Consider the following 40,643-nt stretch of genomic DNA (forward strand, 5'->3'; position numbering starts at 1 on the left):
ACAGTTCGGGTCTTTGCCGCAGCCAGCTTCCGAAAACGAATGGATACAGTCGAACACCTGACCTCCCCGGAACCCTTCAATCCGGGAGAGGTCTTTGTTGAACAGCCTGCAGGCCGCCCGGTTCGCGGTTACAACCTGCCGTGGTTCACCCTGCATCAGGAGAGCCGGTGTTTCGAGCGAATGAAGATGCGCGAGAAGGGTTGCCGTCATGCCGGTCTTTGTTTCCGGTAAAGGGTTCATCCGGTTCTCCGGGCCAGTGGCCGTCTTAAACTCCGGGATAGATCAGCTCGATCCAGCGGTCCCCGGTGAACATGCCCTTGCCCCAGGTTTCTTCGAGATCGGCAAGGGGTTTTTCGGCCACCGCCTCTGCGGCGCTTTTGCCCTCGGCTTTCAGTTTCCCCAGTCGCTCATAGGCGGTAGCGAGCATCACCCGGAAGGCGGTCAGCTGCTTTTTGTCGCCCAGGGGGCCGTGGCCGCCGATAATTTTTGTCTTCTCATCGCTAAGGGCGAGGACCTTGTCAACCGCAGTGATCATCCCCTTCAGCGAGCCGCCGTGGCCAACGTCGATAAAAGGGTAGAGGCCGTTAAAAAAGAAATCCCCGGCATGGATGACGTTCGCTTCCCTGAAATGGATAAAGCAGTCGCCGTCGGTATGGGCGTGAGGTACGTGTCTGGCGGTGATGGTGTTGCCTTCAAAATGAAAGCTGAGGTCCTTTGAAAAGGTCACCACGGGCAGGCCTTCAGGGGCAGTCGGCTCTCCTTTCATCTTGAAGGCCTCGATAAAGGAGCCCATTTTCAGCCGGTCGCGCACGTTGTGATGGGAGAAGATCAGGGTGCCCTCCCTGCCCAGTTTCTCGTTGCCGCCGGTGTGGTCGCCATGATAATGGGTGTTGATCAGAAATCTCGGGTGATCTCCGCCGACCGAACCGATGACCGAGAGAATCTGTTCGGTTAAAGGCGCGAACTGGTCGTCGATCATGAAGGTCCCGTCTTTCCCGACAAAGAGACCGATATTGCCACCCTTGCCGGTAATCATATAGATCTGGTCGGTGATTTTTACCGGGGTGATTTTCACTTCCTCTTCTGCATAACCGACGGTTGCGACGAACAGCAGCCCGGCGAAGAGAAAACAGAACAAGGATCCGATTTTACCAGTCATTTCAAACCTCCCTCAATTGTGAGTTCATTTTGTACAGCCGATACTGAACTCTGCCTGTTCCCTAACAAAAAAGCAATCCGTTTTTTTGGTGGCGAAAAAAGGGTTCTCATCGGTTCCTCTGCTGGTGCACGATCTCCGGAAGCAGCGGGTCGATATTGACGTAGTAGCCGGTCGGCCTCGCCGGATCGAGATAGACATCAACCGTTACGCCCTTGAAGCTCCTGCCCGGATCAAAGGTGAAATGGCTGGAGAGAAATTCCTCTTCAACCGGGGAACCCGGTCTCTTCCCTTTGCAGACGAAGACGTACCTTTCTTTTTGACCTTCCTGTTTTTCGGTCCTGACAATGATCGCCTTGACGGGCGGAGTTTCGGCGGTAAACACGAGTCGTTCCCGCATCATCGAGTCAAACCGGGTGTCCATCGCCCGGTCATGCCCGCCGATCAGGAAGAAACCGCCCACGCCCATTACAAGGAAGAGCAGGCCGGCTCCGACCAGGACCACCGGTCCGAGCCAGAACTGGGAAAAGGCGGTGAGCTGGGCGTTTGCCGGATCATCCGGGTTGTAGATCACCTCGACTGTGGCGCCGGTTTCAATAATCGGCTTGTGTTTGCCGCCGGTCGAAGCGGTGAAGCGGACCGCTGTGCCCGTTTCGGTATGGAACTCGACCACCGGGGTGTAGGTGGTCACCTCACGGGAAGTGCGGACGTCACGGCCGACGGTCTCGGTGGACACCGACTCCTCCTGGGCCACCACGGTCCCTTCTGTCCGATACCCGGTCTGGAAAAGGGGCAGTCGCTTGAATCCCCAGACGGCCCCGGTGATCAGGGCGCTAAGGCCGAGGCTGCCGAAAAGCATCAGCAAGATCCATTTCATGGTTTCAGCTCATGGTTTTAAAGGAGGCTTCCTTTCTCTTCGGGAAACTGCCGGGACAACATTTCCTGATCGGAAAGTGTTTTCCCGACCCAGACGAAAACTTTTCTCGCGCCGACCGACTCACCAAGTTCACGGAGCCAGCGAGCTTCAACGCCGGTGAGATTGCCTTCGAGCTTTTCCAGGGGCTGGATGATCATGACCGGCTTGATCAGGGAGAATGGGGAGACAAGTCTTTTGAACAGGAAAGACAACGCTGCTTCAGCCACCTCGAAATCGACCATGCAGGTTCGTGGGTGTTTGAAGCCATTGGCGACTGTATTTTTCGGGTCTTCCCCGGCCGCTTTCACCGCATGGCTGTCGCCGATGGCAATAATTTTCCCCTTTTCGTTGATCGCAAGGGCGGGGTCGATCGCAAGCTCCGTCCCGTCATTGAGGCAGCGCATGCGCAGACGGGCGGCCTCAATGGTCACGAAAAGTATTGTTGGGTGAAGAAGATTGTGAAACATCTGTATTTTTCAACCTCGCATATTCAGCGCATATTCAGCCTGTTTTGTGAGCCGTCAGCTTCAAAAGCCGACCGCCTGGAAGACACTCAGGAAACCCGTAATTACGATATAGGGAAAGATCTCTTTTATTCTTGAGACGTTTTCCCGGAAGGAAAGGCGTCGGCTGAACTCTTACTCCTTGATCATTTTAAGCCACCAGGCGGCGATTAGCCCCCAGATCGCGTTGTAGAAAATCACAAACGCCGGGGTCAGGGTGCCCAGATCAAGGCCCATGGTGCCTTTTTTGGCCTGCAGGGGAAAGACCACAAAGAGCTGGATCAGGGTCGGGCCGATACTTAAAACCAGCCCCTTCAGGAACAGGCGGTTTCTCAGGAATGGGGCGATGAATATCATGCCCCAGATTCCGCCCCAGACGATCCTCGGATAGAGCCAGGCTGGTGACAGGTGCGGGGCGATTTTCACCCCCAGGGCAGCGGTGACTCCGAGGGTGCCGAACAGCCAGACCGCCAGGCTGTTGACGAGCCCTCCCAGACAGCCGGCGGTAAAGAGATTGCTGATCTTTTTCGTTGCTCGCATTGGATCTCCTCCAGATCTTTTTTTCTTGTTAATCTTTTTCCGGACCGGTCAGTATACTTCTTTATACCAGGTTCTTGGAGAATCATCAGCGGAGGAGGTCACTGTGAAGCCAATCCGGCCTATCTCTAGCCCTTCGGCGGTTTCGACCAGTGCCCGCCAGATGCCGTCCTGATAATTCTGCTTGTAGGCATAACCCCGGAAACCCTCTTCCCGTCCTCCGACGATGGTCAGCGGAATCTTGTCGGTGGTCCGCCATTTGCCTTGGCGGTCTTTCAGCTGGAAGTGGAAATAGAGTTTGTCCTTAAAGCCGCCCGGGGCGAAGATCCGGCTGAAAAGGTAGATCTTGTCGCCTGCTCTCGCCTCAAAATCCTGGTCGCCCCGGGCCCAGATTTTCCAGGAGGGAGTCTGCCGGGAAAGGACAAAGCCGGTCGGGTTTTTTTCGATATTGTGGTAGATGCCGATCTGCTTCAGGCTCAAGGGCACCGGGGGGATGATCCGGGCACCATAGAGGAGGGTAAAGATGAGGATCACCGAGGTTGCCGGCACCAGCAGGTTGTTTTTGATTCGGGAAAAATCCACCTCGAATTTCAGCAGCAGCTGCCACAGGACGAGGATGACCAGCAGCGTGCAGACCTGGCTGGCCATGAAGATCCCGCTATTGGTTTTGCCGATCAGAACCGGCAGCAGATAGATGAAAAAACTGGAAAGGCTGATGGTGAAGAGCACCACTTTCAGGGTTACCCCTCGCTGTTTGAAGAATTCGATTTCGTTCACGATCAGGAGTATGGAGAGAACTGCCACCAGCAGGAAGGTGTTGATCAGCGAGCCGCTCTTGAAATAGAAGATCACAAAGGCGTTCAGCAGGGCGCCGAGCATGAAATGAATAATATCGTGCTGATAGGTGAAGATGAGGACTACGAACCGTTTGGCATTCTCTCCTGCTTTCACTTCAAGAATCTGGGCAATCAGGGCACCCATGGTCAGGAGAAGAAACAGCCCGTGGCTCAGGATGTTCATGATATTGTCGATCCGGCCGAGGGTCATCAGATCGAAAACGAAACCACCGGCGAAAAAGAGGGCCGGAAGATAGGGCATGATCTGCTCCCGGGTGAAGGGCAGATTCAGGGTCTCAAGCTTTCCGGTCAGATTTATGGCTGCACCTCCGCGGGTTTGTCTTTTTTGGCACTGATCAGTTTGACCACCGATTCGGCGTAAAAGCAGAAGATCATGCCGAGAACGGTGGCGCCGGTGGTGATCCAGAAAAGGAGCAGGTGCAGGGTCTGCTGGCGGTGAAAGAAGAGATCCAGCACAAAAAGAATCAGCCCGAGATGGATGAGCGATGAGCCGATTCTCACCCAGTAGCCTTTTTTCTCGAAATTCAGGTAACTGCTGCCGCCGATGGCCATGAAGAGAACCACGGTCTGTAAAATAAGGGCGGCCGCCAGGACCACCAGCAGGCCGGTTTTCACTCCGGCGAACCAGCTGGTAACAAGTGCGGTCACGATCAGGAGAATCGAGAACCGGTTGAGCCAGACCGTGGGCAGCAGCCTTTTCGGGACGCAGATGCCGAGGAGCAGGATCAGGGCGATGATCAAGGGGGCGACGATCCCGTTCATCCGGTTCATCCAGGCCGCTTTTACGACCGGCGCCATTTCATGGATCCGGGCCAGCTTGAAATAGAACATTCCCCAGACGCAGATCGCCGAGATCAGCCCGAGAACCACGGTGGTGGCGAGGATCAGGTGAAAATCGGAGGAGGATTTGGCTTTGGCGGCTTTAGAGGATGAGGTCATTTTGGGAGTCCATATTTTTGTTTAATCCGTCGTCTTTCAGTTCACTGGATTCCGGGTCAAGCCCGGAATGACGAAACGGAATTGAATATTCTGCGGTTCATATCGTTCACTGAAACGTATGTTCCCCCGGGAAAAAGAATGAGGTCAGGAAGGTGAAGATCATGGCCGCGAAACATAAAATACCAAGGAACGACGAGAAATACCACATGGCCGGCTTGTTGGCGTAGAGCCGGGTGTGGAGATAGGTGCTGTAAATGGCCCACATCATGATCGAGCTGCAGATCTTCGGGTCCCACCACCAGTTCGGGCCCCAGGCCTGCAGGGCCCACGGGTAGCCGAGGAGCATGCCGAGGGTCAGCATGAAATAGCCGAGTTTGGCGTATTCGTAGCCGAGCTTTTCGATCTCCGGCTGCCGTTTCACCAGCATGAAGAGCGAGGTGATAAAAGTGATGGTGATGCACCCGTAGGAAATGAAGAGCATCGGCGGATGGAGCCACATGTAATGGGCGTTGTAGTAAAAGATCATCCGGGGGTAGAGCTTCATGAACATCCCGAATCTGGCCATCGGCGAGGTCTCTGCCGCAAACCAGGGAGTGATCTCGCTGAAAAATTTCGGCAGGGGTTCGGCGAAGGGGTCGGCGACAAAATAGAGGAGCGTCGACTGGATGGCCAGCGCGATGAGGATTGCCCCCCGGAATCTATGGATGGCGAGGCTTCGCCAGGCAAAAAGTGCCATTGCCGAGTAGCAGAGGAACCAGAAAAAGTATTTCTCGTTCTCGATCCAGAGGGGGATCGCATACCGCGGCGGATCGCCCTGTTCGTACAGGGGCAGGCCGTAGGCGGCGCCACGGTTTGCGGCGGCCAGCTGGCGGTTCAGCCAGTCAGCCATTTCCGGCGGCAGCTCAAGGGGCAGCGCAGAGTGAATCTTCAGATGGAGCCAGCAGATCAGAAGAAACCCGGACAGGAAGAGGAGATTTGCCACCACCAAGCCGCGCCAGCACTCTTTTTCCCGGAACGGTTCGGCCCGGAAAAGGTTGATCCCTCCGAAAAATCCGAGCAGGACGGAAACGGCCAGAATACCTGCCATCACGGCACGGCCTGCCGCCTGAAAAAAGCCGGGGTCGAGGGATTCAAGCATCGCGGGTGCGTTCCGGTCTAGGGTTTGGGACTGATATTTGCCGCCAGATCGTTGATCAGGGCGGTCAGCGCTTTCTCGAAGGCCTTGTCCAGCAGGGTCTCGTCAGGGTCGATCGATCCCGACTGGGCGCCCATCGCAACTTTAATGGTCTGCTCTTCGCCGGCCGTGGCCTGGCCTACGGCCACGAGTTCCCCAAGGGCGATATCGACCAGTCGGCCGCTCATGCCCACCTCGAACCCTCTGGTGTTCATGTGGGCGATGCCGACGGTGTCCTTGCTGACGATCTGGCGGATCGAGGTGATGGAGCCGATAAAGACCATCTCGGCCCCGACCTGCTTGCCCACCTGGGCAGCCATCTCGCTTGCGACCACTCCGGCCTGGCCGAGCTTTATCTCGCCCAGCACGGCGCTGATCCTGCTCCGTTCGACAACCCGGAATCTTTTGGTATTGAACAGTTCAACCATCGCCTTGTCGATCAGCCTGCTGCCAAAGGCCCCGTATTTTTCCTGCTCTTCCACGCCCCCTTTGAACTCGAAAGGCATCACCGCGATAATGTAGCGGTTTTCAGCGGCGAAGGGCGCAAGCTGCTTCAGGGTCGGGGCGGTGCTGGTCGAGGTGTTGCAGGCGGCAAGCAGCAGGCAGAGTAGGGTGGTCAGAAAAGTTCGGCTCATGTTACTTTTTCCTCCGGAAGTTATGGGGCGGATAATTTCCAGACCATTCTTATAATTATCTGCGCTGCAGGCAAGTACTTTTAATTCTGATTGCCACCGTATCCCGCTCATTACACCCTTCGGCTGGCGAGGAGTGATCCTTCGACAAGCTCAGGATGAGCGGGTTTTGACAGGCTCAGGATGATTTTTGACAGCCGAGGGGGCGGCAAGCCGGGGGGGAAGATCACTCGACTTTCTGATTTGTCTTTTAGAAGCTAGAAGACAGAAGCCAGGAGTCAGAATGACGGATTTTTTCACCCTTCGGGTATAAGTCTCGATGTCTCGCAAGCTCGCTTATCGGTACGAGCAGGACAGCTGCTCAACTTACGCTTTTCACCCTTCGGGTATAAGTTTCGTACGAACAGGCCAGCTGTTCAACTCAGCTTTATCGGGAGTTTAAGCTGACTCAGAAAGATGAGAAGATCACTTCAGGTCGAGGTTATCTATAAATTCGGGATAAAGTTTTCTGGCACAGGCGGGGCAGATCGAGTGGCTGAATTCCGCTTCCGAGTGGTCCCGGATATAGGATTCGATCTGGTTCCAGTAGCCCTTGTCGTCCCGGATTTTTTTGCAGCTGGCGCAGATCGGCAGAAAGCCGCTCAGCAGTTTGACCTGCTGGAGGGCCTTTTTGAGTTCCCCGATTACTTTTTCCCGTTCTTCTTCCGCCTGTTTCCGGGCGGTAATATTGTAATTGCTGGCCCGGCGCCCCAGGTTCCGGCCGTCGGCGCTGATGACCGGCTGACAGACATGGCGCAGCCACCGGACTTCCCCGGTTGCGGTGATGATCCGGAAGTCGAACTCAACCGCTTCGTCCTCGTGCTCCCGGTCGAAGTGTTCCTGAAATTTTTCCAGGTCGTCTGCATGGACAATGCTCTTTACAAATTGCGGTTCATCGGTAAAACGGCCGGCCGGATAGCCGGTGATTCTCTCCACCGAGGGAGAGATGTAGCGAAGCGTCCCGTCCGGGTTGTTCCAGTATTCCCAGGCATAGGTGAAATCGGCGACGGTGCGGAATTTTTCTTCGCTTTTTTCAAGGAGGCTCACGGCCAGGTCTTTTTTTTCGGTGCTTTTCGCGAGCAGGCGATGGCCGGCAAAGAGCAGGATCAGGCCAAAGATGCCGATCAGAGTGTGCCAGAAGAAAATGGCATATTTTTCCTGGCGGTAATGTGCCAGCAGTTCCTCCAGCGGCACCGAGACCGAGATCCCGCCCCGGATATCCCCGACTTCATAACCCTGATGCCCGTGGCATTTCAGGCACCCTTCCTGGGTGATCATGGCCTTCATGTAACGCAGGAAAGGCTTGCCGTTAATGTAAGTATGTTCGGCGAATTCATCCTCCCCTTCCGTAAAGAGCTGCAGCGCCTTTATTTCCCACGGATCTGGGAAGTTTTCGGGCCGCAGGGGTTTCAGGCTGGTGATATGGGTGATCGATTCTGTATGCTCCGCAAAATCCTCGTTCATCTGCCGCATCATATAGGCCGGGTTCATGAGGGTAAGTTTTCTGCCGGAAGGGGTGGTGAGGTCACGTTCCGGAATGTTGTGCAGATAAGGATTGGGAGGGATGCGGGCGGATGTCGGGACATAGACCCCGCCATGCCCGGATGCCCAGAGGCGGAAGGCGAGATCTTTATTGAAAAGAGATTGTGCCCGGGCATGGGCTATCCGGTCAACTTCTCCGTATTCGTGGGAGATGGTAAAGTAAGCCGAGGCGGTGATGAGGAAGAGCCAGACAAGGGCCAGCAGAGTGGTGAGATTTCTCGTCGGTGAGGAAAAGCTATCGGGATTGCTTGCCATAAGCGATTCTTTCCCATCGTCTGGAAACGGTTGTACATGAACGGCAAGATTTTCATTCCGGCTCTAAGTCTCATCTTGTTCGCTGTCATCACCCGGAATCTCACGCCGTTTGCGAGCCCTTCGGAGAGCTGCGGGAAAAGACCATGTGAAAGCATATCACACGGAAGATGGGGTGGTATGTTTTTTTTTACCTTACTGCGGCAAAACGCCGCAGGTTGGCGGTTGGGGAAAGGTTTTTTCCGGAAATCAGCCGGGAATCCGGTCGCCAATACCGTTTTTCATGGTCTGCAGGCGATAATACACACCGTTTTTCACCATCAGAAAATCATGCGTCCCTTCTTCGATGATCCGGCCTTTCTCCATGACGAGGATCCGGTCGGCGCGGCGGATCGTGGAAAGGCGGTGGGCGATGACCACGCTGGTCCGGTGGGCCATGGTCGCGGCCAGCCCTTTTTCGATCAGGATCTCGGTTTCGGTATCGACGCTCGAGGTCGCTTCGTCGAGCACCAGGATCTTCGGGTCCCTTGCCAGGACCCGGGCCAGGGCGAGCAACTGCTTCTGGCCGCCGGAGAGGTCCATCCCCGCTTCGCCGATCCGGGTATCGAGTCCTTCCGGCAGCCGGGCGATAAACTGTTCCAGCTGGGAGTCGCGGACGATCCGGGCAAGATCCGACGGGGCGAGATCGCGGTCGAGCACGATATTCTCCCGGATGGTGGCGGGGAAGATGTACACATCCTGCATCACCAGGCCGATGTGCTGCCGGATATGGTTGGTGGCGATGTCCCGCAGGTCGTGGCCGTCGATTCGAATCCGCCCTTGGTCCGGGTCGTAGAACCGTTCCAGGAGATTGATGATGGTGGTCTTTCCGGAACCGGTCGAGCCGACAATGGCCAGGGTTTCGCCCGGGGAGATGGTGAGATTCATCCCGGAAATGACCGGGTTTTCCGGATCATATCCGAAGGTGACGTTGTTGAATTCGATCGCGCCGCGGGTGATCGGGCGTTCCTGTTTTGCGGCAAAAACCATTCTGTTTTCCGTGTCCAGGAGCTGGAAAATCCGTTCGGCCGAGGCGAGCGCCGACTGGACGATGGAATATTTCTGCGAGAGCTCCCGCAGCGGCTGGAAAAAGAGCCGCATGTAGGAAATAAAGGCAACCAGCACCCCGATGCTGATTCGATCCTGCAGGAACTGGCCGCCGCCGTACCAGAGAATCATGGCCACCGCAGAGGAACTCAAGACCTCCAGCAGAGGCATGAAGATGCCGAAGATCTTGATCTGGTAGAGGGTTTTTTTGAAATAGGTCTCGTTCAGTTCGGCAAATTTATCGAGGGAGCTCTTTTCCCGGGCGAAGATCTGGACCACGCTGATCCCGTGCAGGGCTTCCTGGAGAAAGGAGTTGAGCCGGGCCAGATTGGTCCTGATGTCGCGGAAGGCGATCCGGGCGAGCCTGCTGAAGACCAGGGTGTTGAGCAGGATGATCGGGATCAGCACCAGCATCAGGGCGGCGAGCCGCCAGTTCATCAGCATCAGAATGGTCAGGATCCCGACGAGTTTGATCAGGTCGTTGAAAAGGGTCACGATAACCGAGGTGAACATCTCATGCATGTTCTGGATATCGTTGGTCAGTCGGGTGACCAGTTTGCCGATGGGGTTGCGGTTGAAGAAGGCGGTTTCCAGCGACAGCATGTGGGTGAAGAGTTTCTGCCGCAGGGTGTGCATGATCTGCTGGCCGGTTTTTTCGAGTACCACCACCTGCAGGAAGTTGGCGGCAAAACCGGCGACCACCAGAATCATAAAGAGGGTCGCGAGGCCTGAAACCCCGGCAATTCGCGCTGCCGGGTCAAGGTTCTGGTTGATAATAAAACCGTCGATCGCCTGCCGGACCAGATGAGGCAGAGCGAGCCCGCAGCCGGTAATGGCAAGCGAGAGAAGGATCGCCGCCACAACTTCCAGCCAGTGCGGCAGGGTAAAGAGCAGAAGCCTGCGCCACAGATGAATATCATCCGACCGCTGCAGCCGCTCCTCTTCAAAATATCCGAAACCCTGATGCATTATTTTCTTCTGGTTTATTAAAGGTTAATCAATTCGGATGAACGTAATCCAGGGGCCAAATTTCATCCCGAAGTAATTGGAGTAGCGAAATATTTCGAAACTGTCACTCTTCATTCTTCATTCTTACTTCTTCACTTTTTGCCATCTGGTGGTCGCAGATTGTCCGGTAGTAGGCGTTCTTTTCATACAGTTCTCGATGGGCGCCGATCGCTGCAACGGCGCCGCCGGCCATGACGATGATGGTGTCCGCCTGTTCCACCGGGGCGACCCGGTGCGAGACCATGATGCAGGTTTTGCCCGCCATCCAGTGCTGAAAATGACTGATGATGGTGTGTTCGGTGGTGGTGTCCACCGCGGAAAGGCCGTCGTCGAGAATGATCACCGGCCGGTCGATAAGCAGGGTACGGGCAAGACCGATCCGCTGGCGCTGACCGCCGGAGAGGAGAAGCCCCTTTTCACCGACCCGGGACTGATATCCATTCGGGAGAGTCATGATCTCGTCATGAATCCCGGCCAGGGTTGCCGCCTGCTCAATTTCCTCCCGGGACGCATCGGGGCGGCCGAAGGAGATATTGGCACTGATCGTGTCGGAGAAAAGAATGGTCTCCTGCGGCAGGTAGGAGATTTTTTTGCGGACCCCGGCGAGATCGAGATGATTGACATCCCGGTCCTGCCAGAAGATTGTACCGTCGGCAACCGGGTAGATCCTCGCCAGCAGCTGGCAGAGTGTGGACTTGCCGGCCCCGGTTTTGCCGACAATAGCGGTGAGTCCTGGGCCGATGTCGAGGTCGATGTTTTTCAGGGTCGGGGAATGCTGCCCCTCATAGGTGAAGGTAAGATTCCTGACCCTGATCTCACAGCCCTCCGGGTCCGGCAGGGTAATACCTTCTTTCTGAAAAACACTTTCCACCTCAAGCACCCGGCGGATGCGGTTTAATGAGGTGATCCCCCGCTGGAAGAGATTGGTCACCCAGCCGATGGCCATCATCGGCCAGGTCATCAGGAAAAGGTACGACATGAAGGCGACGAAATCACCGATCGAGATGGTGCCGCTGATGGTCAGCCGGCCGCCGAAGAAGACCACCAGCAGGAGGCTGGTGTTGGCGATAAAGGTCGAGAAGGGAAAGAGCACCCCTTGAACCATGGCCAGCCGGATGTTGTTTCTGACGTAAGACCTGCCCAGAGCATCGAAGCGGACGGTCTGGGCGCTTTCCTGGGTGTAGGCCTTGATCAGCCGGACCGAGGAGAGGGTGGACCGGGCAAACTCGGTGAGGGTGGAAAACAGTTCCTGGACCCGGTTGAAACGGTTGTGCATGAGCGAAGTCAGCAGGCCGGTCAGGACAGCCAGGACCGGGATCGGGGCCAGGGCCACCAGGGTAAGGGTCGGATGGATATAGGCCATGAAACAAAGCGCCGCACCGGTCATCAGGATGGCATCGATAAAGGAGACCAGGCCGATCCCGCAGGCCATCTGCACGGCGGAAAGGTCGTTTCCGGAAAGGGCCATGATCTCGCCGGCCGGGTGTTTGTTGAAAAAGGGGCGGTCGAGGGAGAGCACTTTTTCCAGAATCCGGTCACGGAGGTCCCGTTCCAGTTTTCTGGAAAACCCGAGAATCAGGATTCGCCAGGCGAATCTGCAGAGGGCGATGCCCACCGCAAAGAAGACGATGAGAAGTCCCTGCTGGAAAAGGGAGTCGGGGGTCGCGGCCGCCTGATGCATGTCGTCAATCGACCTTTTCACGACCCTCGGAATCAGCAACTGGAAAAGATCAACGCCCAAAAGGGCAATGATGCCGGCGAACAGCTGGTATCTGAACCTGATAAAGGCGGGAAAAACCAGGCGGAGAGCGTTCAGGGCCTGGCGGAACTGCTCTTTGCTGGGAATGACTCCGACAGACAATGTTTACTCCCCGCCGCCGGTGCCGGGAGGGCTGACAACGGTTCTGTTTCTGCCCCCTCGCTTGGCCTGGTAGAGAGCCTGGTCGGCCTGATCGAGAAGAACGCTTTTCTCGCTGCCGTTCTCGGGAAAGAGGGCGATGCCGAGGGAAATGGTGACCTTGACCGGGCGCCCGTCATGCTGCAGAGACATGGTGGAAATCCTCTCCCGAACGCGTTCGGCCAGCTGGTGCCCGCCGTCGATATCACAGTTTTCCAGGACCATGGCGAATTCTTCCCCGCCGTAACGTGCGGCGAGATCGACCTCGCGGACCGCATCTTCCAGAATGGCCGAAACCTTCTTCAAAACCTGGTCTCCGAAGGGGTGGCCACAGGTATCATTGATGTTTTTAAAATGATCGATGTCGCTCATGATCACGCACAGGGGCGTCCTGCTTCTCTTGGCGCGGGCGAGCATCATATCGAAGCCGTGCTGGAAGGCACGGTGGTTGGCGAGCCCGGTGAGGCCATCGGTGGTGGCGAGCTGGGCGAGCTGTTCATGGGCCTGGGCCAGTTCGATTTTGATCGCCACCTGCTCGGCGATCAGCTCAAGAATGTCCTGGCGCTGCCTGGTAAAAATGCCGGCTTTACAGGAGGCGACGACCAGCGCGCCCATCGGGGCATCGGATTTATCCCGGAGGGGGATGATCAGGAGGGATTTCAGATCGGGAAATCTTCTTTCGGCGGTGAAAACCGGGGAGGCGCTGCGATACCTGCCTCCCACCGGGATGACCTTGCCGGTCCTGATCGCCTGGCCGACCAGTCCCTCGCTTAACGGGTATTCACGGTCGGTAAGGTCACCGCTTTTCAAACCTTCGATCATGGCGATTCGATATTTCTCGCCGGCGGAGAGAATCACGGCGACCAGGTCCACCTGGACCTGGGTTTTGACGGCGTTCAATGAAGCCGAGAAAACCGATTCCAGGTTGAGCCCGCTGTTTAATTCCCGAAGGCCCAGATAAAGCCGGCGGGTTGAAGTGCGCTCCCGGTCCATATTGAGCAGCAGGCGGCTCGAGTCCACTTCCAGGGCAAGCAGACGGGCGGCAAGGCGCAGCACTTCTTTTTCCTGATCAGACCAGGGTTCGGCCAGCTGCCGATCGACACAGAGAATGCCGTGTCTTTTTCCGGGCTCGGTTTCTTCACCAACAGCAGTGCCGGCAGTAATTCTGAGCGCCATGGCCGCACCAGAGCCTTCCGCGTTTTTGTAATAAGGGAGGGCCGGGTGCGAAGGTTTCATCCGCACGAGCTCCACTTCATTGCGTTCTCCGGACAGCGCTCCGGTAATGCCGGTCCCGGCCGGGTAAGGGCCCTGGTCGATATCCGTTCTGGAAGTTGCCAGGTATCTGAGGCGCAGGTCCTGACCATCCGGGCTGGGCCAGAGAACGGCGACGGTGTTCAGATTCAGGCTCTGGCGCAGCATTTCCAGCTGGAGGTCAAAAGAGATATTGATATTGTCGACCGCCAGGCGGCTGAACGCTTCCAGGTCGGCCTGTTCATCGTTTTCGGAAAGAACTTCCGGCAGAGAGGGGCCGTTATTGTCCAGGCCGAGTTCTCTCGCCTGCTGCCGGGCGCTTGTCTCTTTGATTTTTTCTTCGCTGATTTTTGCAAGTTGCCTGCGGTAAAGAACACTCCCGGGGAACTTGAGGAGAGCGATCGTTACGGCAAGGCAGGTGGCCAGATTGGCTAAGGCCGAAAAAAGCAGCTGTCCGCCCCCGGAGGCGAAGCCGAATTCCATGCCGAAAGCGAGAGTCCAGCAGAATATCCGGACCGGAAAGGAACTGCGGACCGTGATCCAGGCCATCGTCGCCGCAGGAATAAAGAGAAGATGGGGCACCGAAACGGCGCCGAACCGGAAGACCATCCAGGCGGCGGCGGTCAGGAGCAGCGGCCCTTCAAAAGCACCGGCAGGGCCAAGAAGATTGCCGCGCAGATATTTCCAGAGCCAGCCGCATGAGGCAACAGCCAGCAGGCCGAGAACGAGCCACCCGGCAAAGGCTGGTTTTCCTGCTTCGGTGAGAATTCCTGCGCCGAGAAGTACAGCGCCGGCCAGCGCAACAGAAGATCCGAACCATTCGGCTGCGAACAGGATCAGGGTCGGGCTGGAGCTTTTTTTTCTGCGATCCGCCAAAATCATCCTCCGGAAGCGGTTTGAGTCGTGACAAGGACAGACATGTCGAGCAGTCTGTCTCACAACTGAAGATAAAAATTACCCTTTTTGCCCGGATAATGATACTTAAAATCGGACCAATCAAGACTGGTAAATTTTCATTGGCTGCCTGACAAACCTGATCGGATTGCAAGAAAATAAAAGATTTTGCAAAACTGCTGTGGTATCATATTTTGAAAATTGAATTCGGCCAATCCGCCGAAGGCAAAATGACCAGATGAGCCTGCCCGGTCTGGAAGATCTCTTCCTTACAGTTATCACCGCTGATTCCCCGGGTAATTATTTATATAACCCAAACTGAAATGACAGAACAATGATGCACATCGGCTGGACTACCACCAATACCGCTGAAAGCGCCGAAAGGCTTGCCCGGGGAAGCGTTGATCATCGCCTTGCCGCCTGCGCCCAGGTCGAAGGGCCTATCCGTTCCTTCTACTCGTGGGAGGGAAACATTGAGACGGCTGAAGAACATCGGGTGACCTTCAAGTTTGTTGCCGAACGGGCGCGACAGCTCGAGGAATGGCTCAAGACGAACCATCCATATGAAATTCCCGAGTGGATTACCGTCAAAGCCCATGAGGTATCGACGGAGTACTGGCAATGGGCGCGGGAAAGCCAGGGCATGGCGCCCTCTGATTCTGTTACTCCTGACAGTGCAATAGAGCTTTCCAAGAAAGGTAATAAGCTCCTCCGGAGTAAAAATTACCGGGAGGCCGAAAAGGTGCTGATGGAGGCTTTTGATCTCGATCCGCACAATGCCTATATCCTGGTCGGGCTCGGTGACCTCTACCGGGAGCAGAAAAAATACGGTAATGCGATCAGCCATTACGAGAGTATTCTGGCGCTCGATGAATACAATGTTTTCGCTCTGCGGGGGATTGGCGACAGCTACCGGGGAATGAATCAGCACGAGAAGGCCATCAGCTACTGGAAAAGGTATCTGGAATGCAATACCGATGATATTCAGGTGATGACCCGGGTCGGGGATTCGTACAAAAAAATGAAAATGGTCCGGGAGTCGGAAGATTATTACAGCCAGGCGCTGGCGATCAGCGAGAATGACCGGTATGCCCTGCTCGGAATCGGCAGTCTCTTCTACAAAGCTGAAAAAGATGAAAAGGCCCTGCTGTATCTGGAAAGGCTTCTTGATCTCGATGACAGCTATGTCGCGGTATTGACCATGGTCGGTAATATCTACCGGCGGAAGCAGGATTTTGACAAGGCGATCGAATTCTACCAGAAAGCGGTCAAATATGAGCCGGAAAACACCTTTGCCCTCTACGGTTTGGGTGATTGCAACAGGTGGATGCGCAATTACGACGAGGTGATCTACTGGTGGACCAGGATTCTCGACCAGGAGCCGCGGAACCAGGTCATTCATTCCAGGGTGGGCGACGCCTATCTGAACCTTGAAAAATTCGATCAGGCCCTTGAGCATTATCACAAAAGCCTGGAGATCCGCTTTGACGCTTATGCCTATCTGGGAATGGCCAGAATTCATCGCCTGCGTGGCGATCTGTCGGGAGCCCAGGATTACTGCCTGAAGGTCCTGGAGGAAAATCCCGGACATATCAGAGGAAGGGAGGAACTGGCCGAGATCTACCGGGAGCTGGGTGAAAATCAAAAAGCCCACGAACTGCTGGCCAGTCTGGAAAAATAGGGTGCCCCTTTTTCGCGGGGACGGCTCCTCAGGTTAACGTCTAAAAGAGGTGCGGGAAGGCCGCGGGTCTAACCCCACCTCTTCATATCTGTTCTATTGGTTGTTAAGAACCAGTCTTCAAGTCTCAATCCTTCAATCCTGCTGAATTCATTTGTGTTAAGGGTGACCAGTGTAGCGTTTGCGCTGAGTGCTGTTCCAGCAACAAGTGTGTCATATGGGCCGATTGGGGTGCCTGAACAGATTTGCAGACCGGATCTCAAGTTTTTACATTAAAAACCGTCAACGCTATTTCTTAGCGTAATAGATATCCAGCGCTTTTTTGAATCTCTGGCGGATGCTCTTGTCGTGCTCGCGGGGCACCGGGCCGATTTTTGCCCAGTCCTGCTGGATCTTTTTCACTTCGTCGTCGACGGCCTTCTTGTCGTTGCGGCGTCCGGCCATCACAAAGTTCTCTTCCATCGCGAGTTTGAGCTGTTCCGCAAGAGACAGGGCTTTGGCCTTGCCCTTTGTGACTGATTCCGAGGCGGTGCCGATGAGATTTTCCAGGCGTAGGCACAGGGTTTCACGGCTTTTCAGGTTTGCCAGCCGTTCCTGCTCAAGGTCGTTGAAGTGCTGCCGGCGGCCGGCGAAAAATGAGTCGCAGACCGATTTGAAGCGCTGGTTCAGATCGGTCTCCACCTCGCGGGAGGCGTGCCCGGCCTCAAACCATTTTTTCTGCAGCTCCTTCATGAGCTCGGTTGTCTCCTTGTCGATGCCACGACCGCCGAGTTCTTCCGCCTGGAGAAGATACTCCTCCTTCACCGCCTGGATCTGCATCCGCTTTTCTTCAATCTCTTTGAAATGCTCGCGCTGGGCCTTGAAGAATTCATCGCACGGGGCGTGGAAGCGTTGCCAGATACTGTCTTTCACGTCGTTCGGAACCGGACCGATCTGTTTCCATTGCTCCTGCAGGGCGGTCAGTTGTGAAGAGATTTCCTTGCGGACCGAATCTTCGGTCAGGCCCGCAATGATCTCTTCGGCCTGCCGGCAGAGTTCTTCCTTTGCGCGCAGGTTGTCCTGCCGCTGTTCGTCGATCCAGCTGAAATAGCGGTCACAGGCGGTGCGGAATCTTTTCCAGATCGCGTCTTCCTTTTTGCGGGGCACATGGCCGATCTTTTTCCAGCGTTCCTGCAGCTCGCGAAATTTTTCGGCGGCGTCGAGCCCCGGTTCGTCGGCGAGTTTTTCCGCTTCCACGCAGAGTTCTTCTTTTTTCCCGAGATTCTCGCGCCTTTTTTCCTCCTGCTCCTGGAAGTTCTGGTGCCGGTTGTCGAAAAAGTGATTGCAGGCCTTGCGGAAACGGTGGTAGAGCTTGTCTTCCTCCTGGCGCTTGCCGTGGAGCAACTCCTTCCATTCCGCCTGCAGCGTTTTCAACTCTTCGGCGGTTTTATTCCATTCGGTGGACTCCATCAGTTCTTCCGCCCGAACACAGATCTCTTCGCGTCTTTTTTCCGCCTCCTGGCGCAGGACCTTCAATTCTTCAAGGTAGGGCTGACAGCGGGTGAAATTGCGGTCGCAGGCGGCATGGAATCTTTCCCACAACTGCTGGGCAACATTGCGGGGCAGCGGGCCGACCCCTTTCCATTTAATCTGGAGCGCTTTGACTGTTTCGAAAACATGGGCCAGGTTTTCATCATGGTCGAGTCCTTCAGCCTCTTCGAGGAGCTTTTCCTTTACACTGAGGTTGGCCCAGCCTTCCCAGTCGCGGTCGTGGTAGTAGGACTTCTGTTTTTCCGTGAATTTTTCCAGGATTTCGGCAAATCTTTTTTCAAGTTCCCGGCCATCGGAGGTATCCAGATGCGGGAGGTTGTGCCACTCCTGCCTGATGGTTTTCAGTTTCTTTTCGATGCGGGTCTGTTTTTCAGATTCAAGAAGAGCCTCCAACTTTTCACAGAGTGTTTTCCGTTTCTCCAGATTGTTCTGCAGGGCGGCGGATTCCTTCTGTCCAAGAAGGTCCTGCAGGTCGGCGATGCGTTTCTCGATAGCTCCGGAATGCATGACCCTGAATTTTGTCTGGCTGAGGCGTTTTTCAGTCCCGACAAGGATAGCGCGGGCTTTGGCGCATTGTTCACTCTGCAGGAGAGATTCCGCTTCAAGGAGAGATTTTTCAAGCTCGGCAAAGAGGGCTTTTTCTTCGCTGATCTTTTCCTGGTTCTGTACGAAGGAGCGGCAGCATTTTTCATACCTGGTTTTCAACGCCTCGGTGGCGACAAATCTGAAGGCGTCCTCTTTCGTCGAGGCTTCCCACTCCGCGGTTGCCCGCTGGTATTTTTCTCCGGCGGCATCATCCAGTGAGGAGGTGAGGGCCTCAATCGTGCTGCAGATATTCTCGAGCCGGGTCTGCTGATCCTGAATGAGAGTCGCCTTTTCCTGCTCTTCCTGACGCCGGTGGCAGATCTCCCGGTACCGGGTTTCGAAGGCGGTGCACGCTTCCTTAAAATCAGGGCAGGAGTGGTGCTCGCCGTTGGCATCGAGAGCCTGCCATTCGTTTCTGAAGGTCACAAGACGAACGGCGGCCGCATCCCAGTCCTGGGCGTGGACGAGGTTCCTGGCACCGGCAAGCAGCTCGGTGAGCTTTTCCTCTCTCTGGATCAGGGGGTCTGGTTTGAAATGTTCCGCCTCGATGGCGGCCCGCTTTTCCTCGGCGCTCCTTCTCGCGGCTTTGCCGGAGGCGGTGGTCGCAAGGTCTGCAAGGAGCGCCTCGTCGCTGATTTTTTCGAGGGCTGCCAGGGCCGGTTCCCGGCCGCATTTCTGTCTGAGGATATCGGCCAGGAGGTGCTGGTCGGAAATTTTTTCGATGGCCGCCAGGCGTATTGCAGGAGGTTCGGCGCCAACGGCGATACCGGCGATGGTCTCAGGAGAAGTGATCCGATTGAGCAGATCCCGGCAGCTTTCAAGATCGGGGCTCGCCATGACCAGCGAGCAGAGGACTTCGTCAAGGCGACCGGTCACGGCACTCTTGGTCTCATCTTCAAGAGCGGAGGCGGCAAGTGTTTCGAGTGCGGCAAGATCGGTGAGGCGGCTGACCGCGCCAAGGCGGACTGCGCGATCCTGGTCTTCCCGGGCCACCGAGATCAGGACCTCGGTCATTCCCGGGTCCAGTTCAAGGATTGAAGCGAGTCTTACTCCGGCGTCTTTGTGCTGCCAGCCCGGTTTTTTGAAATTAAGTAGTCCCATAGGTATTCAGGTCAATTATCCGCTGGTTTTGGCTCTTGTTCCCGGCAGAATCTTTTCGCCGGGGCATCAAAGTGATTCAGTAATATAGCCAGAGGAACAGTAAAGGCAACAGAATCCCTGTTCCGGTCAGCCAGGCGCCCCGGCCGGTGATGCCTTTTTTCCCTTTCAGCACAAAGAGGCCGGTGACTGCCAGAAGCCCGAGAGAGAGGGCATACAGGTCGGCAAACCAGCTCCACAATTTTTTCGGGTGGTTGAGGTGGAGAAAATTCATCTGGCGCAAGATCGGCCTCGCCTTCACCTTTTCCTGCAGCACTTCACCGCTGGCAAGATTTACGGTGAGGGTATTTCCTTCGACAAAGATCTGCAGGGTCTCCGGATCGGGGCGGAAACTGTTCTTGTACAGGCCGGTTTCTCCGGTCTCGGCCAGAATTCCGGTGACGGTATTCATCGAGAGCGGGGTTCCGGCAGGAATCGGTTTGATGGAACTTTTCAGATGCTCGATCCTGTAGCTCGGGTTCCAGATATTGATATGGTTGACGGCAATCCCCGAGATCACGTAGACAATGGTCAGGCCGAAGCAGAGATAGCCCAGATCCCGGTGGATGATGTTGTTCCATCTTCGCCAGTTCATCTCAATGCTCAATCACTGCGCCGAGAGCCCTGATCCGGTAGATGGTTTCGGCGCCGGTAACGGTGGCCGGATCGAATTTCTGCCCCTTTTCTTCGGCCTTGTGACGGTAGTAGTCGATCGCTTCATTTTTGCTGAGGGAAAGTTTTTCCACCACCCCTTCCACGTAGGCATTCTGCCCCCGGGCCGACATCGGGAAAACAATCACCCCGTCAACCACCTTGATCTGGATCTTTTCAAAGGGGGTGTCGCTGGCAATATTCATCCAGCAGCCCCGGGAAGAACAGACCTCGACCACGGTTCCCGAGACGAGGACTTTTTTGCCGACAAAGGCTTCAGGGTTTTTCTCGATCTCGGAGATTTTGGTGACCTGTTTCAGGGTGACGGGTTTACCGAGCTCCAGGCCGGAATAAGAGCAGACGGTTGTTGCGGTGCAGAGGACAAATGCCAGAAGCGGCAGTAAAATCTTTTTCATTTTTCTCTCCCGGAAAAGTGAAGGTTGTATTGTGAACAAGTGGGAAAATATACCTTTCAGAGGGTATTCAAGTCAATTGATAAGCCGGGATACGGGGAGAAAAAATTGAACAGCCAATAGCCGGCAGAAAACTCCCGATTTCCAATTAAAATGAGGCCCCATTTCCGCAGAGGCAAAAAGAGGAATGGAGGGGTGTGAAGTTCTGGTTGGAGTGGAGCAAAAAAATTGCCGGCCCGGAACTGGAGAGGAGGTCCGGGCCGGCTGGAGTGAAGAAAAGTGAGGAGTGGAGATGTCAGGCGGTGCGACAGGCCCGCCCGAAGCCTCCCGGGATGGTTCCGGAGGCCCAGAAAACGGCCCCCTGCTTGTAGTCTGCAAACCAGTATCCCCCGGGGCGACGCTGGTCGGCGGTAAAAATAAAGGGTTGTTCCCGTGAAAAACAGCGGTGCAGATGCAGCCCTTTGCGGTTCACGGCGGCGGTCAGAAGTGACATCGCTTCGTCAATGGTCGGCATCCGCCAGTCGGAGAATCCGGCGAAATTCCGGGCGTTCAGCTCTTCGATATACCCCTTGACCTTCTTGAAGTTGGTAATATCGCAGCCGCCTCTCTGCCACATGAGCCCGGAAGCCAGATCGGTTACGGTCAACTCGTCCTGATTGTCGATCAGGCAGCCGGCAAAGGCGCCACTTGTGTTTTGCTGGATATCGAAAAAATCACCCTGTCGGACGAGATCGGCCACCTCATCTTCGGTAAAGACACCCGGAGAAGAGCGCAGTTTCTTCCTGGCAACCGGTGAAATGTCGTCGGAAATGGTAGGAAGGCCGCTGATCATCTCTTCGAGATTGATGCTTTTCGTCAGTGGGACCACCAACCCTTCGGTGGTATGGTCGACCACGTTTGCTTTCAGCCACTCCCGCATGGCACGGTTGATGGCATGGCTTTTGTCCAGGGTGAACGATTTGCCGTCATCGGCAACACACTGACTGACCAGCTCCTGGGGGGCTTCGATCCTGGCCATGACCCGGGCATGTTTGACTCCCCGTTCCATCAGATACAGGGAGGGGGGAGACTCCCAGCCGTCGACAAAGAAGTAGTAGAATTTCTCATCGTTGTTCCGGACCCTCTCGCCATCCTTGCCGCCCCAGCTTTCAAACATGGTGAAGGTGTAGATCGGGGTGATGTCCCAGTCGATGCTGAAGGGCTGGCCTTTCGGGATATCGAGGGTTTGCGCCAAATTCATAGTCGTCCTCCGGTTTTCTCGCCCTGTGGGGCCAGGTGAAAGATGGTACAATCTCTTTTGCAGGGAACGCATCTTGAGATTGATATTCGCATTTCGAATCCGTAGAATGTTTCCACGGTGTGATGATTCTCATTAAACAATAATCGTTCCTGTTTAGTCAACAACTTTATATGCGCATTCGATTGGTGAGTGAAGTGAATTCATATCCAACCAGCCCCGGCAGTCCGCTGCCATTTGGGACCAGTGAAAAGAAAGGGGGGGTTAATTTCTCCCTCTTTTCCCGGAACGCCGAAAGTGTCACCCTGCTCCTGTTCCGGAGTGGCTCCGGACCGGCAATTGCGGAATTTACACTTGATCCCGGCATCAACCGGACGGGAGATGTCTGGCACATTCTGGTCCAGGATCTCGACCCTGAAATCCGTTATGTCTACCGGGTGACCGGCCCCTGGGATCCGGAAGGCGAAGGGCATCGGTTTTCCGGGAAGAACCTGCTGCTTGATCCTTATGCCAGGGCCCTGACCGGAAGTTCCGTCTGGGGGCAAGCCTACAGGCGGAGCGGTGAAGAGGATTCCCGTCAGCTGAAAGGTTTCCGGCGCCGCTGCTGCCTGGTGAAAGATGATTTCGACTGGGAGGGGGAGCGGCCCCTGAATATTCCGCTGAAGGATTCGATCATCTACGAGATGCATGTGCGCGGTTTTACCTGCCACTCCTCCTCGGCAGCAAAATATCCGGGGACTTATCTCGGGGTGATTGAAAAAATCCCCTACCTGAAGAAACTGGGTGTCACGGCGGTTGAGCTTCTGCCCGTGACCGAATTCAACGAAAATGAAATCCTGGCCCATAACCCCAAGACCGGGGAAAAACTGAAAAACTTCTGGGGCTACAGCCCGATGGCCTTTTTCGCCCCGAAGGCCTCCTATGCCGTGAATGGTCGCAATGGTGGGCAGGTCAACGAATTCAAGACGATGGTCAAGGCGCTGCACCGGGCCGGGATCGAGGTGATTCTCGATATCGTCTTCAACCATTCCGGAGAAGGTGGCGGCGACGGGCCGGTCTTCAGTTTCCGGGGGCTGGACAATTCCATCTATTATATTCTTGATCCGGAGAGTCGGGAGTATATGAACTTTTCCGGCTGCGGCAATACTTTGAACTGTAACCACCCCCTGTTCCGGAGCCTGATCATGGACTGCCTGCATTACTGGGTCACCGAAATGCACGTGGACGGCTTCCGGTTTGATCTTGCCTCGGTGCTCGGCCGCAATTCACGGGGCGAGGTGATGGAAAACCCGCCGATGGTGGAGCAGATTGCCGAAGACCCGATCCTCGCCGATATCAAGATCATCGCCGAGGCCTGGGATGCGGCCGGACTTTATCAGGTGGGAAGTTTTTCCCGCCATCCGCGCTGGGCGGAATGGAACGGGCGCTATCGCGACGATGTCCGGTCCTTTGTGGCCGGTCACGAGAACACCGTTGCCGCACTCGCCACCCGGATCAGCGGTAGCGCCGATCTCTACCAGCTGGACCGGGCGCCGTTCAACAGCATCAACTTCATCACCAGCCATGACGGGTTTACCCTGTATGATCTGGTCAGTTACGAACAGAAGCATAACGAGATGAACGGCGAGGACAACCGTGACGGCACCAACGACAACCGGAGCTGGAACAGCGGGGCGGAGGGCGAGGTCGCAGACCGGAAGATAAACCGGTTGCGGCAGCGCCGGGTCCGGACCTTTGCTGTAATCCTTTTTCTTTCCCAGGGAACCCCGATGATGCTGGCCGGAGACGAGTTCGGGCGGACCCAGAGAGGCAACAACAATGCCTATTGCCAGGACAATGAAATCGGCTGGATCGACTGGGGGCAGGCAAAGAAAAACAAGGGGCTGCACCGGTTTTTCCGCCGGTTGATCGCACTGCGCAAGGCGCATCCGGTTTTCAGGCGGGCCGAGTTTTTTCCGGAAGGAGAAGTACCATTTCCCGAGATCCGCTGGCAGGCCACGAAACCTGGGAAAACCGACTGGTCCGGCGAATGCAGGGTTCTCTGTTTTTTCCTTGACGGCAGAGGGAGTCGGGAGAAAACAAGGGACAATGATTTTTTCGTGATGCTGCAAGGCGGCGGCAAACCGGAGCGCATCGTGGTGCCTCCGCCGCCCCGGGGGAGCCGCTGGCATCTCCTGATCAACACTGCGGCGGGATCGCCACGGGACATTGCGGAGGAGGATGAGGCGCCCCTTTTCACCGGACATGAATTCAAGCTGGAAGCGATGGCTGCGGCGGTCCTGATTGCGAAGAAGGAGTGATGCAGTTGCAATGAACCATTGGTGGTGATATGGGGGACAAAATGGGCAAATACCGGCACCTTCTCCTGGTCGGGGACTCAATGATCGAGTTTTTCGACTGGCAGGGGCGTTTTCCCGAACTGAAGGTTGATAATCTCGGTCGGGCCGGAGAATCGGTTGAGGAATTGCAGCTTCGGGCGGAAAACATTGTCCGGCGCTTTGCTCCTCCTGACCTGGTCCTGATTATGATCGGCACCAACAATGTGGCGATGGAAAATTTTGCCTTTCATGCCTCCTATGAAGGCATCCTGAGCACTTTCAAAAAGGCGTGGACTGACGCGGACCTGCTGGTCAACAGCCTGTTGCCGATGGAGCTTGGCTATCTGGCTCCTGATACGGTGGAACGGGTGAATGGGAGATTAAAGGAATTGGCCGAACGGAATGGCGCCGATTATCTGGATGTCTGGTCGGCGATGGCTGGCAAGGAAGGGCGGGCTCTGGCAGGGATGCTGGAGGACGAGGTCCATCTCACCCGCGAGGGCTACCGGATCTGGTCGGGGGCTCTGGAGAGTTATCTGAATCGGAAGTAGGCGTTATTTCCGTGGCATTGTCGGTCTCCTCGCCGATCTTCCAGTTTCTTCGGGTGAAGAGTTTTTGCAGGATAAAGGTCAGCCAGGCGGCCATCCAGATGACCGCGCCAAGACGCCAATCGAGAAATGGGACGCCAAGCAGTAGCAGCAGAAGGACAATGGCGCCGATCTTTCTCGTCATTTGTGATTTCCTCTCGATGGGATAATGGTTTTTTTTGCTTTTAAGTTGTCCGGTGCAGACTATTCTGAAAATCTGTCTTTGACAAGGAGCGCCAGGTCATTTAATATTGCCGACCCATTTAACAGTCGATATATCCGCACATTTTGCAGTTTTAAAAGAAGAACCGGGAAAGAATCATGAAAAAGAAAATTGCAGTTCTGGAAGGTGACGGTATCGGGCCGGAGATTACCGCTGAAGGGCTCAAGGTCCTTGCGGCCATTGAAAAAAAATATGATCATTCGTTTCAGATAAAACACGCGCCTTTCGGAGCGAACGCCTATTTCTCCCATGGCACCCCTTTTCCCGATGAGGCAAAACAGATCTGTGATGAGGCCGACGGGATCATCAAAGGCCCGGTGGGGTTGGCGGTGGAGAAGATGGCGACCATCCCCCAGGAGTTTCGACCGGAGATCGGGGCGATCCTGCCTTTGCGGAAAAGATACAACACCTTTCTGAATTTCCGGCCGGTTTTTCTGCCGAAAGCTCTGGCCCATTTTTCACCCATCCGGGAGGAGATCATCGGTGAGGGCATTGATATATTGATGATCCGGGAGCTGGTGGGCGGGATCTACTTTGGTGATAAAAAAGAGGGCTCGGCCACCGGTATGGAATATGCCAGTGACGACTGCATCTATACCAGGAAGCAGGTTGAAGATATTGCCCATGCCGCTTTTGTTGAGGCGCGCAAAAAAGGCTCTCCGCTCTTCAATGTCCATAAAGCCAATGTCCTTGCCACGTCACGTTTCTGGAACGATATCGTTGCCGAAGTCAGTGGTGAATACAAGGATGTCGAATTGCATTCGATCCTGGTTGATAATGCGGCCTTCCAGCTGGTCAAGAACCCCCGTCAGTTCAACGGGGTCATGCTCCTGGAAAACATGCAGGGGGACATCCTCACCGATCAGGCGGGCGGCATCCTCGGTTCTCTCGGGCTCATGCCCTCGGCCTGTATCGGGCCGGAAAAAGGGTATGTGGAACCGGCCCATGGCTCCGCTCCCGATATTGCCGGGCAGAACATCGCAAACCCCTATTCAATGATCGGCAGTGTCGCCTTTCTTTTGGACAAATGTTTCGGTTTGATTGAGGAGTCCGATGCGATCTGGAATGCGATGTTCCGCCTTTTCGCTGAAGGATATACCACCCCGGAACTGGCCGGGCGGAAGCCAGACGGCGACACCGTTCTGACCACGGGAGAATTCGGCGACAGGATTGTCGGGTATTTGAAATGAATGAAGAATTAAAAATGAAGAATGAAGAATTGTAGATGTGACGTTACAGAGGGGGTAAAATTCTTCACTCTTCACTCTTCACTCTTCACTCTTCACTCTTCACTCTTCACTCTTAATTGCCCTTTCCGGTCCAGTAACTCCCGGACGGTGTGGGCCAAATCGTGCTGCTCCAGGGGCTTGATCATGAAGGCGCTCGCACCGGCGGCTTTTGCGGCTTCCTCGTTGATCTGCTCACTGTAGCCGGTGCAGAGGATAACCGGAAGATCCGGTCTTACGGCAAGGAGTTCCCTGGTCAGCTGTTCCCCGGTCATCTTCGGCATGGTCTGGTCGGTGATCACCAGATCAAACTGATCGGGGTTGGCGCGGAAGGTTGCAAGGGCTTCCAGGCTGCCGCTTTCTACGGTCACTTCATAGCCGAGCCATTCCAGCATTCGGCAATGGATTCCGGCAACCGCGTCATCATCATCGACCACCAGGATATTTTCACTGCCCATCGGCAGCGGGTCGATTTCTTCCGGTTGTTTAATCTCGACCTCCTCAATCTTCGGGAAGAAAACCCTGATCCAGGCGCCTCCCCGGTCAGTATCGCTGACCACCTTGATCAGTCCATGGTGGCTTTTGACGATCCCGTGGACGATGGCAAGGCCCATCCCTGAACCCTTTGCGGCCGATTTGGTGGTGAAGTAGGGTTCGAAAATCCGGTCAATAATTTCCGGGGGAATACCTTCACCGTTGTCTTTTACCGAGACTTCAATATAGTCTCCAGGCTGCATGGTGATCTCATTTTCCAGATCCTTTTTTTCAAGCCTGGTTTTGTGCAGGGAAACCTCCAGGATCCCGCCTGTTTTCTCCATAGCATGTGCAGCATTGGTGCAGAGATTGATCAGGATCTGATGAATCTGGGACGGATCTCCCAGAATGCTCCCGCAGTATGGGTCAAGCTCCTGCTTTATCTCGATGGTGGTCGGGATTGAAGCGCGGATCAGCTTGATCGCCTCATTGATGATCGGGTGGAGGTTGAGCGGTTTCTTTTCCTGCTCCGCTTTGCGGCTGAAGGAAAGGATGTTCTTGACCAGGTCCCTGGCCCGGGATCCTGCGTTCAGGATCTCTTCAAGGTAGATCGGCATCTGGCTTCTTTCGGGGTGTTGTTCCCGGCGGGCCATTTCGGCGTAACCGATAATCGGAGTCAGCAGGTTGTTGAAATCGTGGGCGATGCCGCCGGCCAGGGTGCCGATCGCCTCCATCTTATGGGCCTGCCGCAGCTGCTCTTCAAGGCGTCTTTTTTCATTGGCTTCATTTCTGGTACGGGTCAGATCGTGGATGCAGACGTAGATGCTCAGCGGCTGCTCCTGATGGTCCCGGACGACTTTAACGGTCACTTCAATGGGCTTGCCTGCCGGGTTGTTCGGGTGATCGATTTCCATGGTGATGACCGCGTCTTCCAGTCTGTTCTGGGCGAGGCAGACCGGGCACGGTTCAGATTCGCCATCAGGGTGGATCAATTGTTCAATATGTCTGCCTGTGGCCTGATCCGGAGTACTCCGAATCATCTTGTAAAAAACATTGTTCCCCCGGAGAAGGCGGCGGTTGAGATCGAGAAAGTAGACCGCATCTCCGGATTCATTCATTGCCGAAGAGAGTTCCTGGAATGATTGTTCCAGGGTTTTGGTGACTTCCCGGCATTCTGCGATTCGGTATTTCAGTTCGCTGTTTTTCTCCTTGATCTTTTTTTCCTGTTTGAGGCCGAGGCTGTTGAAGAAGCTCAAAATCCCGAGACCCAGAACCAGAACGAGGGCATGAAAGAGCAGGAGGTGATTTTTCGAGGATTTTTCCGCGGCAAGGAAAGGTCCGGCGGGGATCGTCACACTGATCCCGCCGCGGATCTCGCCAAGCCGGTATCCTTGTTCCGCGTGGCATTTCAGGCACGCCTCTTTGACGGCCAGCGGGGCCATATACCTGTATTGGGATGAAGATTCGATAAATTCCAGAAACTCACGCTCTCCGGCCTCGAATCTCTTCAGGGTTGCCGTTTCCCAGGCATCAGCCCTGTTGTCAGGTCTGAGAGGGTTCAGACTGGTGATATGATACCTGATATTGTTTTCGGTTTCGGCGATTTCCGCAATCTGCCTGGTCATGAAGGCGGGGTTGATTTTGGTCAGTTCCAGCCCTGAGAGGGTGGTTACATCGCGGTCCGGATCCTTCAGGTAGGGGTTGGGTTGGGTCTTTTCGGTCACCGGCACATACACCCCGCCGTGTCTGGCATTCCAGAGCCGGGTGGTTTCGATCTCCTTGAAAAAGGACGAGCCGGTGCTTCTGGCGAGGATGAGTGTATTCCTGTCGATGGAATGGTTGTTCCATAGAAGTGAACAGAGAACCACTGCCGTCCAGAACAGCAGCAGAAAAGAGAAGTGAATCCTGTTCTTCAAAAAATGCCCCCGCTTGATTTCGCCGGAATTGTTTTACAGAGGGTTGCTCTTTTCCATGTTGCAATAGAGAGAGGGGAAAAGTCAAGCTGTGCAGGAGGTAAATGTTTGGCGAAGGGTGGTTCAACGTGTGTTCTGCTTCACACCGATGATTGTAAAAGCTTCAGTTGAGACGCTGGTTGAAGTACGTTCCACGCATCCATCCGGGGTTTTGACGACTCGATCGGTGTTGATTATTTGCCGAATCACAGCGCTTCGCAATCGGCATAGGTTACCGTCGCACTGAAGAGCAGAGCCCCGTCGCGGCCGGAATAATCCTGACTGTAGACGATCCCGGCTTTCATTCCATTGCGGGCCTTTTCATTGCCGCAATATTTTTCGGTCAGGTACCGGGTGATGTTCTTTTTGAAGACATCCTCCCGGGCGCGGTCTTCATCGGTCAGGTTGACCAGGGTGTTCTTGTAGGTGATCGTGCTCCCTTCGACGACCACTTCATCAAGCCGGGTCGAGTTGTCGACCATGAAGGGGGTTTTGCTGTTCAGGGAGCGGGCGCTCTCCAGAAGGCTCGCTGCGATTCCGGAGCCGGAATTGTCTGGAAACGGGATGTCGGGTGAACGGTATTCTTTTCCCGGCCGGAGAAAATAGAGCGCCGCAAAGGCAACAACAGCCATTGCGGTGAAGGCGGCAATCCTGACTCCGGTTTTGTTGCCGGGAGGTGTTCCCTGCTCTTTCGGCAACAGCTTTCCGCCGCACTGCGGGCAGTTGAAATCCGTTTTTTCAGCTTCCGCTCCGGATTGATCCTGCCCGCAACTTTTGCAATACAATGTGTTGTTCATTTTCGTCCCCGACTTTTCGTATCTGAAGAAGGGCCAATGGTGCATGTCAGCAGAGGTTTACCTGCAATGAGACCGGCTGTCAATCTTCGCTACGATTGGCGTGGCTCCTTCTCCAGCCGGCCTCGCGAAGCTTTGAATTGTTGAGGGCCTGGTGTTGTGGCTTTATAAGGAGATTTTTTTTGGGGGGGGTTGACTTGATGTGACATTTTGTCGCACACTTTATTACTGACTTTATACCAAGCTGTTTCAAAATATCATGGAGGATGTCGGGATGACGAAGACGATTGGCAAGGTGATGATGGCAGTTCTGCTGTTGGGAATATTCTGTGGTACCGCTACGGCTGCGGAGATGATGAAATGGACCGGGTGCGGCATCACCAAGATCGCCTTTATGGCCGAGGCCGCCGATGCCTATAAGAAAAAGACCGGGGTGGTGATCAGTCTTTCCGGAGGCGGCGCCACCAAGGGAATCAGGGCGGCTAATTCCGGCGAAGTCGACATGGGCGGCAACTGCCGGCCGAGCCTGCCCGGCAAATTCCCCGCCGAGGAAGGCGAGGTCTATCTGACCGTGGTGGCCTGGGACGCCCTGGTGCCCATCGTCCAGAAGGACAATCCGGTGGATTCCATCACCACTGAGAATTTGAAGAAAGTCCTGCAGGGAGAGATCACCAACTGGAAGGATCTCGGGGGGCCGGACCAGAAGATTCTCCTGGTGACCCGCACCGGGAAAACAAACGGGGTCGGCTATATGGCAAGAAAGATCATCTTCAACGATCCCGATGTCGATTTTGCCGCCGATGCTCTGGTCCTGAAGAGCACCGGCCCGGTTGAGAACAAGATCAAATCGGATGTCACAGCTTTCGGTTTGACTGGTTTCAGCAGCGCCAAAAAGAGGGTGGACAGCGGCGAGAGCATGAAAATTCTCGCAGTGGACGGCCACAAGGCGGACGCCGCAAGCATCGCCTCCGGTTCCTATTCGACCTTCCGCCCTCTTTTTATCTCCACCAAAGGGAAGCCGGCCGGGGAGGTCAAGGCGTTTCTCGACTGGCTCCTCTCCGACGAGGGGCAGGGGGTTGTCGAGGCAGCCGGCACCGCCTCGGTCAGGCAAAGCGTGGGGTTGAAGGCAAAGTTCAAACATTGGGAAACCACCGACCGGATCGTGAATTTCGACAGCCTCCCGTAATCGGGCGAACATGAACATGTGAGCCTCTCGCAAAATGTCCAGTATGCAAGAGGCTCATCTACCAGAGGATTGATCTTTATGGCTCAAACCAAGGGCATTGCCGCGAAGTTTCTTTCAATCATGTCGATTATCACGGTCGTGATGTTTATCGGTATGGCTGCGACCCTTATCTCTCTTGTCAGCAAGGCGATGGACCAGATGGTGGTCACCTTTGGCGAAGGGATGAACGGTGAGAAAGGGCGGCAGGAGACAACGTTAACTGAACAGGTCGGTGAGAAAGGCAAGGCGATTGCCGGCCTCCTTGCGGATACCGGCGCGGGGCTGATTGCCGAATATGATTTCGACGCCCTGAACCGGCTTTCCCGAAACGCCGAAAGTGACCAGGATATTGTGCATGTCTGCTTTTATGATACTGAAAAGAACCTTCTGACAGAAAATAAAGAAGTTCCGGAAAACCTGCAGACTATCGAGCAAGAAGTCACCCATGAAGGCAGGCTTGTGGGCTTTGTGATGGTCGGGATGAGTCTTGACCGGGTGAATAAGATTATCGGCTCACTTACCGAAAGGATCGGTGCCCTGAGAAGTGACGTGACGGGTGATGTGCGCGAGACAACAAGGTCTTTGTCCTTCTCGATCTTTGTCATGGCGCTGTTCGGGGTGGTCGGTCTCTGTCTGGTGATCTACTTCTGTCTGGCGCGATTTGTCATGGCCCCGGTCAAGAATGTGACCGCCGGATTGGCGAAGGGCGCCGGGCAGGTTGCCGATGCCAGCAACCAGCTGACCCGGGCCAGCCAGGGACTGGCGGAAGGAGCCGGAGAGCAGGCGGCGTCCCTTGAGGAGACCTCTTCCTCGCTTGAGGAGATGGCGGCCATGGCCCGTCAGAATGCCGATAACGCTGGTCAATGCAACACCCTGATGCAGGATGCCAACCGGGTCATTGCCCAGGCCAACGCTTCCATGGACCGGCAGACCGTATCCATGGCGGAAATCACCCGGGCCAGCGAAGACACCTCCAAGATCATCAAGACCATCGATGAGATCGCCTTTCAGACCAATCTCCTGGCGTTGAACGCCGCCGTTGAAGCAGCCCGGGCCGGTGAAGCGGGGGCAGGGTTTGCCGTGGTGGCCGATGAGGTGCGGAATCTGGCCATGCGGGCGGCGGAGGCGGCCCGCAATACCGCCGGCCTGATCGAGGGGACTGTTGCCAAGGTCAGGGTTGGCTCTGAATTGGTCGCGGCAACAAACGATGAGTTTCAGCAGGTGGCCGACAAGGCTTTGAAAGTGGGGACTCTGGTCGGAGAGATTGCCAGTGCCTCAAATGAGCAGACAACCGGCATTGAACAGATCAACAAGGCGGTAACGGAAATCGACCGGGTGGTCCAGCAGACCGCCGCCAATGCCGAGCAGGCGGCAAGTGTTTCCGAGGAGATGAAAGGCCAGGCCGCACGGATGACCGGTTACGTTGCGGATCTCAGCACTTTGGTCGGCGGTAAAGAGGGCGGTCTGCAAGGCGGGAAGAAAGTGGCTTATGACTCCGCCGAAGGTTCGGGGTATCACAACAGATCGACACGCGGTTCAAGGAAGATTCCGGCACTGGAAAACAGGAGCGATTCGGGAAGAACCCGGACAAAACCCGAGAAGCTGACCCCGTTTGCCGGAGATGATGAATTTGAGGATTTTTAGCGTTGCCTGATGAAGGTTGTATCCGCCGTCAGGCTGTCTGATGGGTGACAGCCTGACGGCTTTATTGATTGGAATCTGCTAGTATTTTGCCAGAATGTAGATGATATGGACCCCGATTCCGGAGATCCCTGCGCCAACGTATCGTAAGAAATCGGCCCCTTTTGCGGTTTTTCCTGAAAAAACCCCGATCAGCACCCCGGCAAGGTGGATGGCGGCGGTTCCGGCCAGAAAGCCGACAGCGTAAATGGCCGGGCTGACGATCTTCGGCATTTCGTTACCATGGGCATGCCCGTGAAAGATCGCGAAGACGCCGACGCAGACCATCGCCCAGAGCGGAACCAGCTTTTTTTCCATGGCCAGGGCAAACCCCAGAATCAGCACCGAGAGGGCGATCCCGTATTCAACTCCCGGCAGCGGGATCGCCTTGATCCCGATGAAGGCGCCGACAGCCATCACACAGACAAAGGTCGCGGGCACGGTCCAGATTGCCCGGCCGCCCATCTGGGCGCTCAGGATGCCGACGGAAAGCATGGCCAGAAAATGGTCGAAGCCCAAAACCGGATGGGTCAGGCCGGAGAGGAACCCGCCCTCGCCGCTCAGAATATGGGCCTGGGCAAGGGTTGGAAAAAGGCAGACAGCAAGAGTAACACCGATCAATTTACGCATATCGTTCTCCCGGGGTTGTGCTACAATATTTAAAAAAGTAGCACAAAAAATACCCGACGGGTCAGAGGGTGTCAATAATTTCGTCAGGGTGGAAAGACAATGAAAAATGTAAAATGAAGAATGAAAAATGGTGGATGGGATGCTACCAGGGGGGTAAAATTCTCTTCACTCTTCACTCTTCACTCTTCACTCTTCACTCTTCACTCTTCACTCTTCACTCTTCACTCTTCACTAGAGCTGATCCATCAGCCGCCCTTTTTCCACCAACTCTTCGATTTCACCGATATTGCGTGCGCAGGAGTCGGTAAGGGTTGTGATCTTTTTGGATACGGGGTCATCTGGGCCAAGACTTTTTTCCGACTTGTGCAGGATTTCCAGTCCCTGCTTGAGGAATTGCTTCAGGTCTTGAAGCAGAAGGGTTCTTTCACGCTGTTTTGCCTGTTCGGCGGAGATGACCGGCATCAGCCTGCGGATGGAAACTTCAACCAGGACATCCCGTGGCATTTTGTGGGCGACGGCAATCTGCTCCAGCGAGTCCAGCGAATTTCTGCTGAGAACAAAGGTTTTCTGCCGCCTCTCATTTACCCCCGTTTCATAATCCCTTGCCTCATTGGCAACCTGATCCAGCACGCTCCGGTTTTCAACCAGCTGGTCAAAGAGCGATTTCTGTTTCAGGCCCAACTGGGTGGCGGCAATACTCAAAAGATCGATGGCCTGGCTGGGCAGCCGGAACGTTGCCCGTACAGACTGTTTCCCCTTCAATGTATCGGCGGTCAGATCCAGTTCGGTTTTGATAGAAGCCTGTGTTTTTCTGTTGCGGTTGTTCATCGTTTTCACCCCCGGGAAAAAGTATTCCGGATTCATTACTTTGTCAACCTATTGTAAAAAAAGTAATAAAAAAGAAAATGTAAAAAAAATAATGATGGCGATGTTGACAAAGCGCTATTGGTAATTAGATTTTTCGCCGGAAGGAACGAGGTGTCGGTTCCTGCAAAGGATCAAAACCAGGGATGCCTTATGATCTCCTGGTGTGAGAACAAATGACAGGAGGAGGTAGAACAATGTTGACGAGATGGAGAGATGTTGACCGGATGCTTGGCGCAATGGGTTTGCTGCAGAACAGAATGGACCGGGTTTTTTCTGAGTACGGTCTGCCGTACGGGTATCGATGGGGCCGGGAGGCAGGAGTTGATATTCTGCCGAGAACCAATCTGTATGATACCGGTGAGGGGTTTGAGATTCTCGCTGAAGTTCCCGGCTTTGCGAAGGAGGACCTCAATGTGAAGATCCAGGGGAATTATCTGGAGATCAGCGGCAACCGGAAATCCGATGCGCCGGAGGGCTATTCAACCCACCGGACAGAGAGGGGAACCGCGAGTTTTTCCCGGAGCTTCACCCTTCCTGCCGATGTCGAGGGCGGCAAGGTCAATGCGTCACTCAAAGACGGTATTCTGAAACTGTCGCTGCCCAAGGCGGAAGCAGCAAAACCCAGGCAGATTGCGATCAAATAAAGAGTGAAAAAAAAATCGTTCAATTTTTCCGGAAATGGAGGATTGTCATGAGTGAGAAAAAGGATATTGCAAAAAGAGAAGAGACCAGGCCTGAAACCACAAGGCCGATCGACACAGTCAGCCCGGCTGTGGATATCTATGAAAATAAGAACGAGATTCTTCTTCATGCCGATATGCCGGGGGTGGCAAAGGAAGACATCGATGTGAATATCGATAACGGAAAGCTCACTCTGGTAGGTTTGCGGAAGATGGCCACCACCGGCGTCGGTCAATGGGAGGAATTCGGAGAGGTTCAGTATGCACGGACCTTCTCGGTGCCGCAGACCATTGATGTCGGCAAGGTAAAAGCGGAACTCAAAGAAGGCGTATTGCGGCTGCACCTGCCGAAATCGGAAGCGGCAAAGCCGAGACAGATCGAGATCAAGGCCGCCTGAGGGCGTCGGTCTTGAAGGTCTGGGGCAGCGGGAGAAAATCCCGCTGCCCCATTTTTTTGTTTCCTTGATAATTGTAATAAATTGTTTACATAATATTGATTTTTACGTATTTATGTTAATTATGAATAACATTATCACGGACACAGAGCACTTGTTAAAACAACTCGGGGAGCGTTTAAAGGAAGCGCGCCTTTCCAGAAATGAAAGCCAGGAGTTGTTCGCCCAGAGGCTCGGAATTACCAGGCAATCTTACAGCAAAATGGAGAAGGGTTCTCCTCAGACACCGATCGGAAACTGGCTCATGGCGAGCAACCTGCTTGACAGGATTACAGGGTGGGAGAATGTTCTCGCTGAACCAACGGACTTGTTTGCGCAATTGGAGATAATTAAGCAAAAAAGAAAGCGGGCCGGTGGAAAGCGCAAAGGTAAAAAATGATAATAAAACTCAATATCTGGTTGTCGTCGCCAAGTGGGGAAATCCTGAAGGTTGGAGAACTGGCGGTTAAAGACCCCGATCCCAGAGGGGCGCTACACGGACAGTTCCGTTACGCGCCGGAATATCTGGAAGCTCCGGAAGCATTTTCGCTCGATCCTCGGCACCTCCCGCTGACTACTGCATCATTTGCTGCAGATCGGCCACATTCCGGGGTCCATGGTGTTTTTGAAGACAGCCTCCCGGATGACTGGGGGCGAAGCATTATGATTCGCCGCTATAAGCTTGGGCGAAGTGAACAAAGAGTGCCGCATCTCTTAAGATTGTTGGGGGGGCAAGGACTTGGGGCCTTGATTTATGGGGAGGATGAGCCCTTGCCTTCACCGGCTAAGGTTTTCTGCCGTCATCTGGAAGAACTTGCTGTCATGGCAGAGCAGTATGAAAATGACCCGGGCCTTATCGCCGATGATGCATTATCCATGTTGTTCCAGGCGGGCAGTTCCCCGGGTGGGGCCCGGCCCAAAGCGCTGGTTGCGGACGGAAACGATGACTATCTGGCAAAATTCACCAGCACCAAGGACAGACTGGATGTTGTAAGCCTTGAAGCCGCAGTGATGAAATTGGCCCGCCTGGCTGGAGTAGAAACAGCCGAGACCAGAGTGTTATCCTTTGGCTCCCGCAAGTGTCTGCTGGTTAAACGGTTTGATATCAATGCCGCCGGAGGCCGGAATCACCTGATCAGCATGCAGTCTCTCCTGAAAGCCGATGGATATTACTATGCCGGCTACAGGGACCTGGCGGCGGCGATCAGATATGTTTCCACAATCCCGCATCGGGATCTGTATATGCTCTACCGGCAGATGATATTTAATACGATGGTAGGCAACACTGATGACCATCTGAAAAACTTCTGCATGTTGCATGACCAGGAGGGTTGGAGGCTGAGTCCGGCATTTGATCTGGTCCCGAACATTGGCCGGAACCAGGAGCATGCGTTAAGCATAGGGCCCGACTGCAGACCGCCGGATCTTGAAACCCTGCTGGCTGAAGCGAAACACTTCGGAATAAAACGGAGGCAGCAAGCCTTGGAAGTAGCCACTGCAGTTCATGATGCCGTATCCGGGTGGGAGGCGGTTTTCAAAGAGTACGGAGTGCCTGGAAAAGACGCAGAAGTAATAGGAACAGACATCAGAAACCGCCTGGAGAAAACAGGCCCGGCAAAACGAGGAGCAAGGATGACTTCCAAATAAAACAGAAAGAAGCTTTAACGGAATGCGCCCTGTTGTGTGATAAGAATTCATCCGGGGCAGCGGGAGAAGATCCCGCTGCCCCATTTTTTTTGTTTTCTGCCGGTTACTTGAGAAAAGAACAGCAGTAGTCGGTCAGTTCTTTTATTTTCAGGCCGAATTTGGCATTGGCCGGGACGTCGAAGGATTCACCACCGGAAATTTTCCGCCAGCCGTCAGCTCCGGGCAGCAGCACTTCGAGCTTGCCTGCCATAATCTCCATATTTTCTTTGGCATCGGTATTGAATTCATACTCGCCGGGCAGCATCACCCCGAGGGTTTTTTTTGACCCGTCGGCGAAAACCACCGTTCGGCTGGTCACCTTGCCGTCAAAGTAAACATTGGCCTTTTTCATTACTGTTACGTTGTTGAATTCAGACATTATTGTTCTCCCTGATCTGGTTTTTTAAGTTTTTTTCGTCATTCCATGCCTGACCCGGTTTCCGGGTTTCGGGTCAAGCACGGAATGACAGAAAAATATCACGATGAAGTGTGGGAATCGGCTAAAAATATAATTTTGCGTTCATTCCGGTACAGCGATTGTGATACTATTTTTTTGCCGCTAAATAAACTCTTCTTTGAGGTTGTTTGTGAATTCAATCAGGTCAAGGCTTCTCGCCGGTATGGCCCTGGTCACCATACCCTTGCTGGTTCTGGGAATAGGCTCTTTCATTTATCTGCTGAAAGCATTGCACGGGCTTGATGAGGTGATGGAGGAGGCTTTTGATGAGGCGATCCCGATCATGCGCCTGGAAAGCTTTATGGCCAGGTCAGCCATGCCGGCCAACGACTATCTGGTCCATGGCGGTGTTCAGGAAAGGGAGGAGTTCACCCTGGTTGAACAGCGGACCGTCAAAGCGTTCTCCGAGATTATGGGGAATGAATTTGACCTGAGTAATGAATACAAACTGCTCCAGGAGGCCAGAAACGACTGGCAGCGGGGAAGGGAACTCAGCAGAAGGATCCTTGCCCTGGAGAAGCCGCATGAAACCGGAGCAGCAAAAAAAGAGATGGAAGAGATGGATGCGGCTTACGACAAGGCTCTGGCAACGGTTGACAGCCTGATCCTGGAGATGATCAGAGAGGCTGTTGATCATGCTGAGGGGGCCCATAAGACCCTGGAGAAAATGATCCGGCTGATCGTCATTACATTTTCTGTCGGAATTATTCTGATTCTGTTTGTCGGGGTCACGATTTCCCGTTCCATCCTGCAGCCATTAAAATCCCTGCAACGCGGAGTGCGCAGCTTCGGAGAGGGTGAACTCGGGGTCAGGGTCGAGGTCCAGAGGGATGATGAAATCGGTGAGCTGGCCACGGTATTCAACCGGATGGCGGAACAGATCAGGGATTTTGCCACCCGGGACGGGCTGACCGGCATTCTCGACCGGCGGGAGTTCAACAAAAGAATTGTCGAGGAGATCTTGAGGGCCAGAAGGTACAAACATCCCCTGGGCTTTCTGATGATCGATATCGATCATTTCAAAATGGTCAACGATCAATACGGGCACCTGGCAGGTGATGCAGTCCTGATCGGGGTGGCCCGAAGGGTGGTTGCTGCGCTCCGGCCCGGGGACAAGACCGCCAGATACGGTGGTGAGGAGATCGTGGTCATTCTGCCGGAAACAGCAATGGACGGGGCCATGGCTGCTGCCGAACGGATACGCCGGGCGGTTGGTGAAGAGAGTTTCAGGATTGATGACGCCACAGAGATTAGGGTTACGGTGAGCGTTGGGGTCGCGGTCTTTCCACAGAACGCTCTGGACGAGACCAATCTGGTCAACGAGGCCGATGGTGCACTCTACAGAGCCAAAGAGGGCGGTCGAAATCGGGTGGCCGTTTCAGGGGCGAAGCCTGAAACGACAATTAAAAATTAAAAATGTAGAATTAAAAATTGTGGAAGGATGGGAAGGACAATTAATAGTTAAAAGTGAAGAGTGAATAATTGTGGAAGAATAGGTTGCATGGAGGGTGCAAGGTTTTTCATTTTTAATAATTCAGATTTGATCAGACCCTAAAAATGATTGAGTTTTAATCTGAACTGACAGTTGAGATGTACGGTAAACATCAATAGTTTGGCCAAGCTTATGATGAGGTTATGATATCTTCAGTTTGTTACGTACAGTCAAGAGGTATGTTGACTGTATCGCCTAGATAATGCAATAACGCAAGCCTGACCCGCCTCATGACCCGCCTCACGCCTCATGACCCGCCTCACTTTTCTTTGACCACATTTCTGTGAACCGCACTTGGTGGACCAGTACAGGAAAACAATGAAGTAGCCCCCGAACCTCCCTATATCGATACCCTTCTGACTCCGATTGTCTTCATTGACACTGAAAACAATTTGGCGTATTCTTCTTGTATGAGCGAAACAAACTGGCGGTCAAAATGGTCGAAAGAGCAGGTCAAGGCGATGCTCCTGGAACAGCTCCAGGCTTTCTGGGATCGGGATACCGGCATCAAACGGGCACAGTTGGCACGCGTTGAGCAGGCCGCAGAAGTACCCCACGCGGTGGTGATCTCCGGCCTGCGCAGGGTCGGCAAGTCGACCTTGCTGGCCCAGATGGCGCACCGGCTTGGCGAGGGCAGTTTTTATTACGTGAATTTCGAGGACGACCGTTTTCTCGGTTTCCGGCCTGACGATGCAACCCATCTTTATTCAACTCTGGTCGAGTTGTTCGGAGAGCGGAAGACCTTTGTCATCGATGAAATCCAAAATATTGAGGGATGGGAAGCCTTTGTCCGGCGGTTCATGGACCTTGGCTATAAATTCTTCATTACCGGCTCCAACGCCTCACTGCTCAGCCGGGAACTAGGCACCCGCCTGACCGGCCGTTATGTCCCGGTTGAACTCTTCCCCTTTTCCTTCGACGAGTACCTGCGCTTTAAAAATGAGACGGCCTTTGATCTCGCCCGGCTGACGACAACGGACTCCGCCCTGCTGCAGAAGGAACTCCTTTCCTATCTCCAATTCGGCGGCATTCCCGACAGTCTCAAGTATCCGGAGCTTCCCCTGCTCCGCACCCTGTATGACGATATTCTCTACCGGGATGTGGTGACCCGGCACCGCGTCGACTCGGTCCCGGTGATCAAGGAACTCGGCTCTTTCCTGCTGAGCAACCCGGCCGCCTTGATCTCCTTCAACAAACTCAAAGAACAGTTCAAGGTGGGCAGTGTCAACACCATCAAGAATTACATCGGCTTTCTGGAAAATAGTTGGCTGTTTTTTACGGTCAACGTCTATGCCCATTCCGTCAAGCGTCAGCAGATAGCGCCCAAGAAGGTCTACTGCATCGACACCGGCATGGGAAACTCGCTGGGCTTTTCATTTTCGCCCAATACCGGCCGCTGGCTCGAAAACGCGATCTTTCTCGCCTTGCGCCGTCGAACGTCCGAAATCCACTACTGCATGACACCGGGCGGCTACGAGGTCGATTTTTTCCTGCCGACAACCGGCCAACTGATTCAGGTCTGCCACGATTACACAAACGAAGCGGCGCGAAAGAGAGAAATCCGCGCACTGGAGGATGTCTTCCAGGCGATACGGCCGTCCGAGGCCCTGATTCTGACCGATATGAACGATACGCCTTTCACGCTGCGCGGGGTGCCGGTGCAGGTCCGCAAAGCGGCCGAATGGCTCCTTGACGACTAACGGGGTGACGCAATTTCGGGGCCTGACGCCGATTGGCAAACCAGCCTCTAATTTTCCCGCAGTAACACTATGAAATAACCCTACTTTATTCAGACATGAGCCAAAACGAGACCCCTTTTCTGAATGCTTCCAAATACCCATTTGTCAAGCCTGACCCCGTTCTCTGATGGTGATCCGGTCGCCGACCGACAGTTCGGAGAGTGTGGCGCCCGGATAATCCGGAAACCGATTCGGATAGAACCCGCTGGTTCTGGCGCTGGTGCGGCTGAAGATATGATAGCCGTCCGTCTCTATGTCGTCGTAG

General features: G+C 54.6%; 35 protein-coding genes. 12 read left to right on the top strand and 23 right to left on the bottom strand.

Features of this window, described 5'->3' with window-relative positions; translation table 11 throughout:
- From KKG35_10960 to KKG35_11020, 13 genes are all read right to left on the bottom strand, one after another.
- On the bottom strand, window positions 1-240 hold a 240-nt coding region (locus KKG35_10960; protein ID MBU1738645.1), incomplete at its 3' end, for a hypothetical protein.
- Between the two features lie 25 nt (window positions 241-265).
- Window positions 266-1,159, bottom strand: coding sequence for an MBL fold metallo-hydrolase (locus KKG35_10965; GenBank protein ID MBU1738646.1), 894 nt, complete (start codon window positions 1,157-1,159; stop codon window positions 266-268).
- A 106-nt stretch (window positions 1,160-1,265) separates the two neighbouring features.
- A complete protein-coding gene (locus KKG35_10970) occupies window positions 1,266-2,033 on the bottom strand; it encodes a DUF3592 domain-containing protein (GenBank protein ID MBU1738647.1) in 768 nt (255 codons plus the stop codon).
- Between the two features lie 17 nt (window positions 2,034-2,050).
- Window positions 2,051-2,539: a hypothetical protein gene (locus KKG35_10975; protein MBU1738648.1), complete on the bottom strand. Its 489-nt coding sequence runs from the start codon at window positions 2,537-2,539 to the stop codon at window positions 2,051-2,053.
- 171 nt (window positions 2,540-2,710) lie between these two features.
- The gene (locus tag KKG35_10980; GenBank protein ID MBU1738649.1) at window positions 2,711-3,115 is read right to left on the bottom strand and encodes a hypothetical protein; all 405 of its coding nucleotides are present in this window, start codon (window positions 3,113-3,115) and stop codon (window positions 2,711-2,713) included.
- Window positions 3,116-3,163: 48 nt separating this feature from the next.
- Window positions 3,164-4,210 (bottom strand): DUF2914 domain-containing protein, encoded by a 1,047-nt coding sequence (locus tag KKG35_10985; GenBank protein MBU1738650.1) that lies wholly within the window; start codon window positions 4,208-4,210, stop codon window positions 3,164-3,166.
- A gap of 53 nt (window positions 4,211-4,263) precedes the next feature.
- Window positions 4,264-4,908, bottom strand: a complete 645-nt coding sequence (locus tag KKG35_10990) for a hypothetical protein (GenBank protein ID MBU1738651.1) — start codon at window positions 4,906-4,908, stop codon at window positions 4,264-4,266.
- Between the two features lie 106 nt (window positions 4,909-5,014).
- A complete protein-coding gene (locus tag KKG35_10995) occupies window positions 5,015-6,046 on the bottom strand; it encodes a cytochrome c biogenesis protein (GenBank protein MBU1738652.1) in 1,032 nt (343 codons plus the stop codon).
- Window positions 6,047-6,063: 17 nt separating this feature from the next.
- Complete coding sequence (locus KKG35_11000) at window positions 6,064-6,717, bottom strand: CsgG/HfaB family protein (GenBank protein ID MBU1738653.1); 654 nt, start codon at window positions 6,715-6,717, stop codon at window positions 6,064-6,066.
- 462 nt (window positions 6,718-7,179) lie between these two features.
- Window positions 7,180-8,550 (bottom strand): DUF3365 domain-containing protein, encoded by a 1,371-nt coding sequence (locus KKG35_11005; protein ID MBU1738654.1) that lies wholly within the window; start codon window positions 8,548-8,550, stop codon window positions 7,180-7,182.
- 246 nt (window positions 8,551-8,796) lie between these two features.
- Entirely contained in the window at window positions 8,797-10,602 is a 1,806-nt protein-coding gene (locus tag KKG35_11010; GenBank protein ID MBU1738655.1) for an ABC transporter ATP-binding protein/permease, read from the bottom strand.
- A 103-nt stretch (window positions 10,603-10,705) separates the two neighbouring features.
- Window positions 10,706-12,502 carry an ABC transporter ATP-binding protein/permease gene (locus tag KKG35_11015; protein MBU1738656.1) on the bottom strand — a complete coding sequence of 599 codons (1,797 nt, stop codon included), beginning with the start codon at window positions 12,500-12,502 and terminating at the stop codon, window positions 10,706-10,708.
- 3 nt (window positions 12,503-12,505) lie between these two features.
- Window positions 12,506-14,665: a sensor domain-containing diguanylate cyclase gene (locus tag KKG35_11020; protein MBU1738657.1), complete on the bottom strand. Its 2,160-nt coding sequence runs from the start codon at window positions 14,663-14,665 to the stop codon at window positions 12,506-12,508.
- Between the two features lie 352 nt (window positions 14,666-15,017).
- Here KKG35_11020 and cutA point away from each other — a divergent pair, with 352 nt between their 5' ends.
- Window positions 15,018-16,364 carry a divalent cation tolerance protein CutA gene (gene cutA, locus KKG35_11025; protein MBU1738658.1) on the top strand — a complete coding sequence of 449 codons (1,347 nt, stop codon included), beginning with the start codon at window positions 15,018-15,020 and terminating at the stop codon, window positions 16,362-16,364.
- A 285-nt stretch (window positions 16,365-16,649) separates the two neighbouring features.
- Here the strand turns inward: cutA and KKG35_11030 are convergent, their stop codons facing one another.
- The 4 genes from KKG35_11030 to KKG35_11045 all read right to left on the bottom strand — a co-directional run bounded on the left by KKG35_11030 (window position 16,650) and on the right by KKG35_11045 (window position 21,917).
- Window positions 16,650-19,577, bottom strand: a complete 2,928-nt coding sequence (locus tag KKG35_11030) for a DUF349 domain-containing protein (GenBank protein ID MBU1738659.1) — start codon at window positions 19,575-19,577, stop codon at window positions 16,650-16,652.
- 76 nt (window positions 19,578-19,653) lie between these two features.
- Complete coding sequence (locus KKG35_11035) at window positions 19,654-20,208, bottom strand: PepSY-associated TM helix domain-containing protein (GenBank protein ID MBU1738660.1); 555 nt, start codon at window positions 20,206-20,208, stop codon at window positions 19,654-19,656.
- A gap of 1 nt (window position 20,209) precedes the next feature.
- Window positions 20,210-20,680 (bottom strand): DUF4920 domain-containing protein, encoded by a 471-nt coding sequence (locus KKG35_11040; protein MBU1738661.1) that lies wholly within the window; start codon window positions 20,678-20,680, stop codon window positions 20,210-20,212.
- Window positions 20,681-20,972: 292 nt separating this feature from the next.
- Entirely contained in the window at window positions 20,973-21,917 is a 945-nt protein-coding gene (locus KKG35_11045; GenBank protein MBU1738662.1) for a DUF1566 domain-containing protein, read from the bottom strand.
- Window positions 21,918-22,087: 170 nt separating this feature from the next.
- On the opposite strand from KKG35_11045, the gene glgX reads away from it, so the two are divergent.
- Both glgX and KKG35_11055 read left to right on the top strand, forming a co-directional pair.
- Window positions 22,088-24,214 (top strand): glycogen debranching protein GlgX, encoded by a 2,127-nt coding sequence (glgX, locus tag KKG35_11050; GenBank protein MBU1738663.1) that lies wholly within the window; start codon window positions 22,088-22,090, stop codon window positions 24,212-24,214.
- 29 nt (window positions 24,215-24,243) lie between these two features.
- A complete protein-coding gene (locus tag KKG35_11055; protein ID MBU1738664.1) occupies window positions 24,244-24,783 on the top strand; it encodes a GDSL family lipase in 540 nt (179 codons plus the stop codon).
- Here the strand turns inward: KKG35_11055 and KKG35_11060 are convergent.
- Window positions 24,722-24,964, bottom strand: a complete 243-nt coding sequence (locus KKG35_11060; protein MBU1738665.1) for a hypothetical protein — start codon at window positions 24,962-24,964, stop codon at window positions 24,722-24,724. The two genes, KKG35_11055 and KKG35_11060, sit on opposite strands and share 62 nt — an antisense overlap.
- 176 nt (window positions 24,965-25,140) lie before the next feature.
- On the opposite strand from KKG35_11060, the gene KKG35_11065 reads away from it, so the two are divergent.
- Complete coding sequence (locus KKG35_11065) at window positions 25,141-26,232, top strand: 3-isopropylmalate dehydrogenase (GenBank protein ID MBU1738666.1); 1,092 nt, start codon at window positions 25,141-25,143, stop codon at window positions 26,230-26,232.
- Between the two features lie 92 nt (window positions 26,233-26,324).
- Here the strand turns inward: KKG35_11065 and KKG35_11070 are convergent, their stop codons facing one another.
- Both KKG35_11070 and KKG35_11075 read right to left on the bottom strand, forming a co-directional pair.
- Window positions 26,325-28,658: a DUF3365 domain-containing protein gene (locus KKG35_11070; GenBank protein MBU1738667.1), complete on the bottom strand. Its 2,334-nt coding sequence runs from the start codon at window positions 28,656-28,658 to the stop codon at window positions 26,325-26,327.
- 242 nt (window positions 28,659-28,900) lie between these two features.
- Complete coding sequence (locus tag KKG35_11075; GenBank protein MBU1738668.1) at window positions 28,901-29,491, bottom strand: hypothetical protein; 591 nt, start codon at window positions 29,489-29,491, stop codon at window positions 28,901-28,903.
- 271 nt (window positions 29,492-29,762) lie between these two features.
- Here KKG35_11075 and KKG35_11080 point away from each other — a divergent pair, with 271 nt between their 5' ends.
- Window positions 29,763-30,674, top strand: coding sequence for an extracellular solute-binding protein (locus tag KKG35_11080; GenBank protein MBU1738669.1), 912 nt, complete (start codon window positions 29,763-29,765; stop codon window positions 30,672-30,674).
- A gap of 78 nt (window positions 30,675-30,752) precedes the next feature.
- Window positions 30,753-32,357, top strand: a complete 1,605-nt coding sequence (locus KKG35_11085; protein ID MBU1738670.1) for a hypothetical protein — start codon at window positions 30,753-30,755, stop codon at window positions 32,355-32,357.
- Window positions 32,358-32,435: 78 nt separating this feature from the next.
- Here the strand turns inward: KKG35_11085 and KKG35_11090 are convergent, their stop codons facing one another.
- Window positions 32,436-33,023 (bottom strand): HupE/UreJ family protein, encoded by a 588-nt coding sequence (locus tag KKG35_11090; protein ID MBU1738671.1) that lies wholly within the window; start codon window positions 33,021-33,023, stop codon window positions 32,436-32,438.
- 231 nt (window positions 33,024-33,254) lie between these two features.
- Window positions 33,255-33,851: a hypothetical protein gene (locus tag KKG35_11095; protein MBU1738672.1), complete on the bottom strand. Its 597-nt coding sequence runs from the start codon at window positions 33,849-33,851 to the stop codon at window positions 33,255-33,257.
- 233 nt (window positions 33,852-34,084) lie between these two features.
- On the opposite strand from KKG35_11095, the gene KKG35_11100 reads away from it, so the two are divergent.
- The 4 genes from KKG35_11100 (at window position 34,085) to KKG35_11115 (ending at window position 36,651) form a co-directional block, all read left to right on the top strand.
- Window positions 34,085-34,534: an Hsp20/alpha crystallin family protein gene (locus KKG35_11100; GenBank protein ID MBU1738673.1), complete on the top strand. Its 450-nt coding sequence runs from the start codon at window positions 34,085-34,087 to the stop codon at window positions 34,532-34,534.
- Window positions 34,535-34,581: 47 nt separating this feature from the next.
- The gene (locus KKG35_11105; GenBank protein MBU1738674.1) at window positions 34,582-34,968 is read left to right on the top strand and encodes an Hsp20/alpha crystallin family protein; all 387 of its coding nucleotides are present in this window, start codon (window positions 34,582-34,584) and stop codon (window positions 34,966-34,968) included.
- 121 nt (window positions 34,969-35,089) lie between these two features.
- Window positions 35,090-35,404, top strand: a complete 315-nt coding sequence (locus KKG35_11110) for a helix-turn-helix domain-containing protein (GenBank protein MBU1738675.1) — start codon at window positions 35,090-35,092, stop codon at window positions 35,402-35,404.
- Window positions 35,401-36,651, top strand: a complete 1,251-nt coding sequence (locus KKG35_11115) for a type II toxin-antitoxin system HipA family toxin (GenBank protein MBU1738676.1) — start codon at window positions 35,401-35,403, stop codon at window positions 36,649-36,651. Before KKG35_11110 ends, KKG35_11115 begins: the two co-directional genes overlap by 4 nt.
- Window positions 36,652-36,754: 103 nt before the next feature.
- Here the strand turns inward: KKG35_11115 and KKG35_11120 are convergent, their stop codons facing one another.
- Window positions 36,755-37,069 (bottom strand): pyrimidine/purine nucleoside phosphorylase, encoded by a 315-nt coding sequence (locus KKG35_11120; GenBank protein MBU1738677.1) that lies wholly within the window; start codon window positions 37,067-37,069, stop codon window positions 36,755-36,757.
- Between the two features lie 208 nt (window positions 37,070-37,277).
- On the opposite strand from KKG35_11120, the gene KKG35_11125 reads away from it, so the two are divergent.
- Together KKG35_11125 and KKG35_11130 are read left to right on the top strand one after the other, a co-directional pair.
- Window positions 37,278-38,561, top strand: coding sequence for a diguanylate cyclase (locus tag KKG35_11125; protein ID MBU1738678.1), 1,284 nt, complete (start codon window positions 37,278-37,280; stop codon window positions 38,559-38,561).
- Between the two features lie 488 nt (window positions 38,562-39,049).
- Window positions 39,050-40,339: an ATP-binding protein gene (locus KKG35_11130; protein MBU1738679.1), complete on the top strand. Its 1,290-nt coding sequence runs from the start codon at window positions 39,050-39,052 to the stop codon at window positions 40,337-40,339.
- Window positions 40,340-40,643: the final 304 nt, after the last annotated feature.

Source organism: Pseudomonadota bacterium (assembly GCA_018823285.1).
Taxonomy (GTDB): domain Bacteria; phylum Desulfobacterota; class Desulfobulbia; order Desulfobulbales; family JAGXFP01; genus JAHJIQ01.

Coding starts and splice junctions, on each gene's coding strand:
- KKG35_10965 (MBU1738646.1), bottom strand. CDS start 1,159: ATGACTGGTAAAATCGGATCCTTGTTCTGTTTTCTCTTCGCCGGGCTG.
- KKG35_10970 (MBU1738647.1), bottom strand. CDS start 2,033: ATGAAATGGATCTTGCTGATGCTTTTCGGCAGCCTCGGCCTTAGCGCC.
- KKG35_10975 (MBU1738648.1), bottom strand. CDS start 2,539: ATGTTTCACAATCTTCTTCACCCAACAATACTTTTCGTGACCATTGAG.
- KKG35_10980 (MBU1738649.1), bottom strand. CDS start 3,115: ATGCGAGCAACGAAAAAGATCAGCAATCTCTTTACCGCCGGCTGTCTG.
- KKG35_10985 (MBU1738650.1), bottom strand. CDS start 4,210: ATGCCCTATCTTCCGGCCCTCTTTTTCGCCGGTGGTTTCGTTTTCGAT.
- KKG35_10990 (MBU1738651.1), bottom strand. CDS start 4,908: ATGACCTCATCCTCTAAAGCCGCCAAAGCCAAATCCTCCTCCGATTTT.
- KKG35_10995 (MBU1738652.1), bottom strand. CDS start 6,046: ATGCTTGAATCCCTCGACCCCGGCTTTTTTCAGGCGGCAGGCCGTGCC.
- KKG35_11000 (MBU1738653.1), bottom strand. CDS start 6,717: ATGAGCCGAACTTTTCTGACCACCCTACTCTGCCTGCTGCTTGCCGCC.
- KKG35_11005 (MBU1738654.1), bottom strand. CDS start 8,550: ATGGCAAGCAATCCCGATAGCTTTTCCTCACCGACGAGAAATCTCACC.
- KKG35_11010 (MBU1738655.1), bottom strand. CDS start 10,602: ATGCATCAGGGTTTCGGATATTTTGAAGAGGAGCGGCTGCAGCGGTCG.
- cutA (MBU1738658.1), top strand. CDS start 15,018: ATGATGCACATCGGCTGGACTACCACCAATACCGCTGAAAGCGCCGAA.
- KKG35_11030 (MBU1738659.1), bottom strand. CDS start 19,577: ATGGGACTACTTAATTTCAAAAAACCGGGCTGGCAGCACAAAGACGCC.
- KKG35_11035 (MBU1738660.1), bottom strand. CDS start 20,208: ATGAACTGGCGAAGATGGAACAACATCATCCACCGGGATCTGGGCTAT.
- KKG35_11040 (MBU1738661.1), bottom strand. CDS start 20,680: ATGAAAAAGATTTTACTGCCGCTTCTGGCATTTGTCCTCTGCACCGCA.
- KKG35_11045 (MBU1738662.1), bottom strand. CDS start 21,917: ATGAATTTGGCGCAAACCCTCGATATCCCGAAAGGCCAGCCCTTCAGC.
- glgX (MBU1738663.1), top strand. CDS start 22,088: ATGCGCATTCGATTGGTGAGTGAAGTGAATTCATATCCAACCAGCCCC.
- KKG35_11055 (MBU1738664.1), top strand. CDS start 24,244: ATGGGGGACAAAATGGGCAAATACCGGCACCTTCTCCTGGTCGGGGAC.
- KKG35_11060 (MBU1738665.1), bottom strand. CDS start 24,964: ATGACGAGAAAGATCGGCGCCATTGTCCTTCTGCTGCTACTGCTTGGC.
- KKG35_11065 (MBU1738666.1), top strand. CDS start 25,141: ATGAAAAAGAAAATTGCAGTTCTGGAAGGTGACGGTATCGGGCCGGAG.
- KKG35_11075 (MBU1738668.1), bottom strand. CDS start 29,491: ATGAACAACACATTGTATTGCAAAAGTTGCGGGCAGGATCAATCCGGA.
- KKG35_11080 (MBU1738669.1), top strand. CDS start 29,763: ATGACGAAGACGATTGGCAAGGTGATGATGGCAGTTCTGCTGTTGGGA.
- KKG35_11085 (MBU1738670.1), top strand. CDS start 30,753: ATGGCTCAAACCAAGGGCATTGCCGCGAAGTTTCTTTCAATCATGTCG.
- KKG35_11090 (MBU1738671.1), bottom strand. CDS start 33,023: ATGCGTAAATTGATCGGTGTTACTCTTGCTGTCTGCCTTTTTCCAACC.
- KKG35_11095 (MBU1738672.1), bottom strand. CDS start 33,851: ATGAACAACCGCAACAGAAAAACACAGGCTTCTATCAAAACCGAACTG.
- KKG35_11100 (MBU1738673.1), top strand. CDS start 34,085: ATGTTGACGAGATGGAGAGATGTTGACCGGATGCTTGGCGCAATGGGT.
- KKG35_11105 (MBU1738674.1), top strand. CDS start 34,582: ATGAGTGAGAAAAAGGATATTGCAAAAAGAGAAGAGACCAGGCCTGAA.
- KKG35_11110 (MBU1738675.1), top strand. CDS start 35,090: ATGAATAACATTATCACGGACACAGAGCACTTGTTAAAACAACTCGGG.
- KKG35_11115 (MBU1738676.1), top strand. CDS start 35,401: ATGATAATAAAACTCAATATCTGGTTGTCGTCGCCAAGTGGGGAAATC.
- KKG35_11120 (MBU1738677.1), bottom strand. CDS start 37,069: ATGTCTGAATTCAACAACGTAACAGTAATGAAAAAGGCCAATGTTTAC.
- KKG35_11130 (MBU1738679.1), top strand. CDS start 39,050: ATGAGCGAAACAAACTGGCGGTCAAAATGGTCGAAAGAGCAGGTCAAG.